We start from the raw sequence: 45,971 nt of genomic DNA on the forward strand, positions 1-45,971 counted from the left end.
CGCGGCCGGGGCATATCTTTCCGCTGATCGCGCGCGACGGCGGCGTGCTGCTGCGTTCCGGCCATACCGAGGCCGCCGTCGATCTCTGCAAGCTCTCCGGACTGCCGCCGGTCGGCGTCATCTCCGAGCTGATGAATGACGACGGCACCGTGATGAAGGGCGATCAGGTCACCCGCTTTGCTGCCGCCAACAACCTCAAGCACGTCACCATCGCCGATCTGATTGCCTATCGACAGGCGCGCGAGAAGCTGATCGAGCGGGTTTCGACCTTCACCACCGACAGCCCGATTGGTCCCTTGCAGGGCTATGCCTACCGCTCTCCCTTCGATCCGATCATGCACGCGGCTTTCGTGTATAACGGGATCGGTGATGGCAAGAACGTGCTGACGCGGCTGCACAAGCCGAACATCGTCAAGGACCTCATCACCGGACCGCAACGGGTGCAAGCGGTGCTTCAGCACTTCAAGAAGGCCGGGCGGGGCGTGCTGGTGTATTTGCGCGATGGTGCGGCGGGTGTTCCGGTCGAACCGATGGGCGAACAGCAGACGGCCGAGGCCGATCGCCATCGGCAATGGCGCGAAGTCGGTGTCGGCGCGCAGATTCTGCGCGATCTCGGCATTACCTCGATCCGGAACCTCACCTCCTCGGTGCATGACTACAAAGGCCTGTCGGGGTTTGGCATCGAGATCGTCGCCAACGAACGCCTTGAAGGCTGAAACCCGACGATTTAACTTCCATAGCAGCCAAGATACGCAGTCAGGACGCGAAAGGATTTTTCATGAGCGTGCGCCCTCAGGCGAAGGACAAGCCGTCCCAGGCAAGCTTCCAGTGGGATGATCCGTTCTTGCTGGACGATCAGCTCACCGAAGACGAGCGCATGGTCCGTGACACCGCGCGCGCTTATGCGCAGGACAAGCTCCTGCCGCGCATTACCAAAGCCTATCTTGAAGAGAAGACCGATCGCGAGATCTTCAACGAGATGGGCGAGCTCGGTCTGATCGGCATTACCCTGCCGGAGGAATATGGCTGCGCCAATGCGAGCTATGTCGCCTACGGGCTTGTCGCGCGCGAGATCGAACGGGTCGATTCCGGCTATCGCTCGATGAACTCGGTGCAGTCGTCGCTGGTCATGTATCCGATCTATGCCTATGGCGACGAGAACCAGCGCAAGACATACCTCCCGAAGCTCGCGAGCGGCGAATGGGTCGGCTGTTTCGGCCTGACCGAGCCGGATGCTGGTTCCGACCCCGGCGGCATGAAGACGCGGGCCGAGAAGGTCGCCGACGGCTATCGCCTGACCGGCAGCAAGATGTGGATCTCGAACGCGCCGATTGCCGACGTGTTCGTGGTCTGGGCCAAATCGGCCGCGCATGACGACCAGATCCGCGGCTTCATTCTCGAAAAGGGCATGAAGGGCCTCTCGGCCCCGAAGATCGGTGGCAAGCTGTCGCTGCGTGCGTCGATCACCGGCGAGATCGTGATGGACGGCGTGGTCGTGCCGGAGAGCGCGCTGCTGCCGAACGTCTCCGGGCTGAAGGGGCCGTTCGGCTGCCTCAACCGCGCCCGTTACGGCATCTCCTGGGGCGTGCTCGGTGCGGCGGAGGACTGCATGCAGCGTGCCCGGCAATATACGCTGGACCGCAAGCAGTTCGGCCGGCCACTCGCCGCCACCCAGCTGGTGCAGAAGAAGCTTGCGGATATGGAGACCGAGATCGCGCTGGGTCTGCAGGCGTCACTGCGCGTCGGCCGGCTGATGGATGAAGGCAAAATGGCGCCGGAGATGATCTCGATCGTCAAGCGCAACAATTGCGGCAAGGCGCTGGACATTGCCCGCGTGGCGCGTGACATGCACGGCGGCAACGGCATCCAGATCGAGTATCACGTGATGCGCCACACCGCGAACCTCGAGACGGTGAACACCTACGAGGGCACCCACGACGTGCACGCGCTGATCCTGGGCCGCGCCATCACCGGCATCCAGGCGTTCGGTTGAGCATTGCCGGCACGTCACTGCCGTCACTATCTTTGTTCGTCCCCCCATTCCGGGACGCGCGTACCACCGTTGCTGTCATCGCCCGCGTAGGCGGGCGATCCAGTAAACACCGGCATCTCGGGGTCTCATCGGCGCCCCGGCGTACTGGATACCCCGCCTACGCGGGGTATGACGGCGGAGAATGAGGCGCCGACTTGCCCGTTTCGTAGACCTGCCCGTTGCGTAGAAGAGGCATCCATGGCCGAGGACGACGTTCCATTCAACCGCAACTTTCCGCTCAAGCCCGGCGTGGTGGAAGAGGTTCGGCCCGGCATTCGTCGCGTCCTCTGCAACAATCCGAGCCCGTTCACCTTCACCGGCACGGTCAGCTACATTGTCGGCCGCGGCAAAGTCGCGATCATCGATCCCGGCCCGGACAATGAGGCGCATGCGGCGGCGCTGCTGGATGCCGTCCGCGGCGAGACCGTCACGCACATTTTCGTCACCCACACCCATCGCGACCATTCGCCGAATACCGGCCGGCTGAAAGCGGCGACCGGTGCGACGGTGTACGCCGAGGGGGCGCATCGTGCCTCGCGACCGCGTTACGAAAGCGAGAAGCACAGCCCGGAGTCCGGCGCCGACCGTGAGTTCAACCCGGATGTCAGGGTAGGGGAGGGCGATGTCGTCGAAGGCGACGGCTGGCGGCTGGAAGCCGTCACGACGCCCGGCCACACCGCCAATCATCTCGCTTTCGCCTGGCCCGAGCAGAGCGCTAGCTTCGTCGGCGATCATGTGATGGGCTGGTCGACCTCGATCGTGGCGCCGCCGGATGGCTCGATGGTCGACTACATGGCCTCGCTGGAACGGCTCGCAGGCCGGCCGGAGCAGCTCTATCTCTCAGGTCACGGCCCTGAAATCCCCGAAGGCCCGCGCTACGTCCGTTTCCTGATCCGGCACCGCCAGGCGCGCGAGGCTTCGATCCTGCATCGGCTCAGCAAGGGCGAGGCCGACATCCCGACCATCGTGCGCGCCAGCTATATCGGCATCGATCCGCGCCTGACGACGGCAGCCGGCTATTCGGTGCTGGCGCATCTGGAAGACCTCGTCGCCCGCGGCGTGGTCGCGACCGACGGCGATCCGGTGATCGGCGGGACCTATCGGCTGACGAACGATTAGCTCGTCATTTTCTCACCGTCTTCGCCGGCAGCTTGGCCGGTGGAGGCGGGACGACCTTCTTCACCGGCTTCTGCGCCTCGGTTTCGCCAGCCGTGCTGAGGTCTTCGATGAATTTGGTCACGCGCGAGGCATTGCTGCCGAGGTCGGAATCGAAATAGCCCGAATAGCGCGAGGCTGAGCGGATATCGACCTGGGAATCCTCGCCGTCCGGCTTAACGCGGATCGAGATGTCCTCGCGAAAGCCCATGATCGGCGTCCGCGCCACCGCCTCGATGCGACCCTCGCGGCGTGGCGGCTGCGGTGCCCGCTCGTCGACGACGAACCATTTGCGCCGGTTGACCAGCTTCAGCGCGAGGGCATAGGCGCGGTCAGGCGGCAGTTCGAGCTGCACGGGCTCGATGTCGGGATAAAACTTCTGCTGCTTCTCCCACGCGGTCAGCCCGGCGTAGACCGCTGGATTGGTGTCGTCGCCGGTGCGCAGCGGCGCCAGCGCCTCGAATGTCGGCGGCTCGATCAGATTGGTGGTGATGTCGTAGATCTTCGGCAGCTTGCGATATTGCAGGAGGAGGTAGGCGGGATAGGCAAGCAGGACCGCATCGATCAGGAAGGCGAACAGGATGCGGCCCATGCCGCGGCTGCCGTTCTGCCAGATCGCGACGAAGGCGGCGAGCCCGACCAGGATCGAGAGCACGGCCAGGCCCAGCGCGCCGAAGAAGGTCGCCAGCGCCGGCTTCATCTCGAGGAAGTCGAAGCGAACGATCAGGACCGAAACCAGCACAGCCACCACCGAGAACACCGCAAGATTGCGGGTCCAGGTCGCCAGGCTGGAGACGGGCTCCGACAGATAGGGAGCATGAAATCTGCGGGCCATCGGAACCGCCGCTTTGGGGGCCATGCCGGCCGCATCGGCCGCCAATTCATCCGTGTGAGACCACGTGGATGCGGTAAATTCAAGGGCCTTGGATTCAAAGAGGCTTTCCTGGGAGGGGTGGCGCGAGACGGTTGATCGATACCGGGTTCAGGCGCGGTCGGCGGTATCGGTTCTCAGGGCGGTGAGCATCATCAGGATGGTGGCGGCTGAGAACACTGCGCCGGTCGCAAACGTCGCCTGCGGGCCGAAGGCGTGCCACAGCCATCCCGCGAGCAGGCTTGCCACCAGCAGCGCGCCGCCGGTGATGAGATTGAAGATCCCGAACGCGGTGCCGCGCAGATCGAGCGGTGCGGTGTCGGCGACCAGCGCCGAAAGCAGGCCCTGCGTCAGGCCGAGATAAAGGCCCCAGAGCGCGACCCCGACGGCTGTGCCGGTCAGGCCGGGCGCGAAGGCCAATATGAGGTCGGCCGCGGCGAGCACGATCAGCCCGCAGATCAGCAGGTTGGTGCGGCCAATCCGGTCGGAGAGCACGCCGGCCGGCATCGCAACCGCCGCGTAGACCAGGTTCATCAGCACGTAGACCAGCGGGATCAGAGAGAGCGGCAAGCCGTCGGCCTGCGCCTTCAGCACCAGGAACGCCTCGCTGAAGCGGGCCAGTGCGAACACGCCGCCGATCGCGACGACGATCCAATAGGCGCGCGACAGCCGCCGCAACTCCTGACGATGGATCGGCCAGCCGCGTTGCTGCTGTTGCGCATTCGCGGCCGGTTCACGCACGCCGATGAGGATTAATGCTACCGCGAGTGCGGCCGGCACCACCGACCACCAGAACACGGCGCGGAAGTTGTCGGCATACAGCGCCATCAGGGCGACCGCGAGCAGGGGGCCGGCAACCGCGCCGGCCGTATCCAGCGCCTGGCGCAAGCCGTAGCTCGCGCCGCGGATGCCTGGCGGTGTGATGTCGGCGATCAGCGCGTCGCGCGGAGCCTCGCGGATGCCCTTGCCGATGCGGTCAACGATCCGCGCCGCCAGCACCTGCCAGGCCGTGCTGGCCAGCGGAAACACCGGCTTGGTCGCGGCCGCGAGTCCATAGCCGAGTCCGACCAGCAGCTTGCGCTTGCCGATCCGGTCCGACAGCACGCCGGAGAACACTTTGGTAATCGCCGCGGTCGCCTCCGCCACGCCCTCGATCAGGCCGATGATCACGGTGCTCGCACCCATGGCCGTGGCGAGAAACACCGGCAGCAGCCCGTGGATCAGCTCGGAGGAGATGTCCATCAGCAGCGATACCATGCCGAGCGTCAGGACTGTTGTCGGTATGTCGCGCCACGTCGCGGTGGTTTGTTGTGATTGCGTCGCCATTGATCAGAGGCTATCAGCGGCCGGCCCAGGCGGTTTTGCGCCATCTCAAGCCCATCGCAGTCGCCTCAACGCAAATGGCCTCCCATCGCATGTCGCGAGGGAGGCCACATACTCCAAGCCCGAAGGGGCAGTCGGCTTAATGTGTCGCCAGCGGGCAGGCGCTATCGGAGAGCTTGCCGAACGCCTCTTCGCCCGACATGGTCTGCACCAGCTTGTAATAGTCCCACGGATATTTGGACTCCTCCGGCTTCTTGACCTGCATGATGTACATCTCGTGCTCCATCAGGCCATCAGCGCGGATCTTGCCGTTGTCCGTGAACATGTCGTCGATCTTGGTCTTGCGCAGCTGATCCATCACCTTGTCGGAATCGGTGGTGCCTGCCGCCTTCACTGCATTGAGATAGGTCATGGTGGCGGAGTAATAGGCCGCCTGGTTCATGGTGGGCTCACGCTTGGTCTTCTCGTAATAGCGCTTGGCAAACGCCCGGGTCTTATCGTTGAGATCCCAGTACCAGCCGGTGGTGAGATAGAGCCCCTGTGCCGTCTTCAGTCCGAGGCTGTGGATGTCGCTGATGAAGGCGAGCAATGCGGCGGGCTTCATTGAATTGGCGATGCCGAACTCGTCGGCCGCCTTGATCGAGTTGGTGAAGTCGTTGCCCGCGTTGGCGAGGCCCAGCACCTGCGCGCCGGAGTTCTGCGCCTGCAGCAGATAGCTCGAGAAGTCCGAGGTCGACAGCGGCACGCGCACCTCGCCGACGACCTGGCCGCCATTGGCTTCGACCACCTTTGAGGCGGCGTCCTTCAGTTGGTAGCCGAAGGCGTAGTCGGCAGTGAGGAAGAACCATTTCTTGCCGCCCTGCTTCACCATGGTCTTGGCGGTTCCGTTCGCGAGCGAGGTCGTGTCATAGGCGTAGTGGACGGTGTAGGGCGTGCAGTCCTTCCCGGTCAGCGAAGCGCCCGCCGCGCCGATCGCGATGAACGGGATTTTCTTCTCCTTGGCGACGTTGGCCATTGCCAGGCTGACACCGGTGTTGGACCCGCCAAGGATCATGGTGACACCGTCTCGATCGGCCCATTCGCGGAACTTCTGTGCCCCGATGTCGGGCTTGTTCTGATGGTCGGTCTCCATGAACTGGATCTGGTTGCCGAGCACGCTGCCGCCGAAATCCTCGATCGCCATCTTGGCGGCCTCGACCCCGCCGGGGCCAATGACGTCGGCATAAAGACCGGACATGTCGTCGATGTCGCCGATGACGACCTTGTTGCCGGCGGCATGCGCGGCGGTTGCCGCGAGCGAGGCGCTCACGAGCCATGGAACAATACGCGTAAATTGGAACATGATGGGCGTTTCCCTGTGTCTTGTTTTGAATTGCCGCGACGTTAGGAACCCGCAGGCCGCCCTCCAATACGTCTTTCGTCGGGTCGACCGAAGGTTCCAGGCTCGCTGCCGCGCAAATCGGCGTGCCAAAACGAAAAGCGGCCCCTGCCAGGTCGGGCAGAGGCCGCATGGATCGATCACCCAAGTTGTCGGATCAGGCCGCCGCGTTCGGGAAGCGATAGGCCTTGAACTGCTCGCGCAACGCCGTTTTCAGGATCTTGCCGGTCGCCGTATGCGGGATGCCGTCGACGAAGGCGACGTCGTCAGGCATCCACCATTTTGCGATCTTGCCGTCCATGTACTTCAGGATGTCCTCGCGCGTGGCCTCCTGGCCCTGCTTGAGCTGAATGATGAGCAGCGGCCGCTCGTCCCATTTCGGATGCCACACGCCGATCACCGCGGCTTCCGCCACCGCGGGATGGCCGACTGCCAGATTCTCCAATTCGATCGAAGAGATCCATTCGCCGCCGGACTTGATCACGTCCTTGGAGCGGTCGGTGATGCGCATATAGCCGTGCGGGTCGACGGTGGCGACATCGCCGGTGTCGAAAAAGCCCTCATCATCGAGGATGTTGTTGTCAACGTGGTAATAGGCCTTTGCGACCGCCGGGCCCGAGACTTTGAGCCTGCCGAATGTCTTGCCGTCCCAGGGCAGCTCTTTTCCGGCATCGTCGGTGATCTTCATCTCGACGCCGAAGGGCGGATAGCCTTGCGTCTGCAGCACGTCGAGACGGGCGTCGCCGTCGGTGCCGAGGAATGGCGGCTTCAGGGTGGCGAGCGTGCCGATCGGGCTCATCTCGGTCATGCCCCACGCATGGCGCACGCCGATGCCCATGTTGAGGAAGGTCTCGATCATCGAGCGCGGCATCGCCGAGCCGCCGCACACCACCATCTTTAGATGCGGCAGCTTCAGGTTATGCGCCTGCATGTGTTGCAGCAGCATCAGCCACACCGTCGGCACGCCGGCCGTGTAGGTCACCTTCTCGGTGTCGAGCAGTTCATAGACCGACGCGCCGTCAAGCTTCGGCCCGGGCATCACCATCTTGGTGCCCATCGACGGCGCGGAGAAGGCGATGCCCCAGCTGTTGGCATGGAACAAGGGAACCACCGGCAGCATTGTATCTGCGGCCGAAGTGCCGAGCGAATCCCTGTTATTGGCCATCAACGCATGCAGCACGTTGGACCGATGCGAATACAACACGCCTTTTGGGTCACCCGTGGTGCCGGATGTGTAGCACATCGCGGCCGCGGTGTTCTCGTCGAACGTTTGCCAGGCGAAATCGCCGTCGGCTTGCGTGAGCCACTCTTCATAGGCGATCGCGTTCTTCAGCGCGGTCTGCGGCATATGGGCCGCATCGGTCAGCACGACGTAGCGTTCCACGCTCGTCAGTTTGTCGGCGATCTTTTCCAGGACCGGCACGAAGGTCAGATCGGTCATCACGACGCGATCCTGCGCATGGTTGATGATCCAGGCGATCTGATCCGGGAACAGGCGCGGATTGACGGTGTGGCAGATCGCGCCGATGCCCATGATGCCGTACCAGGCCTCGAGGTGGCGCGCCGTATTCCAGGCGATGGTGGCGATGCGATCACCGAGCTTGATGCCGTCGCGCGTCAGCATCTGTGACACCTTGAGGGCTCGGTCGTGGATTTGCCGGTAAGTCGTGCGAACGATCGGACCTTCGACCGACCGCGTCACCACTTCCTGCGCGCCATGGATCGTGGCCGCGTGCTCGATGATCCGGTGACAGAGCAGGGGCCAGTCTTGCATCAAACCAAGCATCAGGTCGTTCCTCCGGACGGTATTCGCTTGTTGCAGCGAGGTATTTTGAAAGGTTCCTACGATTTTAGCGTGGGCCGCGCCAGCCGCAACTGGACTGTGGTTACCGCCGTAGCCCTTAGCGTGCTTTCAGTGCTCGCCATGTCCGACCCTGCTGCTGCGCGATCGCACCACGGCGGCCGTCATGCCGCGGCCGAGCCGGCGAAGACCCGCGAATCGATTGCAGCTGCGCCGGTGCCATTGCCCCAGCCGCGCCCAGCAGAGGCGCCGGCGCGGGCTTCCGCTGCGAGCGGAAAGGGCAAGGACGAGGCTGGTAAGAGCGAAGGCAAGGATGAGGACAAGACCGAGGCGGCCGGGCCACCGCCGCCGTCGGCCTGTCGGCTGGCGCTGACTGAGGATGTCGCGATCGCGCCGTCGGTCCCGCCGATCCACGGACCGGGCGAGTGCGGCGGCGACGATCTGGTGCGGCTCGAGGCCGTCGTGCTGCCGGACAAGAAGCGCGTGACGCTCACGCCCGCAGCAACAATGCGCTGCACGATGGCCACCGAAATTGCGAACTGGGTCCGCAGCGACGTTGTGCCGGAAGTGGCGAAGCTCGGCAGCGCAATTACCGCGCTGGACAATTTCGATTCCTATGAGTGCCGCGGCCGCAACGGCAAGACCGGCGCGCCGCTGTCCGAACACGGCCGCGCCAACGCGATCGACGTGCACGGCTTCAAGCTCGCCGACGGCCGCATGATCGAGCTGACCGACCGGACCCAGCCGCGGGAGGTGCGCGAGAGCCTGCTGCATTCGGCCTGCACGCGTTTCACCACGGTGCTCGGTCCGGACTCCGACGGGTACCATGAGGACCACATCCATCTCGACCTGCTGCAGCGCCATAACAACTACCGGATCTGCCAGTGGGACGTGCTCGATCCGATGCCGAAGGTCGCGCCGCTGTTGCCGGCCGAGCGGCCCGAGGAGGCGCCGCCGCGCGCGGTCGCGGAGGCCGGCCAGGGCGGGAACGGCGCTAAGGCCAAGGTCGACGATCAGACCAAAAGCGACAAGGCCGACGCAGCAAACGGCAAGGCGAAGGCCGAGAGCGGTCGGACCGGGCAGGACAGGGCTCAGGCTCAAGACCAAAAGCCGGTGCATGACGCAGCTCAGGGACCGCAACCCGCTCCCGACGCTGGTGCGGAGAAAGCTGCCCCTCGGTCGAAGCCCGCACCGGCCGCCTCCTCAGCCGAGCTGGCCACCGGCAGCGCGGATGGGAATGACAAGTCGCCGAACAAGCCTTCGGCCGGTTCGCGCAGCAAGGCGGCTGCCGATCCGGAGCGTCAGGAGAAGGCCTCGCCCGATCACGCCTCCGAAAGGGCCTCGGCGGAAAAGGTCGACCAGGGAAAGACGCCGCGTCGAAAACTGGCCGCGGAGCGGTCCACACCGCGCAAGCACCGGCACCGCGCGCGGATGTGGAATCCGTTCGCGTCGTTCTTTTGATCTCACGCGCGGAAAGTGGCCGCCTCCGACAGCCTCAAGCGAGGCGCCCGGGGCAGCTCGCGCACCCGGAAATAAGAAAGCGCCGGAAAACCGGCGCTTTCACAAAAGGATGGCGTACGCGTTTCTGTGATTTGATCCGGATTGGGCCGGCGCGGTCGCGCCGCTTACTGCATCGCGACCGTGTTGCCGCCAGAGCCCTGCAGCGCCATCTGCGAGTTGAACGGCGAGTCGCCCTTGTGCGGTTCCAGCACCACCACGATGGTGCCGACCTTGACGCGGTTGTAGAGGTCGATCGCGTCCTCGTTGGTCAGGCGGATGCAGCCCGAGGAGATAGAGGCGCCGATATATTCCGGCTGATTGGTGCCGTGGATGCGGAATAGCGTATCTTTGCCGTTGGCATAGAGATACATCGCGCGCGAACCCATCGGATTGTCCGGTCCGGGCGGCACATAGGTCGGCACGCCGAGCCGCTGGATTTCGCCCGAGGTCGGGTGCCAGGCCGGCCACTCGGTCATGGCGCCGACCTTGGCGATGCCCGACCAGGCCATGGCCTCTTCGCCCACGGTGATGCCGTAACGGATCGCCTTGCCGCTATCGAGCACGTAATAGAGGTAGTGGTTGTCGGAATCGACAACGATCGAGCCGGGCGCTTCCTTGCGATGATAATCGACGATGGCGCGGCGGAACGGTTCCGCGACCGGTACGTTGGTGTAGCGGATCTTCGCCAGCAGTTCCTTGTCGTGTGGCTTGAAGGCCTGCGCATTGGTCGCCTCATAGGTGGTGGCCTGCATGCAGCCCGACAGCATCAGGCCCGCGGCCAGAAGTCCAAGTTTCACCTTCAGCGACATGGCAAATTTCCAGTTAAAGCTTGGGTTGCGCAAGCCTGGGCGCGGCAGCCCCAACGCGACGATTCCGTTGCGGATCATTATCGACAAAACGGGTCACAATTCCAGCGTCGCCAGGCCGGCTCGGCGCTGCAGCGCGGTGGTTGTTGCTTTTTTGCCGCAAGATTTCGCGGAACAGCGGTGCGCATTGTGCCATTCTGGACACTGTCGTTCACAGCTCGGGCGACCGAAGCCTCAAAAGCCGCGGTCGGAGTTGCGCGGAAGCCGTGGACCGGACCGGAAAGCTGCGTCACAAGGCTGCAGCGAGAATCGCGTTAAAGCCTTAAAATCTTGTTCCTTTCGGAGACCTGGATGTTCTCGGTGTTTGTTCCCGGCGAATCGGCGCTGAAGAAGGCGGCCATTCAAGACCTCCAGGCGCTGCCGGACAGCGCGGTCTGGATCGACCTGGTCAATCCGACCGCGGCCGAGGACAAGGCGGTCGAGAAGCTTGCCCGTGTCGCGGTGCCCACGCGGGAGGACATGCAGGAGATCGAGATCTCCAGCCGGCTCTATATCGAGAACGGCGCCCGCTACATGACCGCGACCCTGATGTGCCATTCGGACACCGACATGCCGCGGACCACGGCGGTGACCTTCATCCTGTCGGACCACCGTCTGGTCACCGTCCGCTACGACCAGCCGAAGCCGTTCACCGTGGTGGAAGCCAAGCTCGCCCGGGCCTGCCCGTCCGGCATCACCGGCGAGATGATCCTGATGGAACTGCTCGATGCGGTGATCGACCGCTGCGCCGACATTCTGGAGCGGGTCGGGGCCGACATCGACCAGGTCTCCCACGACATCTTCGAACCGCATACCGAGCGGCACGGCCACGCCAAGCAATATTCGCAGATCCTGATCGCGATCGGCCGCAAGGGCGACCTGACCTCGAAAGTGCGCGAGAGCCTGGTCTCGATCGGGCGCATCGTCACCTTCCTTTCGGCCGTCGTCGAGGGCGTCAAATGGTCGAAGGACATGCGCGAGCAACTCAAGACCATGCAGCGCGACGTGGCCTCGCTGACGGACCATGCCTCCTATCTTGCGGGCAAGATCACCTTCGTGCTCGACGCCATGCTCGGCGTCGTCAATCTCGAGCAGAACAACATCATCAAGCTGTTCTCGGTCATGGCGGTGGTGCTGATGCCGCCAACCCTGATCGCTTCGATCTACGGCATGAACTTCAAGGTGATGCCGGAGCTCGAATGGGTCCACGGCTATCCGATGGCGCTGATCATGATGCTGTTCGCCGCGATCGTGCCTTACTACCTCTTCAAGATCAAAAAGTGGCTGTAGTTGAACTAACGCCACGGCCAACATAGGATCGACGTGCCCTGCGTCATCGCGCCGATCGTTGCCGGATCCGCCTTATTCACGCCTGTTTTTCGCAACTAAGATTCACATCGGTTCACGCAGCACCTGATGCGCGCATGCAACGATCTGCATACGCGTTCTGACATTCGCCATGAATTGGTCGGTGATCCTTCGCGCCAACATTCGCAAACCTGCCTTACAGATGGACTACAAGAGTTGGCGTCGGACCACCGGCATACCTGCAATGGCCTACTCGAATGCAAGTCGGCTGCAAAGCCGCCGCAATTCCTCAGGTAAAATTTGAGCGGTGCGCTGAACGTTTGAAAGAAACTTCTCTGCGATAAGGCTAGCATGAGCACGGCGACGACGACGCAAAGCGCGTCACCTCTGGCGCCCCGCTCAGGAGCACAAAGGCGCGTTCACCGCGCCTTAGCCAAGAGGCAGCAATGGTTGAGAAACGCATAACGGCATCGGATAACGTGGTCGAGCTCGCGGCCTATCAGCGCGGCCGTGCCGGAGCGTTTGCTGCCTATGCGCTGTCGCCCAACACCTGCCGATTTTGCGGCGCCGAACTGGAGGAAGGCGAGCGCGAGGAGGAGTGTTCCTCCGCGCTCAATGTCGAGACCGCGCGTCTGCGCTGGCGCGCCGCGCAGATCCTGCGCGGGCTGGTCTGCGAGGCATAAGTTTCGCCCGTTATCTGTGGCGCCACGACAACGGGCGCTCGCCGGTCGCCGCCCGTTAAGCCGGCCACGCCGTTAACGGCGGTCCATCTGGCGAACGATTTGGGCGGTCGCCACCACCACTTCCCTGATTTGGCCGTTATCCGCAAACGGCGCCAGCCGCGCCTCGACATCAGCCAGCATCGTGCCGACCTTGTCGCCGAGCAGGGCGGGAGACGATGACGAATAGGTGAGCACGCGCCGGGCGAGGTCGCCGACACTGATCATGTGGCTCGCCTCCACCTTGATCGTTTCAGCCTCGCGAAACCGGCTGCCGTCGAGAAAGGCCGCAAGTTCGCGATGAAGGCGTGCCGATCGTCCGCCCAGCGGTATCGGCCCGTCCTGCGCCCACGCGACCCGCGCCGCGTTGTGGATGTCGAGCCACGGGTTACGGCCGTCCGCAACCGAGGCTGAAGTGCAGATCAGGATGGCACCATCGGGCGCCAGCAGGCGCTCCAGCGCGCTCAGCGTCGCCGTGCGCTCCATCCAATGCAGCGCACGGCCGATCGTGACCACCTCGAACTGGCCGATGTCGGCGGGCAGATCTTCGGCCTTGCCATCGATCAGCATCACGGCATGGCCAGCTGCCGCCGCTGCCTCGCGTGCCGCTGCCAGCATCGCGGGCTCTGGATCGACGCCGACCACGCATCCGACATGGGGCGCGAATCCCAGCGCCAGCAGGCCGGGACCGGTGCCGAGATCGATCAGCGATTGTTGCGTCGAGAGCCTCAGTTGCTGGGCGACGCGCTGGAAGAATGCAGCGGGGTAGGGCGGACGCAGCCGCTCGTAGAGTGCGGCAGTGGTCGCAAAGCGTCCCATGCAGCCGTTCATCCATCGTTCAAGCTGAGCGGAGGATAGGACTCGCCCGAGAGCTGCGCGAGTCGGCGCCGATCACGTTTCGGAGTCCTGCATCACCTGCCGAGGTTCGGAGCAGAGCAGGGAACCATTGTACGTGATCGTAGTTCTTGTCGCGGGCTGGGATACCACATTGGAGAATACACTTGGACAAGAAGATCGCCGGACTTTTGGGTGCCGCGGCTGCGCTCGGCACGTTCACGTCATCTCAGGCTGCACCGGTGCAGGTGCCGGCCGACGCGTTGCGCGCAAACTCCTATGCCGATCTGCTGGAGCCGATCCCGAATGCCGGCGTCATCCTGCAGGCGATGGACCGCGAGCAGGGCGCTGAGCCATCCGACGCTCAGGTCGTGCAGGTGCGCTACCATCACCACCACCATCATCATCACTGGCACCGCCCGGTGATCGTGGTGAGGCCGCATCGGCACCACCATCACCATCACCATCATCACCACCACCATTTCCGCCGGTATTGATACGGAGAGGTTGCGTGGCGGCTCCGGAGCCTCAGCTCCAGAGCCGCTTTGTTTTGGGCGCCCACCTGCAAAACGCCTCTAACAGGGCGCTCCGCGGGAGAGGCTCATCGCTGCGGGCGGTGGGCAGGCTGACTGTCACACATGCTGGCCGCCGTTGATATGGATCTCGGCGCCGTTCACGTAAGAGCTGGTGTCGGTGCACAGCACGTAGACGATCTTCGCCACCTCGTCCGGGGTGCCAAGCCGATGCATCGGGATCTGCTCGGCGACGATCTTCTCGGTGCCCGGCGACAGGATCGAGGTGTCGATCTCACCCGGCGCGATCGAGTTGACGCGCACGCCGACCCGGCCGAAATCGGAAGCCATCTCACGCGTCAGGGCGGCGAGTGCCGCCTTCGAGGTCGCATAGGCGGCGCCCGCGAAGGGGTGCACCCGCGAGCCGGCGATCGAGGTCACGTTGACAACCGAGCCCTTCACCGCCTTCAATTCCTCGATCAACCCGCGCGCCATCATGATCGGCGCGAAGAAGTTGACGCGGAAGACGTGATTCCAGGTTTCGAGATCGGTGTCGACAGTGCCGAGCCGTGAGCCGCCGGGCCCCTTCGGCGAAATCGCGGCGTTGTTGACCAGCGCATGCAGCGCGTTGCCGTCGAGCCTGCGCTTGATCTCGTCGATCGCGCGAAGCGTGTCCTCTGGATTGGCGAGGTCGACCTGGATGTGATCCTCAGGCCCGCCGTCCCAGGGGCATTCCTCGGGAAACGGGTGCCGCGAGCAGGTGATGACGCGCCAGCCTGCCGACGAGAAGCGGATCACGGTGGCGTGGCCGATGCCGCGGCTCGCACCGGTAAGGATCATCGTGCGCCGCGGCTGGTTGGATGAGGTCGGCATGAACTGGTCTCTCACTGACAGGCTTATCACGGCCGTTGCGGCATTGGGTCGTCATTCCGGGGCGATGCGCAGCATCGAAACGGAATCTCGTGATTCCCAGATGCGCAATTGCGCATCGGTGGTCTGGTCCTCCGCGCAAAATGGCAGAGCCATCTTGTCGCGCGACCATCCCGGGATGACGAGACTTACGGATACATCCTCACCTTCGTCCATCCATCGGCCGGCGTCTCGCGGCGGAATTCAACCCGATCATGCAGGCGGAACGGGCGGTCGTGCCAGAACTCCATACGCAGCGGCGTGATGCGCCAGCCGCTCCAGCCAGGCGGGCGCGGCACTTCGCCGATGATGTATTGGGTGGCGACCTTGGCGATTGCCTGCTCGAAGGCGAAGCGGCTCTCCAACGGCTCCGACTGCTTGCTCGCCCAAGCCCCGAGCTGGGCCTGTTTCGGACGGGTGGCGAAATAGGCATCGGCCTCCGCGTCCGTCACCGGTGTCACGGGGCCGCGGATCCGCACCTGCCGGCGCAAAGACTTCCAATGAAAGAGTAAGGCCGCCTTAGGATTTGTGGCGAGTTCGCGGCCTTTCTGGCTCGCTTTATGACTGTAGAACACGAAGCCGGCTGCGTCATAGCCCTTCATCAGCACCATGCGCACATCGGGCAGGCCCGTGTCGTCCACCGTGGCCAGCGCCATCGCGTTCGGATCGTTCGGCTCGCTCTTGGCGGCTTCCGCAAACCACTCGGCAAACAGCGCAAACGGTTCTCCGGCCTGAGTGAAATCGGGCGAGTGACCTGATGTTAAGGTTGTCTGGTGTTTGATGGTCGTGGGGTCGGTCATGGAGGGGAGTCCGAGTTTTGCGTTCACCCGCGGCCAAGAGCGCGCAGTGCCGGTCTGTTCCGGCCCTATATAGGGCATCGGTACGCTTTGGCCTATCGGCGATCGGCTCCGCCGGCACCGCGCTTACACTGATTCTGATCGGGCTCACCGGCGGGGGCTGCGCCATGTCGCGTTCCGGCTCGGAGAGCGCGTTCGCCAAGATGCAGGAGGCCGAAGTCACGGGATCGCTCAGGGGTCCGGTCGCCGCCGAGCCGACCGAAGCCGACCTGGCGTTCGCCCGCAATGCCGCCTCCGACGTGCTGACCAAGGGGGACAAGGATTCCAGCCAACCGTGGCACAATCCCCAGACTGGAGCCCGCGGCTCGGTGACGCCGATCGCCAAGATCTACACCGGCGACGCCGGCAAGACCTGCCGCGATTTCCTCGCCAGCTATGTGAATGGTAAGACCGAGCGCTGGCTGCAGGGGTCCGCCTGTCGCATCGAACGCGGCCGGTGGGCCATTCACAGCCTCAAACCTTGGCAGCAGGGTTAGTTCATCCGCGGGAACCCGTTGTAAAAATACAACGGACTCCCCAGATGAAATGCAAAGCGGGCGGGGAGCCCATAGGTTAGTATCTGATTTTCGTAAGGAGACGTGACGGATGCGCGACCCCTATGAGGTCTTGGGGGTGCCGCGGAGCGCTAGCGCTGCGGCCATCAAGAGCGCTTATCGCAAGCTCGCCAAGAAGCACCATCCCGACAGCAACAAGAACGATCCGAAAGCGTCGGCCAAGTTTGCCGAGATCAACACCGCCAACGAGATCCTCGGGGATGAGGAGAAGCGCAAGCAATTCGACCGCGGTGAGATCGATGCCGAGGGCAAGCCGCGCTTCCAGGGCTTTCCGGGCGGCGGTGGCGCCGGCCGGGCCGGGCCGGGCGGGTTCGAGAGCTATAGCTTCCGCAGCGGCGGAGGTGCTGGCGGGTTCGGCGGCGCAGGCGGCTTCGAGGACATTCTCAACAGCATGTTCGGCGGTGCTGCGCGTGGCGCACGCTCCGGCGGCGGCTCGTTCGATTTCGATGCCGGTGGTGTCGGCCTTGATCTGGACCTGAACGTCTCGATGACCGTCACGCTCGAGGAATCCGTCAATGGCGGCGAGAAGCGGGTGCGGCTGCCGACCGGTCGCGAGCTGAATGTCAAGATTCCGGCGGGCGTCATCGCCGGCCAGCAGATCCGGTTGAAGGGACAGGGCGAGAGCGCGCCCGGCCACAAGCCGGGTGATCTGCTGATTACGATCCAGATCGCACCGCATCCTTACTTCAAGGTCGAGGGCAGCGATCTCAGGCTGGACCTGCCGATATCGCTCTATGAAGCGGTGCTTGGTGCCAAGGTGCGGGTGCCGACCTTGGGCAGCGCGGTCGAGCTGTCGATTCCGAAGAACACGTCGAGCGGCCGGACCTTCCGGTTGAAGGGCAAGGGTCTGCCCAAGAGCGGTGGCAGCGGCGACCTCTTCGTCACGACCAGGATCATGCTACCGGATGGGAATGACGCCGAGCTCGAGACCTTGATGACCAAGTGGCGCGACCGCCACCCTTACAATCCGCGCAGCAATCTTCCGTAACACGCGGCGGCGTCTCTGACGCAGAGGTCGCGCCACCGCTGCTTGTTCGACGTCGAGCTGAGCGCAGCGTGCGGGCCGCGGATATGATGACTCCGCGGCTGTCCGCGCGCTCTGGCTGCGCGGACGACGCTGCGTCCGGATGTGAAGCGAGGGCACAAAAAAGTGCGGCCTCGAGAGGGGGACCAGCGCGGTACAAAACCCCAATCGAGGCCGCTTGCGTGTCGATCGGCGGATCGAACGCTCCTCATTTTTTCGTGAGTATTCGGTACGATATTGAGACGCGTTCGTGGCCTCATTTCAGACTTTCGATGACCGAATTGGGACATCGACCTTGGCGTGTTAGGTAGCTACCGCGCCGACGTGGCATCTGCACGTCAGCAGTCGCAAACGCGGGTGCGGCAACTACCTCTCAGCGTGTCGGGAATCCTGAACTATCTCTGCCATCAGAGCGTGTGTCACGCTTATTACGCACGCTATCCGCCGCTCCGTTCGGTCTGGTCGTAAACCTGCTGTGCAACCTGTGTTAGACGTTGGCGGTCACTGCCGCCAATCACGACATAGCCCACACCGCGGTCGGCCCAGAACAGTGCGCCAGTGGTGCCCTCGCTCGTGTAGCGCATCTGCATGGCCTCCGTCGTCGTCTTTGTCGCGTAAACGGTGAAGCGCTCGCCGGAGGGGCTTTCATACATCAGGAATGATGCAGGTCCCGATGGGCCGGGCAGCAGGCGTCCACCGACCAGCTTCAATCCGGTGGATTGGAGCTCCGGCGCGTGCACCGTCCGGCCACAACGGCGGGTCAGCCATTGCTGCAGATGGGCCTTCTCATCGCCCGGCACTTCGACAGGATGACGGACCTCCACGACGTAGAGCCGGTGCGCTTCGAGCGCATCGCCGGTGAAGGCCTGTAAAGTGGGCCGGGCGCTCGTGGCTCCGTGAGCGACCCAGCCGCTTGCGCCGCCCACGAGGAAGGCAGCGAAGCTTGCGGCGATCGCACCGTATAGCCATTTGCGCGGCGGTCGCTGCAGTCGCTCGAGCTCCAGCCGCGGCGGAACGGACTCGTTGGCCACCGCATCGTAGCGCGCATGCAGCGCCTCCGCCATTGTGCGCCAGGACTGCACCCGTTCGGAGTCGTCGGGATGGGTCGCGAGCCAGGCTTCGACGTCGCTACGGCGCTCCGACGGCAGCTCACCGTCGATATAGGCGTGCAGCTCGTCTTCCGTAACGGGAATGTTCGGGTCTGTCATTTGCGTAGTCTCACTTCAATCGAGCAGCGGTTTCCGGCGTGGCAGACCATCCCGGAGTGGGGCAGGACCACGGCACGTTGGTTCATGTGCAGCACGGCGGCGCTCATTTCACGCTCCGTAGCGCCGGGCGTTCGCCCTCCAGCACGGCGCGGACATGGGCTCGGGCACGGGCCAGCCGCGACATCACGGTGCCGATCGGCACGCCCTGAATGTCGGCGACCTCGCGATAACTCAGTCCCTCCAGCACCACGAGCAGCAGCGCCGCACGCTGCTCCTCGACCAGGGTCGCCAGCGCGCGCTCGATGTCGCGCCCTTCCGCCTCGGTCCCGCTCGCGTCGGCATTGTCGTCCTGCAGGGGCATGAAATGCGGCCGGCGCGCCAGCGACCGGCGCCGGTTCTTGTTGAGATTGGTCAGGATGGTATAGAGCCAGCTTCTGATATCGCCGCCGAGAAACAGCCGCTCCGAGCGGAGCGCGCGCACCAGCGTGTCCTGCACCAGATCGTCGGCGGCATCGCCATCGCGGGCCAGCGCGCGGGCATAGCGGCGCAGCGCCGGTATCATCGCTTCCACACTCTGGCGAAAAGCGCTCATCGTCTCAATCTCTCGGCTGTCGGGGTTTGCGGCGATGGCTAGGATCGCGCTCCCCTCAGTTCGACAAACACCGGGGTGACAGACCTATTCCGTCCCGCCAATCGGGCGGGAGTGTGCCCTAGAGTGGGTTGAAAAGGGCTGTACCGGGCGAAACCGGTGGTGTACGTCCAGGGTCTAACCAGTTCGACAGGGATGCCGGATGCCGCAAATTTCAGGTCTGATGCAGGGCAAGCGCGGGGTTGTTCTTGGTGTCGCCAATAACCGTTCGATCGCCTGGGGGATCGCGAAGGCGGCGCGCGCGGCCGGCGCGGAGATCGCGCTCACCTACCAGGGCGACGCCCTGAAGAAGCGGGTCGAACCGCTGGCGCAAGAGCTCGGCGGCGTTCTGCTCGGCCATTGCGACGTCACCGATCCCACGACCATCGATGCCGTGTTCGACGCGCTCAAGGCGAAGTGGGGCAAGATCGACTTCGTCGTGCACGCAATCGCGTTCTCCGACAAGGACCAGCTCGACGGCCGTTACCTCGAGACCACGGCCGAGAACTTCTCCAAGACCATGCTGATCAGCTGCTACTCGCTGACGGCGATTGCGCAGCGCGCCGAGAAGCTGATGCCCGATGGCGGCTCGATCATCACGCTGACCTATTATGGCGCCGAGAAGTGGATGCCTCATTACAACGTGATGGGCGTGGCCAAGGCGGCGCTGGAGGCGAGCGTGCGTTATCTCGCCGTCGATCTCGGCGAGAAGGGCATCCGCGTCAACGCGATCTCGGCCGGCCCGATCAAGACGCTGGCCTTTGCCGGCATCGCCGATTCCCGCTACCTCTTGAAGTGGAACGAGGTCAACGCGCCGCTCCGTCGCAACATCACGATCGAGGAGGTCGGCGACAGCGCGCTCTATTTCCTGTCCGACCTCGCGCGCGGTGTCACCGGTGAGGTCCACTATGTCGATGCCGGCTACAACGTGCTGGGCATGAAGCGGCCCGACGCGCCGGACATCTCGCTCGCGAAGGACTGACGCCAAGCAGCTCATGCCCGCGCCCACGATCTACTACATCCGCCACGGCGAGACGGAATGGAATGCGCGCGGGCGACTGCAGGGCGCGCAGGACATTCCGCTCAACGATCTCGGCCGGGTGCAGGCGGTCCAGTCGGGCAATATCCTCGGCGAGCTCGCCAGGCAGAACGGCCACGACGTCGCCGATCTGCCGTTCGTGGCGAGCCCGCTGGGCCGGGCCCGCGCGACCATGGAGCTGATGCGGCAGGCGCTGGAGCTGCCGCCGGAGGGCTATTCCCTCGACGCGCGTTTACGCGAGATCGGCTATGGCAGGTGGGAGGGGTTCACCCTGCCGGAGATGGAAGCCGCGGATCCCGTCTTCTACGCCAAGCGCCTGGCCGACAAATGGGCCCTGGCGCCGGAAGGCGGCGAGACCTATGCTGACGTGCAGCGGCGGGTGCGCGAGTGGTACGATACGCTGGCCGGCGACATCGTCGCGGTCGCCCACGGCGGCACGGCGCGGGCACTTATGGTGGCGCTCGGCTTCGAGACGCCGCAACGCGCGGTCGAGCTTCCGATTCAGCAGGGCGCCGTCTATGTGTTCGGCGCGGATGGGTTCGAGAAGTTCAGTTAGTTGATCACCGTCATTCCGGGGCGGTGCGAAGCACCGAACCCGGGATCTCGAGATTCCGGGTCTGGTCCTTCAGACCATCCCGGAATGACATTCTTCCGGTTGGTAGCAGCCCATGTCCTTCAACACCTTCGGCCATATGTTCCGCATCACCACCTTCGGCGAAAGCCATGGGGTGGCGATCGGCTGCGTCGTCGACGGCTGCCCGCCGCGGATTCCGCTGACCGCTGAGGAGATCCAGCGCGATCTCGACCGCCGTCGTCCGGGCCAGTCGCGCTTCACCACCCAGCGGCAGGAGCCGGATCAGGTGAAGATTCTGTCCGGCGTGATGGCGCATCCGGAGAGCGGCGCGCAGGTCACGACCGGCACGCCGATCGCGCTTCTGATCGAGAACACCGACCAGCGCTCCAAGGACTATTCCGAGATCAAGGACAAGTTCCGGCCCGGACATGCCGACTACACCTATGAGGCCAAGTACGGCCTGCGCGACTATCGCGGCGGTGGACGCTCCTCGGCGCGCGAAACCGCGACCCGCGTCGCCGCCGGCGCCATCGCCCGCAAGATCCTGCCGGATGTGAAAGTGCGCGGCGCGCTGGTGCAGATGGGTCCGCACAAGATCGACCGCAGCAAATGGGATTGGGACGAGGTCGCGAACAACCCGTTCTTCTGCCCCGACAAGGACAAGGCGGCGTTCTTTGCGGATTATCTCGATGGCATCCGCAAGAGCGGCTCCTCGATCGGCGCGGTGCTGGAAATCGTCGCCGAAGGCGTGCCGGCCGGTCTTGGTGCGCCGCTCTACGGCAAGCTCGATGCCGACCTCGCGGCGGCGATGATGAGCATCAACGCGGTCAAGGGGGTCGAGATCGGCGCCGGCTTTGCCGCGGCCGAGCTCACCGGCGAGCAGAATGCCGATGAGATGCGCGCGGGCAATGAGGGGGTCCGCTTTCTCTCCAATCATGCCGGCGGCATTCTCGGCGGCATCGCCACCGGCCAGCCGGTCGTGGTGCGCTTTGCGGTGAAACCGACCTCGTCGATCCTCAACCCCCGCCTGACCGTCGATCGCGAGGGCAACGACACCGAGATCCTGACCAAGGGCCGGCACGACCCCTGCGTCGGCATCCGCGCGGTGCCGGTCGGAGAGGCCATGATGGCCTGCGTGCTCGCCGACCATCTGCTGCGCCATCGCGGGCAGGTGGGCTGATCCAGTACCAGTTTACTCCTATCACCTCCGTCGCCTAAGGTCGGCGCATGGACGCATCCAAGCTGCAGGACATCAAGGACTGGCTGATCGACGGCGCGCGTTCCGCGGCGACGCCGAGTGCGATGATGGCGGAATGCTGCGAACGCCTGGTCGGGCTCGGGATTCCGCTGTGGCGGGTTGGCGTGTTTGTCCGCACCTTGCATCCGGAGATCTATGGCCGCAGCTTCATCTGGCGGCAGGGTGCCGAGGTCGAGACGGGAACCGTCGACTACAGTTTCCAGGACTCGCCGACCTTCCGCGACAGCCCGCTCGCGGCGGTGGTCCAGGAGGGCATTGCCTTCCGCGCCAATCCGCAGGCGGCGGAAGCGGAGCGCTATCCGATCCTGATGGATCTACGCGCCGAGGGCGTCACCGATTATCTCGCACTGCCGATGACTTTCCTCGAGCGTCAGATGCACGCGTCGAGCTGGACTACCAAGGACGCGGGCGGTTTCACGGAGGCGCAGGTGGAGGCGATCCGCTCGCTGATTCCGGCGCTGTCGCGCTACACCGAGATCACCACCTTGCGCCGGACTGCCTCGATGCTGCTCGACACCTATGTCGGCAATCGCGCCGGCGAGCGCATTCTCGGCGGCCAGATCCGCCGCGGCCACACCGACACCATGCATGCCGCGATCTGGCTGTCGGACCTGCGCGGCTTCACGCCGTTGTCCGACCGGCTGCCGGCCGAGACCGTGGTCGACATTCTCAACCATTATTTCGATTGCCAGGTCACCGCGATCCGCGAGCAGGGCGGCGAGGTCCTGAAATTCATGGGCGACGGCCTGCTCGCGGTATTTCCGATTGCCGAGCGGGATGGTGATCCGGCTGAGGTCTGCGGCCGGGTCCTGCAAGCTGCGCGTCACTCCCGCGGCAGCGTGGATGCACTCGCGTACCAGACCGGCGATACCGTCGAGCGCTTCCGCTTCGGCGTGGCGCTGCATGTCGGCAAATTGCTCTACGGCAATATCGGCGGCGGCAACCGGCTGGACTTCACCTGCATCGGTCCTGCGGTCAATGTCGCCGCAAGGCTGGAGAAGCTCACCTCGCGGCTGAAGCGCACCATCGTGGCCTCCGAGGCGTTCGCCGGCCTTTCAGGCGAACAATGGACCGAGCTCGGCGCATTTCCGATCGCGGGCCTTTCGACCGAGCAGCGCGTCTTCGGACTGCGCGACGAGGCTGTTGCTTAGAGCATGATCCGGAAAAGTGTGCAGCGGTTTTCCGAAAGGATCATGCTCAATCAAAAACCGTGTCCTATTCTTCCGGCTCGGTGGTGAACAGCAGCGGATAGCCGTTGGCGCGGCCGGCATCGGTGGCGCGCGTCGCCTTGGTCTCGGCGACGTCCTTGGTGAAGACGGCGACCACGCAGACGCCGCGCCGGTGTGCCGTGATCATGACCTTGTAGGCCTCGTCCTCGGTCATGCGGAATTCCGCCTTCAGCACCGAGACCACGAACTCGCGCGGCGTGAAGTCGTCATTGACCAGGATCACCTTGTAGAGACGCGGACGTTCAACCTTGGTCCGGACTCGGGTCTTGACCTTTGTCTCGGGCTTGGTGACGGCGTCGTTCATGCGGCGGCACCCATATTCCTGATGAGGTCACCGCATGACCATACAGCGTTCGGCGTAGCCGGGGAACTACGGGGTTTGGTAGTGCAGCCCAGCACCTACGGCGTCTCGTGGAGTGGATCTGGGATGTCGACACTGGTCGGGGACCACGCGCGTGCCCGCTTTATGGCCAGAGTTCGGCGCGCGAAGGCCAATTCGAATGTGAAAGTCTAACTCGAATGTGAATGAGATCGCCTGTTCTCGCTTTGCCGCCGGCGGATTGCATGTCACCATCCCGTCATAGGATCGGAGGGCAGCATGCGCTGGTGGATCTCGATCGGAATGCTGTGCGCGGTGGGCGCGCTGGCGTGCGGCGATGTCGCGGACGTCGCGGCCGCACCAAGAGCGCAGCCCACGCAGCAGCTGAGCGAGAAGGAAGCGGCAGCCTCCGTCGACGTCGAGCTCATCATCGCGGTCGACGTTTCCTATTCGATGGACCTCGATGAGCTCGCGATTCAGCGCGAAGGCTATGCCCAGGCGATCTCCTCGAAGGAATTCATGCAGGCGCTGAAGAACGGTCCGCACGGACGCGTCTCCATCACCTATTTCGAATGGGCAGCCTCCGGCGACCAGAAGATCATCATTCCCTGGCGCCTGATCGACGGGCCGGAAAGCGCGGACGCAGTCGCGGCCGAGATCATGAAGACGCCGATCCGTCGCGCCTCGCGCACCTCGATCTCGGGCGCGATCTATTTCGCGGTGCCGCTGTTCGACGACGATCCGTATCGTGGCCTGCGGCGCGTCATCGACATTTCCGGCGACGGTCCCAACAACAGCGGCGCGCCGGTCACGATCGCGCGCGACTCTGCGCTGGCCAAGGGGATCGTGATCAACGGGCTGCCGATCATGGTCAAGGAGCCGTCCTACTCGACGATGGACATCGACAATCTCGATTACTACTACGAAGACTGCGTGGTCGGCGGCCCCGGCTCTTTCGTCGTTCCGATCAAGAGTCGGGAGGAGTTCAAGGAAGCGATCCGGACCAAGCTGTTGATGGAGGTCGCCGGACGGACGCCGCAACGCCTGCCGGTCGCGGACAACGCCAAGGAGCCGCGCGTGTCCTGCTCGATCGGCGAGAAGATCTGGCAGGACCGGTGGGGACGCTAGAGCATGATCCGGAAAAGTGCGAAGCGGTTTTCCCTCATGACAAACGCGAGGCGCGTTCGCGCGGAGTCATGCTCAAACAATAAGCTGAAGCGCGATGAGGATTCATCCCGATCTCATCGCGCTTAGAGCTTCGTCGGTCAGGCGCTTGCGCCCTGAATCAATGCCCGTGTCTCGGCCTCGAGTGCGCGGATGATGGACAGGGCTTGACGAAAATCACTGCTGCCGGTTTGTTTCCACACCTCTGCTGTGCGAAGCGCGAGGCCAGGCAAGGTGCGCGGGAGTGAAGCGGCTTCCAGCAGCGCGCCCTTCTCGTTGATGAGATAGCGCTCGTTCAGCGCGAACAACACCTGGGCGAGACAGGCGAGAGCGCGATAGGCGCATCCCGCGATATGTGTGTGATCAGCGCGCGCGAGCGCGAGCTCGGCGTTCTCGATGCTGAACGAGATTTCCCATTGGAAGCGACGGATGATGGCCTCGCGCAGCGCGGCCGGATAGGGCGTGCAGCCGGCCTTGAGGTTCGCGAGCGCGCGCGTCGGATCGTGCAGGACGCGGCATAGCGCGACCTCGCCCATCCAGATCGCGGACAGGAAGCCGTGCGGATGGCCCGGCTGATAGTGCATCTCGATCACACCGCTCCGGCACGCCGCGATGACACGCGCGACCGCGTCGATCTCGCGATAGAGCAGGTCGACCTTGCGTCCGCCGATCGAAAGCCAGGCGCCGCCGACGATCCACGGCCCCCAGGTGCCGATCTCGGTGACATCGGCTGCGTCGGGATCATCGACCAGCCCGCGCACGGCCTGCCGGAGCCGCGCGGTATCCACCGGTCCGGCGGCGGTGAAATAGAGGCCGAGGTCATAATCGGAAGCCTCGTGCGCCGTGCCGCGCGCCCGCGAACCGCCGAGCGCGACGGCGGCGATGCCGGGCACCGCGATGAGCGCATCGACGATGCGGGTGAGCAGCGGATCGGATTGCACGTGAAGACCTCCGGCCGCATCGTACGCGACCGCGGCAGCCCCCGACCAGTGATCCCGGCCGCAAATTGCCCCCGGACCTGTCGCGCCAAAGCCACACTCAAGGCGAAAAACCGCTGGTTGCAGGCCGCTTTTGTTCGCTTGCCACGGTGATGCCGCGATTCGCGGGCGACCTCGCACGCGGCTGGGGCGGAGGCGCACAGAACATGCGTGTCATCGGCCCAATGAGGACTTCAGGAGTCACGCGCGAGCGCGACGTTTCCGCTCGCAGCCATCGTCTCGCCCTTCCGGGCGTCGGCCGGAACGTTATCCGGACTGGCGTTCTCTGCACGCTTGCTGCGTCGCTGGCGGCCTGTGCGCAATCTTCGGTGGTCAGCCACAGGGCGACCTTCACCGCCCCCACACGGCAGGCGGCACTCGAGCCACGGCATGCCTTTCATGCGCCAGTGTCTCATGCGCCCATGTCGGTGGTACGGCTCCGCGAGCCCGCCCCCGAAAGGCACACGACGGTCGCCTCGCTCGGCGGCTCACACGGTCTCGCCAGCTTCTACACGGAGGGGCAGCAGACCGCGAGCGGCGAGAGGTTCGATCCGCATGAACTGACGGCCGCGCATCCGAGCCTGCCGTTCGGCACGCGTCTGCAGGTGACCAACGTCTCGACCGGCAAGTCGGTGGTCGTCCGGGTCAATGATCGCGGTCCGTTCGTGAAGGGGCGGGTGGTCGACGTGTCCTATTCCGCCGCTGAAGCGCTCGGCATGGTGCACTCCGGCGTCGCCAACGTGAAGGTCGACGTGATGCGGTAGGTGGTTTCACGCTCAGAGAGCGTGCGACTACGACAGACAAGCGCGCCAACGTATCAGCGAATGTCGGGATGGTCGCAAGGCGTAGAAAGGGCATCGGAGATTCATCTCTGAACAGTGCCGCCAAGCGCTTCTGGGTCCCGGCTCTGCGGTGCGTCACTTTGTGCCGCACCGCGTCCGGGACGCGATACCGTCGCTTGAGTTCTGTGCCGTCGCGATTTCGCGCCCATCTCGTGTCCCGGACGCGGTGCAGCACGCAGTGCTGTGCCGCAGAGCCGGGACCCAGTCACGTTCCCAGCATTCACGCCTCGTCAGATCGCGCCAATGAGGATCGTTGCCCGCAACGGCGTTGATGAGCTCGTTCTTAGCGCCGCAGCCGCGCCACCAGCTCGACATGGGGGGTGTGGCGGAACTGATCGACCGGCACGACCGTCTCGAGTTTGTAGCCGCCGTCGATCAGCATTCTGACGTCGCGGGCGAAGGTCGCGACATTGCAGGACACCGCGACGACGACCGGCACCTGGCTGGCGGCCAACTGCTTGGCCTGCGCCTGCGCGCCCTGGCGCGGCGGGTCGAAGACGACGGCGTCGACATCGCGCAGCTCCTGCGGCATCAAGGGACGGCGGAACAGGTCGCGGGCCTCGGCTTTCACCGGCTTCAGGCCCGGCGTGTTGGCTACGGCCTTTTGCAGCGACATGACGGCGCCGGCGTCGCTGTCGAGCGCAGTGACCCTTGCCGATGCGGCGAGCCGCAGCGCGAACGGTCCGACGCCGCAGAACAGATCAGCGATATGCTTGGCCTTTCCGATCCGCTCGCCAACCAGCTTTGCCAAAGTCTCCTCGCCGGCGATGGTCGCCTGGAGGAACGAACCCGGCGGCAGCGTCACTTGTGCCGCGCCAATATTGATCATTGGCGGATGCCGCATCAGCACCAGCTCGCCATGGCGTGTCAGCCGCGCCAACCGGTGCTGCTCGGCGACGCGGGACAGCGCCGTGATCCGCGCCGGCGGCAGCGGCCCCGAGCCGCGGATATCGATGTCGAGGCCGTTATTGGTGGCAGTGGCCTGGATATCGAGCGGCTTGCCGGTCGGCTTCAGCGCCTCGGCCAAGGCCCACGCGGCTTCCAACGCGCCGGTGAGAGCGGGATCGAGGATCGGGCAGCGGTCGATTGGAATGATGTCGTGGCTGTTGGCGGCGGAGAAGCCGACCTTCAGCACCTCATGCGTGCCCATCCGCGCGTGGAAGGTGGCGCGACGCCGGCCCGCGCCATGCGCGTCGATCAGAGGGGCGACCTCGCAATCGACCTTGGCGGCTTTCAGGCTCTCGATGACGATGTTGCGCTTCCAGGCCTGATAGGCGTCCGGCTGCCAGTGCTGGATGGCGCAGCCGCCGCAGACGCCGAAATGCGGACAGAACGGCTCGATCCGCTCCGGGCTCGCGGTTTCGACCGCGAGCAGCTTGCGGCGGTCGGGATGGCCGGGGACAGGAGCCGCTTCGACCGTCTCGCCTCCGAGCGTGTAGGGCACATAGCGCGTATCGCCCGAGCTCAGCGAGACGCCGTCGCCGAGGTGGCCGACATGATCGATCACGAGCCGCTCAACCATGGCGCCGGGCTCCGAGGAAGAATTCGGCATTGCCGTCGCCACCGGTGATCGGCGAGGGAAACACCTCGATATCTGTGCAGCCGAGCGAGGCCGCGAAGGCGGCGATGTCGTCGCACACTTCCCGGTGGACGGCCGCATCCTTGATGATGCCGCCCTTGCCGTGCGCCCCCTTGGCCTCGAATTGCGGCTTGATCAGCGCCAGCAGGCTCATCGGCGAGGCCGCAAGTGACAGCGCCACCGGCAGCACCAGCTTCAGCGAGATGAAGCTGACGTCGATCACGACCACGTCGGGGCGCTGCGGCAGCCGCTTGCCCTCATAGGCGCGGATGTCGGTGGCTTCCATCGAGACGATGCGCGAATGGCCCTGCAGCGAGGGATGCAGCTGGCCGCGGCCGACATCGATCGCGAACACCAGCGCAGCGCCATTCGCCAGCAGCACTTCGGTGAAGCCGCCGGTGGAGGCGCCAACGTCGAGGCAGACATGATCCTCGATCTCGATCGGATAGCGCTCCAGCGCGCCGGCGAGCTTGACGCCGCCGCGCGAGACATAAGGGTGCGCCGGCTCGGCCTTCAGGTCAGCATCGAGTGGAATGGTCTCGGACGCTTTCATCACCTGCTTGTCGTTTGCGATCACGAGCCCCGCCTCGATGGCCGCCTGCGCCCGCGCGCGGCTCTCGAACAGGCCGCGTTCGACCAGGAGGATATCGGCGCGTTTGCGAGGAGGGGGCATGGAATTGCGATCAGTGGTCATGAGTTGTGTAGCTCGCGCAACCACTCCGGTGTCGTCCCGGGCAAGCGCCGACGCGCATCGCGCGTCGGTGCGCGGACCCGCGACCCATAACCACAGGACGCAGTCGGTAGGAAGGATCTATCTGCTTGCCTGCCACAAACAAGGTCCTGTGGTTATGGGTCCCGGCGTTCGCCGGGACGACACCGGAGTTTGCGCGAATGGTGCGGCTCCAAGCAACGCGTGTTGCAGCTCCGCTCACGCCGTCAGCAGCCGCTCCGCCGCCAGTTTCACGCAAGTCTCGAACGCCGCGAGATCGTGCCAGATATCGGCCGGTCGCGCGCGCGGCACAACCAGCGGGCAGCCGTAGGCGTCAAGCGCGTGGATCATCATCAGATTGTCGGTCAGGCCGAAATCTTCAACCGTCAGGCCTTCGGAATCCGTCAGTAGACTGCCTTGCGCCGTGACCGTGGTGAAGCGTCGCGCGCGATCCGCGTAGGTCGTGGGATCATTGGAATAGCCCAGGCAGAGCTTGCCGCGGCCCGCCATGTAGCCGAGCTCATAGACCGTACCGGCATCGGCCCCGGGGCCGCGGAAGGGCGTGAGATTGGCGATGATGGCGTCGGCCTTGTCCATCATGGCCACATTGCCGCGGAAGATATCCTGTGAGGCTGTGGCAGCGGCCAGATCGACGGTATTGTCGAGCGGATAGAGTCCAATGAGGCCGTGGCGGGCGCAGGTCGCGGCCTTCTGGCGCCCGGCCTCGATTGCATCCGGCAGGAACACGTCGGGACCTGCCAGATAGATCTTCATGCCTCACCCAAGCGGATGCGTAAGCCCGCCTCAGGCGAGCTTGACCACTTCGGCCTTGTAGTCCTTGCCGAGCGCCTCGAACACTTTGCGGACGATGCCCTTGGCGTCGAGGCCGGCGCGGCCATACATCGCCGCCGGCGTGTCGTGGTCGAGGAATTCGTCCGGCAGCACCATCGCGCGCATCTTCAGTCCGCCGTCGAGCATGCCCTGGTCGGCGAGGTACTGCATCACGTGCGAGCCGAAGCCGCCGACTGAGCCCTCCTCGATGGTGATCAGGATCTCGTGGTCGCGGGCGAGCTTCAGCACCAGCTCCTCGTCCAGCGGCTTCATGAAGCGTGCATCGGCGATGGAGGTCGACAGGCCCTGGGCGGCGAGTTCGTCGGCCGCCTTCTCGCATTCGGCCAGACGGGTGCCGAAGGAGAGCAGGGCGATCTGCTTGCCCTGGCGGATCATGCGGCCCTTGCCGACCTCGAGCGGAACGCCGACCTCGGGCATCTCGACGCCGCGGCCTTCGCCGCGCGGATAGCGCACCGCGCTCGGGCGGTCGTTGATGACGACCTGGGTCGCCACCATGTGCACGAGCTCGGCCTCGTCGCTCGCCGCCATGATCACCATGTTGGGCAGACAGCCGAGATAGGCATTGTCGAACGAGCCAGCATGGGTGGCGCCGTCGGCACCGACCAGGCCGGCGCGGTCGATGGCAAAGCGCACCGGCAGGCTCTGGATCGCCACGTCATGCACGACTTGGTCGTAGCCGCGCTGCAGGAAGGTCGAGTAGATCGCGCAGAACGGCTTGTAGCCTTCGGCGGCGAGGCCGGCGGCGAAGGTCACCGCATGCTGCTCGGCGATGCCGACGTCGAAGGTCCGCTTCGGGAATGCCTTGGCAAAGATGTCGATGCCGGTGCCGGACGGCATCGCGGCGGTGATGCCGATGATCTTGTCATCCTTTTCGGCCTGCTTGACCAGGCTCTGGCCGAACACGTTCTGATATTGCGGCGCGTTCGGCTTGGCCTTGGCCTGGGTGCCGGTGGCGACGTCGAACTTGGCGACCGCGTGATACTTGTCGGCCGAGGCCTCCGCCGGCGGATAGCCCTTGCCCTTCTGGGTCACGACATGGACCAGGATCGGGCCGGTCTCCATGTCGCGGACATTCTTCAGCACCGGCAGCAGGTGGTCGAGGTTATGGCCGTCGATCGGGCCGACATAATAGAAGCCGAGCTCCTCGAACAGCGTGCCGCCGTCCATCATGAAGCCGCGGGAATACTCCTCGACACGGCTGGCGCGGTTGGCGATCACCTTGGGCAGATGCTGGCCGAGCTGCTTGGCCGCCTCGCGCAGGGTGCGGTAGGTCTTGCCTGAGTAGAGGCGGGACAGATAGGCCGACATCGCGCCCACCGGCGGCGCAATCGACATGTCATTGTCGTTGAGGATCACGATCAGGCGGGAGTTCATCGCGCCCGCATTGTTCATGGCCTCATAGGCCATGCCGGCGGACATCGCGCCGTCGCCGATCACGGCGATCACATTGTTGGTGCCGCCGGAGAGGTCGCGGGCCACCGCCATGCCGAGGCCGGCGGAGATCGAAGTGGAAGAGTGCGCGGCGCCGAACGGATCGTAGTCGCTCTCGGTGCGCTTGGTGAAGCCGGACAGGCCGCCGCCGGTGCGCAAGGTACGGATCCGGTCGCGCCGGCCGGTCAGGATCTTGTGCGGATAGGCCTGGTGTCCGACGTCCCAGATCAGCCGGTCGCGCGGGGTGTCGAACACATAATGAATCGCCGTGGTCAGCTCGACGACGCCGAGCCCGGCTCCGAAATGCCCGCCGGTCACCGAGACCGCATCAATGGTCTCCTGGCGCAGCTCGTCGGCGACCTGCCGGACCTGTTCCACTTTGAGCCGACGCAGATCTTCGGGAGTCCTGATGGTATCGAGAAGCGGCGTTTTACTAAATGTGGTCACGGCGATATTCCAATTTTGCAGGTCGGGTTCAAGGACCGACGTGAGAGAGGTTCATCGTAACGGGCGGCGAAGCCAGATCAGACGGATGCTAGCGACATTGGTACCAAGTCAGATCCAGGTCTCATCCGCGCGGACCGAAGCGGCGGAAGAAAGCCAAAGCCGCGCTTCGGGACTGTTTATGTGATGCAGGTCACTCTTGGCGGGGGCCTCGTCCTCGTCATTGCGCCAAGTGGGCTTCGGCTCATTTCTCGTGCTTTTACAAGCAGTTAGCGTCATTCTCCTCGCGTGGAGGGGCGCCTGTAAAGCTCACAGTTCCGAAACCCTTTACACCAAAGTACGTCTTAAAGCCAAGACGGTGGAATAAGGCAAGCCCGCTAACGGGTCCTTACGGCAACACCTAACCCCGGCGGCGGGCAGACGGTTCCATGTAGCTGCCCAAATCGGTGGCGCCGGGCGCCCCGTATCGGCCCGGGGCGTCCAGCGCGGCCCAGGCATTTTCCCGTATTGCTCCGTCATTTGCGGTGACAACCGCAAGCGCTGCATCAGGGTGAGCCATGCGTTCGCGTAAGGGGACCGGTCCACAGACGATCATGAAGAAGTCATAGGCGTGCGGCCGTTCGTTGGCCATCACGAACTGGAAGTGCACCCGGAAGAACTGCCAGCGGAAAACGTTGTAGTGCTCCGGTTTGATGATCTCGCGGAACCGCACCCTGACGATAGTCGGGTTGCGTCTGCTGTCGCCGAGCTCGATGCCGTGGGCCGTAATCGGATCGAACAAGAAGAAGTTCATCACGTCCTTGCGCGCCTGGCAGTCGATCCAATCGATCTGCGGAGCCACCGCGAGCTCGGCGAGATGGGCGCGGAAATCGCTGGCCGCCTTGTGGAAGCCGACGATCGGGAAGTTGCCGCCGAGTGTCAGTAGCATCAACCGCGGCCCGGTGCGGCCGAGCGTGGGATCGCGCTTCAATGCGCGCGCCAGCATCTCGGCAGCCAGGAACGAGCCGGAACTGTGGCCGACGATGACGATCTCGTCGGCGTTGCTGCTGCGTACGACGTCAGTCAGATATTGCGCGAAACGATCGATGCGCTGGTCCCACTCGGGACGGTCGCGATGGGCGAACTGCCAGGTCCAGATCGTGTCGCAGAGCAGGTACAGCACGTAGGTCTGGTTCTCGAAATAGCGCAGCGCGCCCCATAGCAGCGCGAAGAAAATGGCTGCGGCGGCGAGGAAGTTGAGCGGGGCGGGCGCGCCGAGCGCGTCGAGTCCTTTGCTGAACACGAAGGCGATGGCGGCTGCGCCGACCGCCTCCAACAGCAGGATGATGTGCGGCCAGGTGATGAAGGTCGCAAAGCGCCAATTGGCCCGCCAGAAGCGCGCGATGGTGCCGCGGAACATCAGCCGCCAATAGATCCAGACTGCCTCCAGCACGATGCGCCAGATCGGCGCAGCCAGGTCGTTCTGGATGAAATCCTCAAACCGCAGGAAGTCGTAGGTCGTCCGGGTGTGCCAATTCTCGCCCTTGGTTTCGATCGACCAGGAGGCGATTTCGCCGTCGGAACTCGAATGCGGGCGGCTGATCGTCGCCGCGACCTGGTAGAGCCGGCCGAACTTGCGCAGTTCGGTCCGGAACATGCGGTAATATTGCGCGAGCCCGCGGGGGTCGTAGCCCTGCACATAGATGATATGGCGGTTCTGCACGCGCACGCGGCTTGGAGATCCTGCTGGCAAAGGTGAAGGTGACGATGCGAATGCTTAGCCGGTTCGAGGCCGGCCGTGTCTGAACAATTGGCAATGCCGCCCGCTCGGGACGGTCTGAATGTCTCCTCCCGGAGCTGGACTATATCAGCCCGGACGGGGCTCCAAGACAGTTTTGCAAAAGTTTTAAGCTGCTGTGCACCATCGCGAGGCGTTCGTCCCGCGGTGAATGCGCGCAGGTTCTGGTGCAGGCTGATCGGCCGCTGCTGCGAGGATGATCGATCTTACCTCAAGGAGGTGGGGGCCGGCTTCACGCGGGATAAGGTTCAGCCGGCAAGGTCTGCGGCTTGCTCAGAATAAGCTCACTGCACGTCGAGCGGCTCGACCCCGACCGGCTGGCCGCTGGCGTCAGTCGTGATCTTTTCGACCCGCGCCTCGGCCTGCCGCAACAGATCCTCGCAGCGCCGCTTCAAGGCCTCCCCCCGCTCATAGATCGCCACCGATTCCTCCAGCGGCACCTTGCCTTCTTCGAGCCGCTTGACGATCGATTCCAGTTCTTCGATTGCGCGCTCGAACGACAGCGTCTTGACGTCGGGGAGGGTGTTTTCTGCCATACCGGGATCCTGCGATTAGCGCTTCATGGCCGGGTTTCGACCGGGGCCGGCTTTTACACCCCCGCGTCGTCCATGTCAGGCTTGCATGTTCGGCCTGGCCAACAATGGTACCTCGTCCTGCGACACCAGCACCTGCATTCCATCTGGGAGGCGCATGCTTGGCGTCAAGTCTGGTAGTTAACTAATTGATTCCAATCGAGCTTCTGATTTGGTGGTCGTATTGCGATGTTCCGGTCGACGCGCTGCGACCGTCAAATTTCTCCACAGGAGATCACGCCCCGGTCAGCGCAGCGACGTGGGCGGCGACCGATTCCTTCAAACCCTGAAGATCATAACCGCCTTCCAGGACCGAGACCACGCGTCCGCCAGCGGTCTTGTCGGCAAGCCCCATCAGCTTGCGGGTGACCCAGCCGAAATCCTCGGCCCGCAGATTGAGCGAGGCCAGCGGATCACGATAATGGGCATCGAAGCCGGCCGAGATGATCACGAGCTCGGGGCTGAATTTCGTGAGCTGCGGCAGGATCAGGTTCTCGAAGGCGGAGCGGAACTCCAGGCTGCCGTTTTCCGCCGCCAGCGGCGCGTTGACGATGGTGTCGTGGTCGCCGCGCTCGCCGCGCGCGCCGGTGCCCGGGAACAGCGGCATCTGATGAGTCGAGCAGTACATCACGCTCTTGTCGGCCCAGAAGATGTCCTGGGTGCCGTTGCCATGATGGACGTCGAAATCGACGATGGCGGCGCGTTCGATGCCAAACTGGCGCTGCGCGTAGCGGGCGGCGATTGCGACATTGTCGAAGAAGCAGAAGCCCATCGGCTTGTTGATCTCGGCATGATGGCCGGGCGGACGCACCGCGACGAAGGCGTTCTGATGGGTGCCCGACATGACAGCACTGGTGGCTGCGACCGCGCCGCCGACGCCGCGCATCACGGCTTCCCAGGTGCCTGGCGACATCGAGGTGTCGCCGTCGAGATAGACGATGCCGGAGGTCGGCGCGATGTGCCGGAGCTCGGTCACGTAGTGCTCCTGATGGCAGAGCAGCACCAGGTCGAGATCGCCCTCCGGCGCCTCGTCGCGGTCGAGCAGCGCGAAACGCTCCTCGGTCAAAGCTTCCTCGACAGCGCGCAGCCGGTCGGCCCGCTCCGGATGTCCCGATGGAGTGGCGTGATCGAGGCAGGCGGGATGAGAGAGGTACAGTGTGGACATACTGAAAGCCGGCCTCACGCGCGTTGCGGTTGAACGCCTAATCTAGGCGCTGGCGGGAGGCTCGGAAAGGGCCATGACGGCGGTATGACGGGTTTCGTCCGTCTCATGGACGTTCGCGAGCTTGCGCCACGAACCATTGCCCCAGCGGTGGTGAGCTCCCATTCCCCGCAAACGGGCCAGGTCCACGGCGAGCGTCAGCCCCTTAAGAGACTACGGCGCCCGGTTGGTGATGCGGTCGCGCGGCGGCGGTGCCAGCGGGCTGCGATCTGCGAGATAGCCGAACAGAACCTCGTCGTCGAACCTGCCTGTGAGCGGATCGAGGCCGGCCTTGAACGCGGTGAAATTGTCGCCGCCGAGCGCGAGATAGTTGTTGATGGTCACGCGATAGGACGCGGCGGGATCGATCGGCGCCCCGTTCAGCGTGATCGACGCCGCTTCGATCCGTTCGCCGTCCGGCTTCGCCGGGTCGAATGCATAGGCGAATCCCCTGGACAGCTGCAGGATGCGCGGGCGCTTCGGGTCGTGCCATTGCTGCTCCAGCGCGGCCTTGATGTCGGCGCCCGTGAGCGTCACCGTGACCAGTTGGTTCCGGAACGGCTGGCTCGCAAACACCTCGGCGTAGGTCACCGGGCTACCGTTCTCATGCCGCGTCAGATCGGTGCGGATGCCGCCGGGATTGGTCATGGCGATGACGGCGGCCCCCTTGTCGGCGGCAGCCGTCGCGGCGAGCTGCGCATCGGCAATGACGTCGCCGAGCGCGCTTTCGCCCGATGCATTCGGCATCCGCGACAAGGTCTCGGTGAGGACCCCTGCCGGCCGGTTGGCGATGGGGCTTGCGACCTTGTCGTAAGCTTCGATCAGCGCGGTCTGCTCGGCATCCTTCGGCAAGGTCGTGGTCACGATCACATTGTCGGCCTTGGCGCTGGTCACGTCGCGCGTAGCGGGATCAAGTGTGAGGTCGATCGCGGTGACGAGGGTGCCGAACTTGTCGCCCGACGTCACCAGCCGGCCGTCGATGGTGCAGACATAGGCCTGATGGGTGTGGCCGGAAATGACCAGGTCGACGGCGCGGTCGAGCTTCTTCACGATGTCGACGATCGGCCCGGAAATGCCCGGGCATTCGTTATAGCCGCCGGTGGGCCAGCCGCCTTCATGGATCAGGACGACGATCGCTTGGACGCCCTTGGCCCTCAATTCCGGCAACAGCGCATTCACGGTGTCCGCTTCGTCGCGGAAGTCGAGCCCGGCCGAGGCGGCCGGCGAGATGATGTCGGAGGTGCCCCTCAAGGTGAGCCCGATGAAGGCGACCGGCATGCCCTCGAAGGTCCGGATCTCGTAGGGCGGAAACACGGTCTTGCCGGTCTCCTTCACGAGGGTCGAGGCCGCGAGATAATGGAATTTGGCGCCGAGAAACGGATGCGGCCCCTGGCAGCCGTCCTTCGGATGGCAACCGCCGTTCTGCATCCTGAGCAGCTCGTCCTTGCCCTCGTCGAATTCGTGGTTGCCGACCGACGCGACGGCAAGTCCCATCATGGACAGCGATTCGACCGTCGGCTCGTCATGAAACATCGCCGACAGGAACGGGCTCGCGCCGATCAGGTCGCCCGCGGCGACGAAGATCGTGTTCGCGTGTCCCTCGCTGAGCTGTTTGACCAGCGTCGCCATGTGCTCGGCGCCACCGGCGGGAACGAGCGTGATCCTGGTCGGATCGGCCGGATCGCTGATCCTGATGCCCGACGGCGGCGGCTTCAGGTTGCCGTGGAAATCGTTGATCGCGAGGATGCGCACCTTCACGAGAGCTGCGGTTTCGGCACGACCGGCCGGGACGATGGAGCTCGCCAAGAGGCAGGCGAGGGCAGCGCGACTGAGAAGGTTCATGACGATTGCAAGACGTGACAATTGCAAGACGAGACGATTACAGGACGAGACGATTGCAAGACGTGATCCGCGCGACCGCCTCATGACGCGACCGCAATTGTCTCACTCTACTGCGGATGGCATAACGATGCCAAATCACAGCAATGATCGGGGAGGAATTCGTGAAAAGATCGCTCGTTTTGTTCGCGGGATTGTGTGTGGCGACCGGTGTCGCAGCGCAGTCGGTGCCGGATCTCGTGAAGGAGATGATCAAGCACTGGAACACCCCGACCGAGCCGTTCAAGGTCATCGACAACATCTATTATGTCGGCACCGACGGGCTTGCCTCCTATCTCGTGACCACGCCGCAGGGGCACATTCTGATCGACACCGCGATGCCGGAGGCGACCGGGCAGATCGAAGGCAATATCGCCAAGCTCGGCTTCAAGGTTGCCGACATCAAATATCTCATCAACACCCATGCCCATATCGACCACACCGGCGGGCTGGCGCAGATCAAGCACGATTCCGGTGCGCAGATGGTGGCCGGCGCCAAGGACCAGCCGCTGCTGGAGGGCGGCTATTATCCGGGCCGTGAGGAACAGAAGGAGCTGATGTTTCCGCCGGTCAAGGTCGACCGCGCCGTGCACGAGGGCGACACGGTGTCGGTCGGCGGGGTCACGCTGACCGCGCACGAGACCCCCGGCCATACGCCCGGCTGCACCAGCTGGACCACCACCGTGAAAGACGGCGAGGCGACGCGCAGCGTGCTCTTCTTCTGCAGCGCCACGGTGGCGCTCAACCGGCTGGCCGGCCGGCCGACCTATCCCGGCATCGTCGACGACTACAGGAAGACGTTCGCGTGGGCGAAGACGGAGCATCCCGACATCCTGCTGGCGCCGCATCCCGAGATGTATGACATGGCGGCCAAGCGCGCCAAGATCGCCGACGGTGCGCCCAATCCCTTCGTCAAGCCGGGCGAATTCAACACCTATCTCGACAAGCTCGAGACCCAGTTCGACGACGGGCTGGCCAAGCAGACTGCCGAGGCGCAGACGGGAAAATAGCGGTTTGGACGGACCGTGTGGCTCGCATTGACGCGGCGTCTTCAAGGCGCCCGTCAACCGCCGCGCGCGAGCTCGGTTCTCTCAATGCTTCTTCCGCTCCAGGAACGCGGTGAACGCCGCCACCGCCTCCTTGGAGCTCATGCGCTCGCCGAAAATATGCGCCTCTTGGTCGATGCGGCGGGTCAGCTCGTCCGGCGGGGTGCGGATCAGCTTGCGCGAGATCGCGACCGCCTCGGCCGGCAGCTTGCAGATCTCGCGGGCGACCTTGTGTGCCTCGACCTCGGCATGGCCCGGCGACACCACCGCATTGACGAAGCCGGCGATGTGGGCTTCCGCCGCGGTCATGGTCCGCCCCATCACCAGCATCGCAAAGGCGCGCTGATAGCCCATGGTCTGCGGCATCAACAGGCTCGAGGCCCCTTCCGGCACCAGGCCGAGCCGCAGGAACGGCGTCGAGAAGGTCGCCGCCGTGGAGGCCAGCACATGGTCGCAATGAAACAGCAGCGTGGTCCCGATGCCGATCGCGATACCGTCCACCGCGGCGATGATCGGCTTCACATTATGCGCCAGCGAATAGAGAAACTTGACCATGTCGGAGGTGCGCACAGCCTCGCTGCTGACGGTGCCCGCATGCAGGAATTCCTCGAGATCGTTGCCGGAGGTGAATACCCCGGAGCCGCCGGTGATCATCAGGCAGCGGATGTTCGGATTGTTCTGCGCGGTATCGATCGCTTCGGTCATCCCGCGATACATCGCTTGCGTGATCGCGTTCTTCTTTTCCGGGCGGCGGAGCTTGATCACCCGCGTCTCGCCCTCGTCGGTGATGATCAGATGGTCGGTCATGTCGTGCCTCGCCTTGCCCCCGGCGGCTCGTGCTGCCTTTTGAGTCCGTTGGAACGATAGCCTACATCAATCCAATGCGAGGCCAAGTGGCGTGCGGGGCCTTTCCCGACGTGTCGTCCACTCAACCAGAGCGGGAAACGCGGGAGCGAGATCGTTCCGCAACAGGGGCGCTGCACCCTCGTCGGAAAGCATGGATCAATTGCGCATCGCGCGACCCAACCGGGTAAGGCTTCTCAACAGCCCCGGCAGATGCTGGTCACGCCATATCTCAGCAGCCGGTCGTTCTCTTTCACCGTCTGGCGCTCGAGCCGCTGGCGCTCGCGCTTGGACAGATGCTGCCATTGGCGGACATAGCGGGCACGCGGCGTGTAGGCCGGCTGGGTGGAGCGCAGCGGGGCTGCGCCCGGCACCGGCACTGGATTGAGGTTGGGCTGCGGCAGCACCGGCGCCCGCGCCGCATTGCCGATGCCTGAGGGGTCGCGCAGCACGCCGTTGAGCCCGTTGATATTGGCCGGCCCGAGCGGAATCCCGCTGGTGCCGGTGTCCTGGGCGAGCGCGGGCGCCGCGATCATGGTGAAGGCGGTGATGCCGGCCAGCATGGCGCGGCGGACGTCGGTTCGAAATGCAGGGACCGGGCGTGCTCGAGTCATGAGGCGGAGGCTTTCAAGAAGGGGAGCGGCTTTCACAAGGCACGAAGTTGATAACGCGCGAGCTGGCCGCGAGTTCCGCCAGCGATCAGCCGCGTCATTGGAATAACGCCACACTTGTTACTCCCAGCGATCAGCTCTCCGGTGCCAAAACCATCTCACGCCAACGACGCGCGCTGCGCAAGGGACGTTCCGTCATACGAGCCGCGCCGCAATCGGGAGAACGAGCCATGACCACGTCAGCCGAAAGCCAACGAACAACCGGACAGCAGGCCATGAAGAGACCACCCATTGTGTCGCCGCAGGAGTGGGAGGCGGCGCGCCAGGCGCTGCTGGTGAAGGAGAAGGTGCAGACGCGGGCGCGCGACGCGCTCGCCGCAGAGCGCCGGCGCATGCCCTGGACTGTTGTGGAGAAGGATTATGTGTTCGAGGGGCCGGCGGGCCGGCTCAGCCTGCGCGATCTGTTCGCGGGCCGGCGCCAGCTGATCGTCTACCGCGCCTTCTTCGAGCCCGGCGTGTTCGGCTGGCCCGATCACGCCTGCCGCGGCTGCTCGATGGTGGCCGACCAGGTCGCCCATCTCTCTCATCTGAATGCCCGCGACACCACGCTGGTGTTCGCCTCGCGCGCGCCGCAAGAGGAGATTGCGAAGCTGAAGGCAAAAATGGGCTGGACCATGCCGTGGGTCACGATCACCGACAGCTTCGATGCCGATTTCGGCGTCGGCGAGTGGCACGGCACCAACGTCTTCTTCCGCGATCGTGACCGCATCTTCCGCACTTATTTCATCAACAATCGCGGCGACGAGCAGATGGGCGGCACCTGGAACTATCTCGACATCACACCGCTCGGCCGCCAGGAGGTCTGGGAGGATTCGCCGGAAGGCTATCCGCAGACACCGACCTACAAATGGTGGAATTGGCACGACAGCTATGTCGAAGGCGCCGCACCCGACCAGCGCTGGGTCGAGGTGTCCGACGCCGGCGAGGCGGCGTTCCGGAACAAGAGTTAGTTGCGGCGTCTTCAGGTCGATCCGGCCCTCATGGTTCGAGACGCGCGGCTTTGCCGCGCCCTCACCATGAGGGTCTACGATCTAGCCGCGAAACACGCCCTCGTCCTGAGGAGCTCGCCGGAGGCGAGCGTCTCGAAGGACGGCGGCGGGAGCGATCGTCGGCCGAGTCCTTTCATACATGCGAGAGCCTGCCGCTTGCGGGGACAGGGAGCCAACCTCTGCCCCTCGCATTACCGACGTAACCGCTTTTCGCGCCTCGGAAACGCGCTCGAAAAATTCGGCTGCTGATCTGCGGCTCCAGCAAACCTGGAGCAGGCGGCATGAGCGGAAAGTTGGGTCGGCGGGCGGTGGTGATCGGTGCGGGCATTGGCGGCTTGGCGGCCGCAGGCGCCTTGGCCCCGTATTTCGAGCAGGTCGACATCGTCGAGCGCGACGTGCTGGCGGGGTCGGCCGCCTCGCGCACAGGCACCCCGCAGGATCGGCATTCCCATGGGCTACTCGCGGGCGGGCTCAAGGCGCTGGACGAGATCTATCCTGGCTTTTCGCAACAGCTGACGAAGGCCGGCGCGGTCGCGGTCGGGATCGCGCAGGACGTCCGCTACGAGCGCGGCGATGTCGGCGCGTTGCCGATGCGGGATCTCGGCATCTCGATCCGTGGCGCCACGCGGCCGCTGATCGAAGCGGTGTTGCGCAATTGCGCCACAGCGGTGAGCAACATCGCCGTGCATTCGGGCTGCCGTGTGAGCGCGATCGTTCCCTCGCCAAGAGGTGCTGATGTCCACGGGGTGCATATCGAGCTCCGGTCCGGATCTTCCAAGACCCTGGAAGCCGATCTGGTGATCGATGCCTCGGGCCGCGGCGCGCCGACCCTGATGCTGTTCGACGCGCTCAGCTGGGCGCGGCCGAAGCTGAGCGAGGTCGGCGTCGACATCAGCTACGCGACCGCGGTGCTGGACATTCCCGACGAGGCGCCGACGTGGAAGCTCGCGATCACGCTGCCCAGTCCGCCGACCCAGCCTCTGAACGCGCTGCTGCTGCCCGTGGAGGGCGACCGCTGGATGGTCACCATCATCGATTACGGCGCCCCCGGGCAGCTGAAGACCTGGGAAGACTTGCTCGCTGCCGCGCGCCGGCTTCCGACTCCATCGATCTATCAGGCGATCCGTCACGCCACGCCGCCGGAGAGCCTCAGCCACTACGGCTTCGCTGCCAGCATGTGGCGGCATTTCGAGCAACTGCCGCGATTGCCGCGCGGCGTGCTGCCGCTCGGCGATTCGATCTGTCGCTTCAACCCGATCTACGGCCAGGGCATGTCATCGGCCGCGCGGCAGGCGCGGCTGCTGCGTGAGATGTTGGAGCGGGTGGCCGCCGAGCCGGATCCGATTGCCGCCGTGCAGGCGGGTTTCATGGCCGAAATCCCGGGGGTGGTCGAGGCGCCCTGGAGCATGTCGACCCGCACCGACCTGGCTTTTCCGACCACGCGCGGCGAACGGCCGGAGAATTTCGAGCAAAGCCGGCAGTTCGACATCGCCTTGTTCCGGGCGGTGATCGCCGATCCCGTGGTCCATCGCGCGATGGTCGAGGTCGCTCAGCTGCTCGCACCGCGCAGCCTGCTGCAGGAGCCGCATATCAAGGCGCGGATCGAGGCGGTCGCCGCGAAAGCGATGGCGTGAGCGGCGGGCGTTGTCCTCAGCAGCCGTGGCAGATGCCGTGCATCTTGCTTAACGTCGTGTCGTACTCCTTGACCAGCGGCTCATACGCCTTGGGATCCAGGCCCCTGCGGCCACGGAACCGCGCATTGGCCATGTCGGCAGGGCGCGCCACAGGCTGGCCCTGGAGCTGCCGGATCGAGGACTCCGAGGTTCGCTTGAGCTGCTCGTCGAAGCTCTTGTAGGCATCGGAGTCCTTCCAGCGCTGCGCGGCATCGGCGCTGTCGAATTGCAGCATCGTCACATGCGCCGCCGCGGTCCCGTCCCAGGACGGTGGATTGTCGACGTCGCTGACGACGCGGCCCTCGAACGGCAGCACAGCATCCGCCAAGCCGTGCAGCGCGTTGATGAAGGCGTCCTTGTCGTTCAGTCTGGCCGTGCTGATCAGCACATAGGTCGGGGTGATGATCGCTTCGCCGCGGCCTTCACCGCCACCGCCAGGGCCGATATGACCTAATCCCATGTGACCTAGTCCCGTGTGACCGAAGCCGCCATGTCCGATATGGCCGAAGCCGCCGCGCGCCAGCGTCGGCGACGACGGCGCCGCCGTCAGCGCGATCGCGAGCCCGATCGCCACATAACTCTGTTTCATCTCCAAGCCCGATCTCAAGCCCGATCTGGTGTCACCCTGGGGGCGAGAGTGACCGGCTCGATCACGCCTTGCAAGGCGAGGGCAGGAGAAGCTCACGCAACGGTGAGGACGCCTTGCGCGGAAGGCGCGGGTGAGCATCGCGGCACGCATGGCGGGACACAAAACGTCACGATCGGCGCGCCCCGCGCCTCAGTCCTCGGCGGGCAGTCCATCGCCGTGGACATACCAATCGGCGCGCGAGGCCCAATGAACATGGCGGTCCGGCGTTGTGCCGAGCGGCTGGTCGAAACTTCCCGCCGGAATGATCGCCTCGCGGCCGCTGCGCGTCAAATGCGGCAAGGGGCTGCCGCAGATTCTGCAGAATGCGGTGGCAAAACTTCGCGCCTGCGGCAGGTCGAAACGGACCACGGACACTTCTCCGCGAAGCCATCGCAGCGCCGAGGCTTTCACGATCACTTCGCAGGAATGCGCAGTCCCGGTCGCTTTTCGGCAGCGCGAGCAATGGCAGTTCAGGAAATGGTCGAACGGTGCGTCGACCTCGAAGGCGACCTTGCCGCACAGGCAGCTTCCACCAAATGCGACCATTTGCATATCTCCTCGCCTGACCGCGCCCCGGATGATTGGCCGCGCGTTACGTTCGCAAGTTAACGGACGTGGCCGAGAGCAACAACGCTGTAGCGAATGATGTATTACAACAGAGACTTCGGCCTGCAGTGATGAGCAGCTCAGGGAGGGCGCGAGGCGCAAGGATCGTCGGGGCAGCGCCGCGAGGCGGGCTCTCGCACATGCAGAAAAACCGGCCCGCTATCTCTCCCGCGGCCGTCCTTCGAGACGCTCGCCTCCGGCGAGCTCCTCAGGACGAGGGCTTGCTTTGTGGCAAAATGGCAAACCCTCATGGTGAGGGTGCGGCGCGCCCGAGCAGGCCGGGCGCCAGCGAGGCCGTCCGCGAACGGTGCAATAAAGGCGCACATCTCCGGACGATGCTTCGCATCGCCGGGAGAACCATGAGGCCCCCATGCGGTTGCCCTTGCCCGGAAGGGGAAGATGAATCCGGTGCGACCACTATGCGCTTGCAGTCCAGCGATGCGATGAGGAGCAGATGTCAGCGTCGATGCGCGGCCGTTCAGGCCGCGACGCCCGCGCTCGACGATGCGCTCGCACTGCTGCTCGTGCCGCCATTGGTCGTGCCCTGCGCATTGTAGGTCTGGGCGCCCTTGCTGCTGTCGCTGCCTGAGCTGGCGGCCGCGGTCTTGGTCACTTCGGTCGAGCCGTCGGAATAGGTGATGGTCGTGGTGGTGACGCCGTCGACGGTGATCGAGACTTCGCTGACCACGGTCTTGCTCGATGATGAGCTGCCGCCCGAGGAACTGCTGGAGGAGCTGCCGGACGCGCTGCTGGTCGAGCTGGTGTCGGACGTCGCGCTGGTCTGTGACGTCGCCGAGGTGGATTGCGTGGCTGATGTGGCCTGGGACGAGGCGGCCGCTGTGAGCGAACTGACGGAGCTGATCGACATGGGATTCTCGCGTGAAGAATGGATCGGTGCCGGCCACGCCGGATGGCGATTGGCCCGCTTCTTCAACGCAGATGTCCGCCAGAGCTGGCGTCACGAGTTGTGTCTGATCGTGTCGGTGTGCTGCTTTGCTAATGAACGCTTAAAGCAGACAATCGCCCGCACTTTCCTCCCTCCGTCATTCCGGGGCATTCGCGCACGCGCGGATGAGCCCGGAATCCATAACCCGTGCCGAAAATGGCGAGGCGGGCATCAAGCCTGTCACTCAGTATAGGTCCGCCAGCGCTCCGCACGTCGGAAGTGGGTGACCGTCAGACAGCGGCGGGCCCGGCTGATCTGGGCATCGGTCGCGCCGTGACTGCGCGCATACATCTCGGCCACCGCCGCGGTGTATTTCTCGACATAATATCGCACCTCCGAGCAGGAGATCTGATGCTCCAGCCCTGGTTCGCTCGCGGCCTGCAGCTCCGAACCCATCGCCAGCATCAGAACACCTGCGCAGATCACACCCCGCAACATCGACGTCCCCCCGTCAACAGAACACAGTTGGACAGCAGGTCTGAATCGTGCCGGCAGCGCAAATTAACATTGCTGGTTGTAGCGAAGTTTGCGGACAGTGTTGCGCGGCAGTGTCACCGAGCTGTCATGCCGCGTTCCGCGCCCGGAACCTACGACGTCTGACAGTGCACGCGAACGGGCTTCGAGTTCTGCCGTTTTGCACCATGGGATCGGCTGCCCTGTGTTTGCTGACGGGAAAACGGAATGCGATCGAACGGCCCCGCCACTTTATCGGCCGATCGAGCCCCCCTGCAGACGATCCGGTGAGCGGAGATATCCCTTCTGAGACAGCTTCACGACCTGACAGTTCGCTTTCAGTATCTCTATATGGGCGGCCCCAATTGAGACTTGTTGGAGGGATGCGGGATGATCTTCTGCGCTACGGCTGCCGTCGATGATCCACCGATCTCCTCCATCCTTGAGGCGGAGCGGACGCTCTGTCTCGAAATCCGCATCTCCATAAATCTTCCTGAAGATCATCTCCGCGAGGGCCAGCGCGATCTCCGAGGATGCGAGTTCCACACCCGTTGCACGAAACAGCAACATCGAAGGATCTTCGTGCGCCGTCGGCACTGTTTCTCTCGCGGTGGCGGCCTGGATCAACAGCATCGAGAGCACGACAGAAACAAAGCGCGGCATGACGGGTACCTGGCTATATCAAGAGATGTTAGGAGTAGTCCTCTTGTCGCGAGCAACGTTGGATCGCAACTGCAACATCATGGCTGCCCGACGGGCGAAGCACTCCGCCCTTCTCCCAAAATCCTGTCAAGTCCTTCGGAAAAACATAAA

Annotated in this window: 45 protein-coding genes and 1 pseudogene (1 of these 46 only partly in view); 19 read left to right on the top strand and 27 right to left on the bottom strand. The window is 64.5% G+C overall.

Annotated features, from left to right (window positions below; translation table 11 throughout):
- The 3 genes from ribB to BRAS3843_RS25900 form a co-directional block, all read left to right on the top strand.
- Positions 1–716: the 3' portion of a 3,4-dihydroxy-2-butanone-4-phosphate synthase gene (gene ribB / locus BRAS3843_RS25890; protein ID WP_008972054.1), read on the top strand. Its footprint begins 361 nt before the window's first position; 716 of the gene's 1,077 nt are visible here — the last part of the coding sequence; the start codon falls outside the window, past its left edge; the stop codon is at positions 714–716.
- A gap of 62 nt (positions 717–778) precedes the next feature.
- A complete protein-coding gene (locus tag BRAS3843_RS25895; protein ID WP_008972055.1) occupies positions 779–1,993 on the top strand; it encodes an acyl-CoA dehydrogenase in 1,215 nt (404 codons plus the stop codon).
- A gap of 237 nt (positions 1,994–2,230) precedes the next feature.
- Positions 2,231–3,151 (top strand): MBL fold metallo-hydrolase, encoded by a 921-nt coding sequence (locus BRAS3843_RS25900; protein ID WP_008972056.1) that lies wholly within the window; start codon positions 2,231–2,233, stop codon positions 3,149–3,151.
- A gap of 4 nt (positions 3,152–3,155) precedes the next feature.
- Here BRAS3843_RS25900 and BRAS3843_RS25905 read toward each other — a convergent pair whose 3' ends face one another.
- From BRAS3843_RS25905 to BRAS3843_RS25920, 4 genes are all read right to left on the bottom strand, one after another.
- Positions 3,156–4,022 carry a DUF1499 domain-containing protein gene (locus BRAS3843_RS25905; protein ID WP_008972057.1) on the bottom strand — a complete coding sequence of 289 codons (867 nt, stop codon included), beginning with the start codon at positions 4,020–4,022 and terminating at the stop codon, positions 3,156–3,158.
- 147 nt (positions 4,023–4,169) lie between these two features.
- Complete coding sequence (locus BRAS3843_RS25910; RefSeq protein WP_050886522.1) at positions 4,170–5,384, bottom strand: MFS transporter; 1,215 nt, start codon at positions 5,382–5,384, stop codon at positions 4,170–4,172.
- 136 nt (positions 5,385–5,520) lie between these two features.
- Positions 5,521–6,723, bottom strand: a complete 1,203-nt coding sequence (locus tag BRAS3843_RS25915) for an ABC transporter substrate-binding protein (RefSeq protein WP_008972059.1) — start codon at positions 6,721–6,723, stop codon at positions 5,521–5,523.
- 193 nt (positions 6,724–6,916) lie between these two features.
- The gene (locus BRAS3843_RS25920; protein ID WP_008972060.1) at positions 6,917–8,545 is read right to left on the bottom strand and encodes a fatty-acid--CoA ligase; all 1,629 of its coding nucleotides are present in this window, start codon (positions 8,543–8,545) and stop codon (positions 6,917–6,919) included.
- A 138-nt stretch (positions 8,546–8,683) separates the two neighbouring features.
- Here BRAS3843_RS25920 and BRAS3843_RS42290 point away from each other — a divergent pair.
- Positions 8,684–9,529: pseudogene (locus tag BRAS3843_RS42290) on the top strand (extensin family protein); the annotation flags it as partial.
- Positions 9,530–10,185: 656 nt separating this feature from the next.
- Here BRAS3843_RS42290 and BRAS3843_RS25930 read toward each other — a convergent pair.
- Positions 10,186–10,869 carry a L,D-transpeptidase gene (locus BRAS3843_RS25930; protein WP_008972062.1) on the bottom strand — a complete coding sequence of 228 codons (684 nt, stop codon included), beginning with the start codon at positions 10,867–10,869 and terminating at the stop codon, positions 10,186–10,188.
- A 348-nt stretch (positions 10,870–11,217) separates the two neighbouring features.
- Between BRAS3843_RS25930 and BRAS3843_RS25935 the strand changes: the two genes are divergently transcribed.
- Entirely contained in the window at positions 11,218–12,195 is a 978-nt protein-coding gene (locus BRAS3843_RS25935; protein WP_008972063.1) for a magnesium transporter CorA family protein, read from the top strand.
- A 464-nt stretch (positions 12,196–12,659) separates the two neighbouring features.
- Positions 12,660–12,896 carry a hypothetical protein gene (locus BRAS3843_RS25940; protein ID WP_035982771.1) on the top strand — a complete coding sequence of 79 codons (237 nt, stop codon included), beginning with the start codon at positions 12,660–12,662 and terminating at the stop codon, positions 12,894–12,896.
- 72 nt (positions 12,897–12,968) lie between these two features.
- Here BRAS3843_RS25940 and BRAS3843_RS25945 read toward each other — a convergent pair whose 3' ends face one another.
- Positions 12,969–13,751: a class I SAM-dependent methyltransferase gene (locus BRAS3843_RS25945; protein ID WP_008972065.1), complete on the bottom strand. Its 783-nt coding sequence runs from the start codon at positions 13,749–13,751 to the stop codon at positions 12,969–12,971.
- A gap of 182 nt (positions 13,752–13,933) precedes the next feature.
- On the opposite strand from BRAS3843_RS25945, the gene BRAS3843_RS25950 reads away from it, so the two are divergent.
- A complete protein-coding gene (locus BRAS3843_RS25950) occupies positions 13,934–14,263 on the top strand; it encodes a hypothetical protein (protein ID WP_008972066.1) in 330 nt (109 codons plus the stop codon).
- Between the two features lie 135 nt (positions 14,264–14,398).
- Here the strand turns inward: BRAS3843_RS25950 and BRAS3843_RS25955 are convergent, their stop codons facing one another.
- Together BRAS3843_RS25955 and pdxH are read right to left on the bottom strand one after the other, a co-directional pair.
- Positions 14,399–15,151 carry an SDR family oxidoreductase gene (locus BRAS3843_RS25955; RefSeq protein ID WP_035982772.1) on the bottom strand — a complete coding sequence of 251 codons (753 nt, stop codon included), beginning with the start codon at positions 15,149–15,151 and terminating at the stop codon, positions 14,399–14,401.
- 185 nt (positions 15,152–15,336) lie between these two features.
- Positions 15,337–15,987 (bottom strand): pyridoxamine 5'-phosphate oxidase, encoded by a 651-nt coding sequence (gene pdxH, locus BRAS3843_RS25960; RefSeq protein ID WP_008972068.1) that lies wholly within the window; start codon positions 15,985–15,987, stop codon positions 15,337–15,339.
- A 164-nt stretch (positions 15,988–16,151) separates the two neighbouring features.
- Between pdxH and BRAS3843_RS25965 the strand changes: the two genes are divergently transcribed.
- Together BRAS3843_RS25965 and BRAS3843_RS25970 are read left to right on the top strand one after the other, a co-directional pair.
- Entirely contained in the window at positions 16,152–16,520 is a 369-nt protein-coding gene (locus tag BRAS3843_RS25965; RefSeq protein WP_008972069.1) for an RT0821/Lpp0805 family surface protein, read from the top strand.
- Positions 16,521–16,629: 109 nt separating this feature from the next.
- Positions 16,630–17,586, top strand: a complete 957-nt coding sequence (locus BRAS3843_RS25970) for a DnaJ C-terminal domain-containing protein (protein ID WP_008972070.1) — start codon at positions 16,630–16,632, stop codon at positions 17,584–17,586.
- A 473-nt stretch (positions 17,587–18,059) separates the two neighbouring features.
- On the opposite strand, the gene BRAS3843_RS25975 is transcribed toward BRAS3843_RS25970, so the two are convergent.
- Together BRAS3843_RS25975 and BRAS3843_RS25980 are read right to left on the bottom strand one after the other, a co-directional pair.
- Positions 18,060–18,830 (bottom strand): anti-sigma factor, encoded by a 771-nt coding sequence (locus BRAS3843_RS25975; protein ID WP_008972071.1) that lies wholly within the window; start codon positions 18,828–18,830, stop codon positions 18,060–18,062.
- Positions 18,831–18,933: 103 nt separating this feature from the next.
- Complete coding sequence (locus BRAS3843_RS25980) at positions 18,934–19,422, bottom strand: sigma-70 family RNA polymerase sigma factor (RefSeq protein ID WP_035982775.1); 489 nt, start codon at positions 19,420–19,422, stop codon at positions 18,934–18,936.
- A gap of 199 nt (positions 19,423–19,621) precedes the next feature.
- Here BRAS3843_RS25980 and fabI point away from each other — a divergent pair, with 199 nt between their 5' ends.
- From fabI to BRAS3843_RS26000, 4 genes are all read left to right on the top strand, one after another.
- Positions 19,622–20,440 (top strand): enoyl-ACP reductase FabI, encoded by an 819-nt coding sequence (gene fabI, locus BRAS3843_RS25985; protein WP_008972073.1) that lies wholly within the window; start codon positions 19,622–19,624, stop codon positions 20,438–20,440.
- Between the two features lie 13 nt (positions 20,441–20,453).
- Positions 20,454–21,053 carry a histidine phosphatase family protein gene (locus tag BRAS3843_RS25990; RefSeq protein WP_008972074.1) on the top strand — a complete coding sequence of 200 codons (600 nt, stop codon included), beginning with the start codon at positions 20,454–20,456 and terminating at the stop codon, positions 21,051–21,053.
- 112 nt (positions 21,054–21,165) lie between these two features.
- Positions 21,166–22,251, top strand: a complete 1,086-nt coding sequence (gene aroC, locus BRAS3843_RS25995) for a chorismate synthase (RefSeq protein WP_008972075.1) — start codon at positions 21,166–21,168, stop codon at positions 22,249–22,251.
- 47 nt (positions 22,252–22,298) lie between these two features.
- A complete protein-coding gene (locus BRAS3843_RS26000; RefSeq protein ID WP_008972076.1) occupies positions 22,299–23,480 on the top strand; it encodes an adenylate/guanylate cyclase domain-containing protein in 1,182 nt (393 codons plus the stop codon).
- Between the two features lie 64 nt (positions 23,481–23,544).
- Here BRAS3843_RS26000 and clpS read toward each other — a convergent pair whose 3' ends face one another.
- Positions 23,545–23,862, bottom strand: a complete 318-nt coding sequence (clpS, locus tag BRAS3843_RS26005; protein WP_008972077.1) for an ATP-dependent Clp protease adapter ClpS — start codon at positions 23,860–23,862, stop codon at positions 23,545–23,547.
- A 294-nt stretch (positions 23,863–24,156) separates the two neighbouring features.
- Here clpS and BRAS3843_RS26010 point away from each other — a divergent pair, with 294 nt between their 5' ends.
- A complete protein-coding gene (locus BRAS3843_RS26010) occupies positions 24,157–25,005 on the top strand; it encodes a DUF1194 domain-containing protein (RefSeq protein WP_008972078.1) in 849 nt (282 codons plus the stop codon).
- A gap of 137 nt (positions 25,006–25,142) precedes the next feature.
- On the opposite strand, the gene BRAS3843_RS26015 is transcribed toward BRAS3843_RS26010, so the two are convergent.
- Positions 25,143–25,982, bottom strand: a complete 840-nt coding sequence (locus BRAS3843_RS26015) for a nucleotidyltransferase domain-containing protein (RefSeq protein ID WP_008972079.1) — start codon at positions 25,980–25,982, stop codon at positions 25,143–25,145.
- 458 nt (positions 25,983–26,440) lie between these two features.
- Between BRAS3843_RS26015 and BRAS3843_RS42600 the strand changes: the two genes are divergently transcribed.
- Positions 26,441–26,782: a septal ring lytic transglycosylase RlpA family protein gene (locus BRAS3843_RS42600; protein ID WP_347379590.1), complete on the top strand. Its 342-nt coding sequence runs from the start codon at positions 26,441–26,443 to the stop codon at positions 26,780–26,782.
- Positions 26,783–27,143: 361 nt separating this feature from the next.
- Here BRAS3843_RS42600 and BRAS3843_RS26025 read toward each other — a convergent pair whose 3' ends face one another.
- From BRAS3843_RS26025 to BRAS3843_RS26060, 8 genes are all read right to left on the bottom strand, one after another.
- Entirely contained in the window at positions 27,144–28,382 is a 1,239-nt protein-coding gene (locus BRAS3843_RS26025) for a methyltransferase (protein ID WP_008972081.1), read from the bottom strand.
- Positions 28,375–29,112 carry a TlyA family RNA methyltransferase gene (locus tag BRAS3843_RS26030; RefSeq protein WP_035982777.1) on the bottom strand — a complete coding sequence of 246 codons (738 nt, stop codon included), beginning with the start codon at positions 29,110–29,112 and terminating at the stop codon, positions 28,375–28,377. The genes BRAS3843_RS26025 and BRAS3843_RS26030 overlap by 8 nt, the downstream gene beginning before the upstream one ends.
- 255 nt (positions 29,113–29,367) lie before the next feature.
- The gene (locus tag BRAS3843_RS26035) at positions 29,368–29,922 is read right to left on the bottom strand and encodes a nucleoside 2-deoxyribosyltransferase (protein WP_008972083.1); all 555 of its coding nucleotides are present in this window, start codon (positions 29,920–29,922) and stop codon (positions 29,368–29,370) included.
- 30 nt (positions 29,923–29,952) lie between these two features.
- A complete protein-coding gene (gene dxs, locus BRAS3843_RS26040) occupies positions 29,953–31,878 on the bottom strand; it encodes a 1-deoxy-D-xylulose-5-phosphate synthase (RefSeq protein ID WP_035982778.1) in 1,926 nt (641 codons plus the stop codon).
- 397 nt (positions 31,879–32,275) lie between these two features.
- Entirely contained in the window at positions 32,276–33,583 is a 1,308-nt protein-coding gene (locus tag BRAS3843_RS26045; RefSeq protein ID WP_008972086.1) for a hypothetical protein, read from the bottom strand.
- Between the two features lie 353 nt (positions 33,584–33,936).
- On the bottom strand, positions 33,937–34,188 hold the full coding sequence (locus BRAS3843_RS26050; RefSeq protein WP_008972087.1) for an exodeoxyribonuclease VII small subunit: 252 nt from the start codon (positions 34,186–34,188) through the stop codon (positions 33,937–33,939).
- 271 nt (positions 34,189–34,459) lie between these two features.
- Positions 34,460–35,389 (bottom strand): histone deacetylase family protein, encoded by a 930-nt coding sequence (locus tag BRAS3843_RS26055; RefSeq protein WP_008972088.1) that lies wholly within the window; start codon positions 35,387–35,389, stop codon positions 34,460–34,462.
- Between the two features lie 210 nt (positions 35,390–35,599).
- Positions 35,600–37,267: a bifunctional metallophosphatase/5'-nucleotidase gene (locus BRAS3843_RS26060; RefSeq protein WP_008972089.1), complete on the bottom strand. Its 1,668-nt coding sequence runs from the start codon at positions 37,265–37,267 to the stop codon at positions 35,600–35,602.
- A 143-nt stretch (positions 37,268–37,410) separates the two neighbouring features.
- Here BRAS3843_RS26060 and bla point away from each other — a divergent pair, with 143 nt between their 5' ends.
- Positions 37,411–38,313, top strand: a complete 903-nt coding sequence (bla, locus tag BRAS3843_RS26065; protein WP_008972090.1) for a subclass B3 metallo-beta-lactamase — start codon at positions 37,411–37,413, stop codon at positions 38,311–38,313.
- 81 nt (positions 38,314–38,394) lie between these two features.
- On the opposite strand, the gene BRAS3843_RS26070 is transcribed toward bla, so the two are convergent.
- Both BRAS3843_RS26070 and BRAS3843_RS26075 read right to left on the bottom strand, forming a co-directional pair.
- Complete coding sequence (locus BRAS3843_RS26070; protein WP_008972091.1) at positions 38,395–39,156, bottom strand: crotonase/enoyl-CoA hydratase family protein; 762 nt, start codon at positions 39,154–39,156, stop codon at positions 38,395–38,397.
- 233 nt (positions 39,157–39,389) lie between these two features.
- Positions 39,390–39,806 (bottom strand): hypothetical protein, encoded by a 417-nt coding sequence (locus BRAS3843_RS26075; RefSeq protein ID WP_139024972.1) that lies wholly within the window; start codon positions 39,804–39,806, stop codon positions 39,390–39,392.
- Between the two features lie 227 nt (positions 39,807–40,033).
- On the opposite strand from BRAS3843_RS26075, the gene BRAS3843_RS26080 reads away from it, so the two are divergent.
- Positions 40,034–40,813 carry a DUF899 domain-containing protein gene (locus BRAS3843_RS26080; protein ID WP_008972093.1) on the top strand — a complete coding sequence of 260 codons (780 nt, stop codon included), beginning with the start codon at positions 40,034–40,036 and terminating at the stop codon, positions 40,811–40,813.
- Between the two features lie 320 nt (positions 40,814–41,133).
- The gene (locus BRAS3843_RS26085; protein WP_008972095.1) at positions 41,134–42,486 is read left to right on the top strand and encodes an FAD-dependent oxidoreductase; all 1,353 of its coding nucleotides are present in this window, start codon (positions 41,134–41,136) and stop codon (positions 42,484–42,486) included.
- A gap of 16 nt (positions 42,487–42,502) precedes the next feature.
- On the opposite strand, the gene BRAS3843_RS26090 is transcribed toward BRAS3843_RS26085, so the two are convergent.
- From BRAS3843_RS26090 to BRAS3843_RS40935, 3 genes are all read right to left on the bottom strand, one after another.
- On the bottom strand, positions 42,503–43,114 hold the full coding sequence (locus BRAS3843_RS26090; protein WP_008972096.1) for a DUF1330 domain-containing protein: 612 nt from the start codon (positions 43,112–43,114) through the stop codon (positions 42,503–42,505).
- Between the two features lie 189 nt (positions 43,115–43,303).
- Positions 43,304–43,699: a GFA family protein gene (locus tag BRAS3843_RS26095; RefSeq protein WP_008972097.1), complete on the bottom strand. Its 396-nt coding sequence runs from the start codon at positions 43,697–43,699 to the stop codon at positions 43,304–43,306.
- A gap of 538 nt (positions 43,700–44,237) precedes the next feature.
- Positions 44,238–44,447: a hypothetical protein gene (locus tag BRAS3843_RS40935; protein WP_139024973.1), complete on the bottom strand. Its 210-nt coding sequence runs from the start codon at positions 44,445–44,447 to the stop codon at positions 44,238–44,240.
- 4 nt (positions 44,448–44,451) lie between these two features.
- On the opposite strand from BRAS3843_RS40935, the gene BRAS3843_RS40940 reads away from it, so the two are divergent.
- The gene (locus BRAS3843_RS40940) at positions 44,452–44,898 is read left to right on the top strand and encodes a hypothetical protein (RefSeq protein WP_139024974.1); all 447 of its coding nucleotides are present in this window, start codon (positions 44,452–44,454) and stop codon (positions 44,896–44,898) included.
- Here BRAS3843_RS40940 and BRAS3843_RS26105 read toward each other — a convergent pair.
- Together BRAS3843_RS26105 and BRAS3843_RS26110 are read right to left on the bottom strand one after the other, a co-directional pair.
- Positions 44,886–45,143, bottom strand: coding sequence for a hypothetical protein (locus tag BRAS3843_RS26105; RefSeq protein ID WP_035982780.1), 258 nt, complete (start codon positions 45,141–45,143; stop codon positions 44,886–44,888). The genes BRAS3843_RS40940 and BRAS3843_RS26105 overlap by 13 nt on opposite strands.
- A 267-nt stretch (positions 45,144–45,410) precedes the next feature.
- Entirely contained in the window at positions 45,411–45,821 is a 411-nt protein-coding gene (locus tag BRAS3843_RS26110; protein ID WP_008972101.1) for an NTF2 fold immunity protein, read from the bottom strand.
- Positions 45,822–45,971: the final 150 nt, after the last annotated feature.

Origin of the sequence: Bradyrhizobium sp. STM 3843 (assembly GCF_000239815.1) — a bacterium.
Classification (GTDB): domain Bacteria; phylum Pseudomonadota; class Alphaproteobacteria; order Rhizobiales; family Xanthobacteraceae; genus Bradyrhizobium.

Excerpts from the sequence above, each read along its gene's own strand:
- BRAS3843_RS25895 (WP_008972055.1), top strand. The coding sequence starts at position 779 with ATGAGCGTGCGCCCTCAGGCGAAGGACAAGCCGTCCCAGGCAAGCTTC.
- BRAS3843_RS25900 (WP_008972056.1), top strand. The coding sequence starts at position 2,231 with ATGGCCGAGGACGACGTTCCATTCAACCGCAACTTTCCGCTCAAGCCC.
- BRAS3843_RS25905 (WP_008972057.1), bottom strand. The coding sequence starts at position 4,022 with ATGGCCCGCAGATTTCATGCTCCCTATCTGTCGGAGCCCGTCTCCAGC.
- BRAS3843_RS25910 (WP_050886522.1), bottom strand. The coding sequence starts at position 5,384 with ATGGCGACGCAATCACAACAAACCACCGCGACGTGGCGCGACATACCG.
- BRAS3843_RS25915 (WP_008972059.1), bottom strand. The coding sequence starts at position 6,723 with ATGTTCCAATTTACGCGTATTGTTCCATGGCTCGTGAGCGCCTCGCTC.
- BRAS3843_RS25920 (WP_008972060.1), bottom strand. The coding sequence starts at position 8,545 with ATGCTTGGTTTGATGCAAGACTGGCCCCTGCTCTGTCACCGGATCATC.
- BRAS3843_RS25930 (WP_008972062.1), bottom strand. The coding sequence starts at position 10,869 with ATGTCGCTGAAGGTGAAACTTGGACTTCTGGCCGCGGGCCTGATGCTG.
- BRAS3843_RS25935 (WP_008972063.1), top strand. The coding sequence starts at position 11,218 with ATGTTCTCGGTGTTTGTTCCCGGCGAATCGGCGCTGAAGAAGGCGGCC.
- BRAS3843_RS25940 (WP_035982771.1), top strand. The coding sequence starts at position 12,660 with ATGGTTGAGAAACGCATAACGGCATCGGATAACGTGGTCGAGCTCGCG.
- BRAS3843_RS25945 (WP_008972065.1), bottom strand. The coding sequence starts at position 13,751 with ATGGGACGCTTTGCGACCACTGCCGCACTCTACGAGCGGCTGCGTCCG.
- BRAS3843_RS25955 (WP_035982772.1), bottom strand. The coding sequence starts at position 15,151 with ATGCCGACCTCATCCAACCAGCCGCGGCGCACGATGATCCTTACCGGT.
- pdxH (WP_008972068.1), bottom strand. The coding sequence starts at position 15,987 with ATGACCGACCCCACGACCATCAAACACCAGACAACCTTAACATCAGGT.
- BRAS3843_RS25965 (WP_008972069.1), top strand. The coding sequence starts at position 16,152 with ATGTCGCGTTCCGGCTCGGAGAGCGCGTTCGCCAAGATGCAGGAGGCC.
- BRAS3843_RS25970 (WP_008972070.1), top strand. The coding sequence starts at position 16,630 with ATGCGCGACCCCTATGAGGTCTTGGGGGTGCCGCGGAGCGCTAGCGCT.
- BRAS3843_RS25975 (WP_008972071.1), bottom strand. The coding sequence starts at position 18,830 with ATGACAGACCCGAACATTCCCGTTACGGAAGACGAGCTGCACGCCTAT.
- BRAS3843_RS25980 (WP_035982775.1), bottom strand. The coding sequence starts at position 19,422 with ATGAGCGCTTTTCGCCAGAGTGTGGAAGCGATGATACCGGCGCTGCGC.
- fabI (WP_008972073.1), top strand. The coding sequence starts at position 19,622 with ATGCCGCAAATTTCAGGTCTGATGCAGGGCAAGCGCGGGGTTGTTCTT.
- BRAS3843_RS25990 (WP_008972074.1), top strand. The coding sequence starts at position 20,454 with ATGCCCGCGCCCACGATCTACTACATCCGCCACGGCGAGACGGAATGG.
- aroC (WP_008972075.1), top strand. The coding sequence starts at position 21,166 with ATGTCCTTCAACACCTTCGGCCATATGTTCCGCATCACCACCTTCGGC.
- BRAS3843_RS26000 (WP_008972076.1), top strand. The coding sequence starts at position 22,299 with ATGGACGCATCCAAGCTGCAGGACATCAAGGACTGGCTGATCGACGGC.
- clpS (WP_008972077.1), bottom strand. The coding sequence starts at position 23,862 with ATGAACGACGCCGTCACCAAGCCCGAGACAAAGGTCAAGACCCGAGTC.
- BRAS3843_RS26010 (WP_008972078.1), top strand. The coding sequence starts at position 24,157 with ATGCGCTGGTGGATCTCGATCGGAATGCTGTGCGCGGTGGGCGCGCTG.
- BRAS3843_RS42600 (WP_347379590.1), top strand. The coding sequence starts at position 26,441 with ATGTCGGTGGTACGGCTCCGCGAGCCCGCCCCCGAAAGGCACACGACG.
- BRAS3843_RS26025 (WP_008972081.1), bottom strand. The coding sequence starts at position 28,382 with ATGGTTGAGCGGCTCGTGATCGATCATGTCGGCCACCTCGGCGACGGC.
- BRAS3843_RS26030 (WP_035982777.1), bottom strand. The coding sequence starts at position 29,112 with ATGCCCCCTCCTCGCAAACGCGCCGATATCCTCCTGGTCGAACGCGGC.
- BRAS3843_RS26035 (WP_008972083.1), bottom strand. The coding sequence starts at position 29,922 with ATGAAGATCTATCTGGCAGGTCCCGACGTGTTCCTGCCGGATGCAATC.
- BRAS3843_RS26050 (WP_008972087.1), bottom strand. The coding sequence starts at position 34,188 with ATGGCAGAAAACACCCTCCCCGACGTCAAGACGCTGTCGTTCGAGCGC.
- BRAS3843_RS26055 (WP_008972088.1), bottom strand. The coding sequence starts at position 35,389 with ATGTCCACACTGTACCTCTCTCATCCCGCCTGCCTCGATCACGCCACT.
- BRAS3843_RS26060 (WP_008972089.1), bottom strand. The coding sequence starts at position 37,267 with ATGAACCTTCTCAGTCGCGCTGCCCTCGCCTGCCTCTTGGCGAGCTCC.
- bla (WP_008972090.1), top strand. The coding sequence starts at position 37,411 with ATGATCGGGGAGGAATTCGTGAAAAGATCGCTCGTTTTGTTCGCGGGA.
- BRAS3843_RS26070 (WP_008972091.1), bottom strand. The coding sequence starts at position 39,156 with ATGACCGACCATCTGATCATCACCGACGAGGGCGAGACGCGGGTGATC.
- BRAS3843_RS26075 (WP_139024972.1), bottom strand. The coding sequence starts at position 39,806 with ATGACTCGAGCACGCCCGGTCCCTGCATTTCGAACCGACGTCCGCCGC.
- BRAS3843_RS26080 (WP_008972093.1), top strand. The coding sequence starts at position 40,034 with ATGACCACGTCAGCCGAAAGCCAACGAACAACCGGACAGCAGGCCATG.
- BRAS3843_RS26085 (WP_008972095.1), top strand. The coding sequence starts at position 41,134 with ATGAGCGGAAAGTTGGGTCGGCGGGCGGTGGTGATCGGTGCGGGCATT.
- BRAS3843_RS26090 (WP_008972096.1), bottom strand. The coding sequence starts at position 43,114 with ATGAAACAGAGTTATGTGGCGATCGGGCTCGCGATCGCGCTGACGGCG.
- BRAS3843_RS26095 (WP_008972097.1), bottom strand. The coding sequence starts at position 43,699 with ATGGTCGCATTTGGTGGAAGCTGCCTGTGCGGCAAGGTCGCCTTCGAG.
- BRAS3843_RS26105 (WP_035982780.1), bottom strand. The coding sequence starts at position 45,143 with ATGTTGCGGGGTGTGATCTGCGCAGGTGTTCTGATGCTGGCGATGGGT.
- BRAS3843_RS26110 (WP_008972101.1), bottom strand. The coding sequence starts at position 45,821 with ATGCCGCGCTTTGTTTCTGTCGTGCTCTCGATGCTGTTGATCCAGGCC.